Origin of the sequence: Ancylobacter sp. G4_0304 (assembly GCF_047501495.1) — a bacterium.
Taxonomy (GTDB): domain Bacteria; phylum Pseudomonadota; class Alphaproteobacteria; order Rhizobiales; family Xanthobacteraceae; genus Ancylobacter.
In genome coordinates, this window is the sequence record NZ_JAZDRM010000012.1 from 1 (window position 1) to 56063 (window position 56063).

The window sequence follows — 56063 nt, forward strand, 5'->3', positions numbered from 1 at the left end:
GCTTCTTCAACAGGATCAAGCAGATGCGCGGCCTCGCCAGCCGCTACGACCGGCGCCCAGACAACTTCCTCGCAGCCCTCAAGCTCGCTGCCGTCCGCATCTGGATCAATGCGTTATGAGTCCGCTGCCTAGACGGGTGCCATCCGGCGCAGCTCGATATGGGCGACCGCTTCACCTATGCCTGCGCGCGGGCAAGGGGCGCGCCGCTACTGTACAAGGGCGAGATTTCGCCCGCACCGATATCGCCACCATAGCGTGATTTGACGTTGCGGCGGCGGCCCTTTAGCTGTGCGCGCATAATTGGGAATCCGACATGTCCGTGATCGACTCCATCCGCAGCGGCCTCGTGCCGATCCATCGCGAAGGTTATCCGTTCGTGCTGATCGGTGCGGCGGCCTCGGCCGTGCTGCTCTGGCTCGTGCCGCCGCTCGGCTGGATCTGCGTGCTGATCACGCTGTGGATCTGCTATTTCTTCCGCGACCCCGAGCGGGTGACCCCGATCCGTGAGGGGCTGGTGGTGTCGCCGGCCGACGGGCGTGTGTGCCTGATCGGCCCCGCCGTGCCGCCGCCGGAGCTCGGTCTCGGCGACCTGCCGGTGCCACGCATCTGCATCTTCATGAACGTGTTCGACGTGCATGTGAACCGTTCGCCGATCGCCGGTCGGGTGGCGCGCATCGCCTACAAGCCGGGCAAGTTCCTCTCGGCCGACCTCGACAAGGCCAGTGAGGACAATGAGCGCTCCGGCATGGTGCTCGACACCGCGCTCGGCCTGGTGGGCGTGGTGCAGATCGCCGGTCTCGTGGCACGGCGCATTGTCGGCTTCGTGCGCGAGGGCGACATGCTGGCGCCGGGCCAGCGCTTCGGCCTCATCCGCTTCGGCTCGCGCGTCGACGTCTATCTGCCGGAAGGCGTGCAGCCGCTGGTGGCGGAAGGTCAGCGCGCCATTGCCGGCGAGACCGTGCTTGCGGATTTCGCCAGCCTGGAGCGTCCGCTCAGTTTCCGGCTCGACTGACCTGTCGTCGGCTCCGGCGCTGACGGTCGCCGGGGTGCCCGTGTCGTGACATGATCGAACGCAAGTCCGGCGGCGAGTCGGGCGTGCGTTCCAGACCCAAGGCGGCCCGCGATGTCCGATCTCTTTCCCCCCTTCGATCCCCGGTCGCCGGAGCCCGAGCCGCGCCGCCGCCGCTTCCAGGCGGTGCCGGTGCGTGTGCTCATCCCCAATGTGGTGACGCTGCTTGCGCTGTGCGCTGGACTGACCGGCATCCGCATGGCGATCGAGGGTCGGATGGAAGTGGCGCTCGCCGCCATCATTGTCGCGGCGGTGCTCGATGGCATGGACGGCCGGCTGGCGCGCATGCTCCAGGGCACCTCGCGCTTTGGCGCGGAGCTGGACAGCCTGTCGGACTTCGTCTGCTTCGGCGTGGCGCCGGGGCTCGTGCTGTATATGTGGGGGCTGGAGACGCTGGGCTCGATCGGCTGGATCGCCGCGCTCGCCTTCGCCATCTGCGCGGCGCTGCGCCTCGCGCGTTTCAACGTGATGCTGGAAGACCCCAACAAGCCGGCCTTCGCGGCGGATTTCTTCACCGGCGTTCCGGCCCCCGCCGGCGCGATCTGCGTGCTGCTGCCGGTCTATCTCGAAATGATTGGCCTGCCTCGTCTTGTGGCCTCGCCGGCGGTGGCGGCGTTCTACTGCCTCGCCATCGCACTGCTCATGGTCTCGAAGCTCCCGGCTTACTCGGGCAAGAAGCTCGGCGCCCGCATTCCGCGCGACGCGGTGCTGCCGCTGTTCGTCTGCGTGGTGCTGCTGGTGGCGGTTGTGGTGACCTGGCCGTGGGCGATGCTGTCGATCTTCAGCATCGCATATCTCGCAGCGCTGCCGTTCTCCGTCGCCCGTTATGCGCGGCTGTCACGCGAGCACGAAGCACGGCGGACCGCTGCGGGCGGCGCGGCCGAACCGCTGTCGCCCTATGGCGACGATCATGATGAAGAACATCCGGGCCGTCCGCTCAACTAAGCGGACGAGCCGTCCTGCGGCGGGTAAAAATCGTCGTGAAAAGGCGTGCGCTGAACAGCCCCGTCCCGTGTGACAGCGTTTCCGCTCGGCTGCTTAGCGCGCGCGTTCCGCCATTGCGGTGACCCGTGCCGCCAGCGAGGCGGACGGGAATGCCTGACGCAGCAGGCGCAGCGCTTCTGCGTCAGTGCGCGGAGCGGCGAGGTCGAGATGCTGGCGCATGAGCTGGGCGACGGACTGGGCATCGCCGCGGCGGATATTCACCGCGCTGTCGGCCGATCGCACCGCCATGGAGTCCATCACACCGGACGAAGCCGGCGTCACGAGCACGCGCGCACCTTGCAGCATCACAACCGCCTCTGATCGAAACGACGAATCAATCGACTTTCCTCATGCCAAGCATGCGGCAATCCGTTCGCCAACGCACGGGTTTTCTGAAAGTTCCGCGCTTTGTGAAGCAAGACCCCAAGTGATCATGCCTCAACGCTGCTTGTGCGCCATGCGTATTTCACCGCAATGACGCTGTATTTCCAAAGTTGCTTCAAGTTTCGAAATAGAACGGTGGTGGGACAACGGCCATCCCGCCTGACGCACGCACATCCCCGCCACTGGCTGTCCGGGACGGCGATAAAGTCGTCGATTACAGGCGGGTGAGCGTCACCTTGGCGCCGTCGCCGGTCAGGGTGCCGTCATAGGTGCCGTTGCCCGCCGGCTTCAGCCGTGCGGTGACCTTGCCGAGATGGTTCTGCAACACCACTTCGCTGCCCCATACATCCCAACCCTTGGTCATGAAGATGTCGTTGGGGCAGGAAACGTCGGCATCGGCCGCGAAGCCGGACATGCCGCGGCGGGTGGAGAGATTTACCTTGCAGGTCTTCTGGCCGTCGTCCCAGGCGAAATTCCAGGTGCCGGCGAGCTGGGTGCGCGCCGCGCCCGGCTCGGCATAGGCGACACCGCCCGGCGCGGTCGCGGCCGGCGGGGCGAGCGCCACCGAGGCGTCGGTCGGGCGGGGCGTCACGGCCTCGCTGGCGGTGGCCGCGCCGGCGCCATAGGACGGGGCAGCGGGCGCAGGAACTGCGGAACTCTCAATGGCGCCGGTCGGCGCCGGGGTGATCTGGCTGGTCTCGACCGTTGCGGCGGAAGGCTGGCCGAATCCGTCGAGCACCGTGCTGCATCCTCCCAGAGCGAGGGCGGTGGCGGCGGTGACGGAAATGGCTGTGATACGCATGGTCCGAACGCTCCTCAACGCGGAATATCCCCCTTCCGCGCCTGCCCCTGGCCATCGCTGCGTTGCGGTGCGGCGATGCACCCTGCCTGTTTCGCCAAGGATCGTGGCGTGAGCGTGGCCCGGAAGCCGCATTGCCCGCACCTGTGACGAGTTTGCGCAGCCTCGTGCGGATATGGTCAACGTCCGGTTAATGCGGTTCACCTGCGCGCAAGGATTTCATCCTGACCGAAAAGGTTCTATGTGCGACGCAGCAATAGGAGCTCGCTCATGTATCAGATGCTGGATCCCGCCACCCTCACCGTGCTCGTTACCGGCGCCACCTCCGGCATCGGCGCGGCGACCGCCCGGCGCTTCGCCCTCGCCGGCGCCCGCGTCGTCGCCACCGGTAGGCGCGCCGACCGGCTGATCGCGCTGCGCGACGAGCTCGGGCCGCGCCTGCACCCGCTGGAAGTGGATGTGCGGGACAACGAGGCGCTGACCGCCGCGCTCACGGCGCTGCCGCCTGAGTTTGCCGGCATCAACGTGGTGTTCGCCAATGCCGGCCTCGCCCTCGGTCTGGAGCCCGCCCACAAGGCGGCGCTCTCGGACTGGGACGACATGGTCGACACCAATATCAAGGGCCTGCTCTACACGGTGCGCGCCACGCTTCCCGGCATGGTGGAGCGCGGCGAGGGGCATGTGGTGTTCACCGGCTCCATCGCCGGCGACTATGCCTATCCCGGCGGCAATGCCTATGGCGCCACCAAGGCTTTCGTGAAGCAGTTCTCGCTGAACCTGATCGCCGATCTCGCCGGCACGCAGGTGCGCGTCACCAATATCGAGCCGGGCATGGTGGAGACCGAGTTCTCGCTGGTGCGCTTCCATGGCGATGCCTCGAAGTCCGAGAGCGTGTATGCCGGCACTCAGTCGCTGACCAGCGAGGACATCGCTGAGCAGATCTTCTTCTGCTGCACCACGCCGCGCCATGTGAACATCAACCGGGTCCAGGTATTCCCCACCTGCCAGACCTTCGGGGGCTTCAAGATCACGCGCGATTGAGCGCGCGTGATGTTTTGAGCGCGGCGTCCGCGAGCGCCAAGGACGAGCTAGAGCAGCGCGGCGCCCGCGAGCGCCGCGCCCGCCACCACCGCCCAGGGCGGTGCTCGCCACAGCGCGAGCGCCAGATAGGCCATGAGCGCCAGCGCGAAGGCCCGGGGCGAGCCGATGGACGACGTCACCACGGGGTTCCAGAACGCGGCGCCGAGCAGCCCAACCACGGCCGCATTGATGCCAGCCAGCGCGTTGCGCACGTCCGTCCGCGCAGCGATCCGGCTCCAGTAGCGCAGCGCGCCAAGCACCAGCAGCATTGAGGGCAGGAACATCGCGACCAGCGCAATCGCCGCCCCCGCGAGCCCGTTCGGCGCCGTGGGCATCGCTGCGCCGACATAGGCGGCGAAGCTGAACAGCGGGCCGGGCACCGCCTGCACCGCACCATAGCCGGCGAGGAACGCTTCGCGCGTCAGCCCGCCGGGATGCACCATCTCCGCTTCGATCAGCGGCAGCACGACATGGCCACCGCCGAACACCAGCGAGCCGGCACGGTAGAACGTATCGAACAGCGCGATGCCCGCATTCCAGCCCGCCGCCAGCGGCAGCGCCACCAGCAGCGCGGCGAACAATGCGAAGGCAGCGAGCGCCGTCCCACGCCCCGGACGATACCCCGCCTGCATCTCCACGGGAGCGGCCGTGACCGGCACTTGCAGCAGCAGATAGCCGATCATGCCGCCGCCCGCGATCACTGCGATTTGCCCGAGCGCGCCGGGGAAGCTCGCGGCCACCGCGGCGGCGACCAGCGCCAGACTACGCCGCGCGCGATCCGGCGCGAGGCTGCGCGCCATGGTGAGTACGGCGTCGGCGACGATGGCGGCGGCGGCGATCTTCAGCCCGGCGAGCCAGCCCCCGGCCAGCCCCGCCTCATGCGCGCCACTCACGCTATAGGCGAAGATCACCATCGCAATGGCGGAAGGCAGGGTGAATCCGAGCCACGCCGCCAGCATGCCGGCCGGACCGGCGCGCATCAGGCCGATCGCCATGCCGACCTGGCTGGAACTCGGACCAGGCAGGAACTGGCACAGTGCCACCAGCCCGGCATAGGCATCCTCGGTCAGCCAGCGGCGGCGCTCGACGATCTCGGCGTGGAAATACCCCAGATGGGCCACCGGCCCACCGAAGGAGGTGAGCCCGAGCCGAAGGAATACCTGCAACACTTCGAGCGCGCCGGAGGCCGGCGCGGCGGATGCGGTGGCAGAATCGTGAGGATCGGGCGACATGGCGCAGCATTAGCGCGCGATGCGGCGAGCGGCATGTGAATTTTTGACGACGCCCTCAGGCCGCCTCGACCGCCGCCGGCATGGACAGCGCGCTGCGGAGCGTGTCGGCGAGGCGCCGGGCGGCGGCGGAGGCGTTGGGCGCGACCAGAAGGCCGATTTCCAGTTCGGGCAGCGGGGGCAGACCTTCGGCCGCGCCAAGGCGTCGCCATTCCGGCGGCGCGGCGCATTCCGCCATTGCGGTGATGCACAGGCCGGTCTCGACCGCCGAATGAATGCCGCCCTGCGAGGAGGAGGTGCAGGCCACCCGCCAGTTGCGACCCGACGCATCCAGCGCGGCGGCGATGTGCGGGCGGGCGCGGCAGCCAGTAGGGAACAAGGCAAGCGGAAGCGGATCGTTGCGCTCCGGCCGGTGGCCGCGCGCCGCGAGCCAGAGCAGTTTCTCGCGCTTGAGCAATTCCCCGGTCGGGCGCGACAGGTCGCGGGTGAACAGCGCGACGTCGATCTGGCCGCGCTCGACTTCCGGCTCCAGCGCCTTGGACAGATCGCAGCGGATGGAAATCTCCACGCGGGGATGGGCGGCGGCGAAGCGGGCGATGGCCGGCGTGAAATAGGCGTCGACATAATCGTCCGGCATGCCGAGCCGCACGCTGCCTTCCGGCGTGCCGCCCTTGAGGTCGGCCAGCGCCTCGCTCTCGAAGGCGAGCAGTCGCCGGGCATGGGCCACCAGCCGCTCGCCGGATTCGGTGAGCGAGATGCCGCGCCGTGAGCGCTCCAGCAGCCGCACGCCGAGGCTTTCCTCAAGCTGCGCGATGCGGGCGGAGACGGCGGACTGGGTGCGGCCCACCCGCTCGGCGGCGGCGGTGAAGCCCCCGCTGTCGACGATGGCGATCAGCATGCCAAGGGATTCGGTGTCGAGGTGGCGCATCGAGGCCCTCAAGCTGCGTTCGTCACGATCGGCTTTCTCATATCATTTTTGCGAATGAAACGACAAAATAAATTCGCTTTGCCGATCCAATCAAGCGGGTGTACAGCAATTTATCGCGTTCATGCCACGCTTCGCATCGATGCCCGCCGGGACCGGCGCGGCGGCGCCACGGCGGGAGGTTCGCGGCTTCTTCATCGCTCCCCGTCCGCACTACTTCGTTCCGTCGAGACCGGCAATGGCCCCGCCGCCCCCTTCTTCCGCTACGTTATCATCGATGGGCGGCGACGTCGCCGGGGCGCTGTCCGCGCTGGGCGCGGCGGCCGAGCAGGCGCGGCTGCGCCGTCAGGCCTTCTTCGCGGTGATGCTGGCGGCGTGTTTCATCGGCTTCTCGCCGATCTTCGTGCGGCTCGCCGATGCCGGCCCGGCGGCCATCGGCTTCTGGCGGCTGTTCTTCGCGCTCGGCCCCACCGCGCTCTGGGCCTATGCCGAGCACCGCGCAGCGCTCCAGAGAGCGCGGGTGGCGGCACTGGCGGCGGTCGAGACCGGCCGACCCGCCATGCCCTATCGCCTCGCCACGCGGCGCCAGTTCCTGCTGTCGGCCTTCGCGGGCGTGCTGTTTGCGGGCGACGTCATTGCCTGGCATGCCGGCCTCGCCCGGACGACCACCGCCAACGGCATTCTGCTCGGCAATCTCGGCGTGGTGTTCACGCTGCTGTTCGGCTGGCTGTGTCTCGGCGAGCGGCCGACGCGCGGGTTCTTCATCGCGGTTGGCCTCGCGCTGTCCGGCTCGCTGATCATCATCCTGCGCAGCACGGCGGCGGGCGAGGGCGGCAACCCGCTGGTGACCGGCAGCGCGCTGGGCGATCTGCTCTGCGTGATGGGCGCCGCGTTCTACGCCGCATTCATGCTGCTCGTGCGGTTTCTGCGGCGCGGCAGCGCAGACGCGCCCGCGGGTATGGGCGGCGGCATGGTCGCGCTACTGTCGAGCTTCACCGGCATGGTGATCTGCCTGGTCTGGGCGATCGCCACAGGCGAGACGCTGCTGCCGCAGAGCATGCAGGGTCTGCTCGCCGTGATCGGCCTCGGCCTCGTGGCCCATGCCGGCGGGCAGGGGCTGACCACCTTCGCGCTCGGCCGGCTGCCGGCCGCGCTGATCTCCATGGTGCAGCTGTTGCAGATCCTGTTCGGCGTGGCGCTTGCCGCGCTGCTGTTCGGCGAAATTCCCTCGCTGTCGATCGTCTTCGGCGGCGCGCTGCTCATCGCCGGCGTGCTCACGGCCCGTCCGCGCTCCTGAGCGGGCCTTGCTTGCGTAAGCCTGCCACTTGCGGACGCGCCGTCGCGGGTCTACCTCCAGACAACAGCGTTTTGAGGGGAAAAAGTCATGGCGCAGGAAGCCAATCCGTTCGGCGGCAGCATCGAACATCTGTCGGTCGAGGAGGTGAAGGCCGGGCTTGAGGCCGGCACCATTCTGCTGGTCGACGTGCGCGAGCCCAACGAGACCGATGCCGAGAGCATTCCCGGCGCGGTGGCATTCCCGCTCTCCACCTTCGACGCCGCCGCGCTGCCCGATCCCGGCGACAAGACGCTGGTGTTTTCCTGCCGCTCCGGCCAGCGCTCGCAAAAGGCCTCGGCCGCCGCGCAGGCCGCCGGGCTCGATCTGCACCGCCATATGGCTGGCGGCATTCTGGCCTGGAAGGCCGCCGGCTTCCCGACCGAAACGCCCTGAGCCGTTCTCAGTCCGCGAGCCGCGCCACGACCTCGGCCGTCGCGCCGATCAGCGTCTCGACCTGTTCGTCGCTGGTGGCGGGTGAAGCCAGCATCATGTCGTGGAACGGCGAGATGAGCACGCCGCGCACCAGAAGCGCGAGATGCACCACCGCTTCAAGCGCGGGGTGATGGGCCGCCTTGGCCGCCCGGCCGTCTCTGACCGGCTCGGGCGTGCGCACGACTTCCACCCGGGCGCCGCAGCGCGCGACATGCCAGGGCAGGCGCGCCTGCGCGATCACCTGCGCGAGCCCGGCTTCCAGCCGGTCGGCGAGGCGGTTCATGTGGGCATAGGCGTCATCGGTGGCGACATGCTCCAGCGTGGCGCGCAACGCGGCGAGTTGGAGCGGGCTGCCGGAGAGCGTTGTGCCCATGCCGGAATGGCCGTCCGGCTTGTCGGCCAGCACGCGCTGGAACCGCGCGGCGACCTCCTCGCTCATGCCCCAGACCGAGGCGGGTATGCCACCGGCGATTGCCTTGCCGACCACGAACAGGTCCGGTCGCAGGCCATGGAGCCGGGTATAGCCGCCGGGGCCGCTGGAGAGGGTGTGAGTCTCGTCGATCAGCAGCAGCGTGCCGTGGCGGCGGGTTATCTCGCGCAGGCCGGCATGGAAGCCGGGTGCGGGCAGCACCATGGCGCAGTTGGTCATCGCCGGCTCGGTGATGACGCAGGCCACCGTCTCGTCGGCCAGCGCCGCCTCCAGCGCGTCGAGGTCGTTGAAGGGAACGACACGGGTGAGCACGGATAGATCGCGCGGTTCGCCGATCAAGCCCGGCCGGTTGGCGACATGGCCATTGCCGGTGATCTCCACGAAGGTCTCGTCCACCGCGCCGTGATAGGCGCCGTCGAACACCAGAATGCGCGGGCGCCCGGTCACCGCGCGGGCGGCGCGCAGGGCGAAGCGGTTGGCGTCGGTCGCAGTAGTTGCCACCTGCCAGCGGGCGAGGCCGAAGCGCTGGGCCAGGAGGTCGCCGACCACCCCGGCATCCGGGCTCGGCAACATGGTGGCGAGGCCCTGACTCGCCTGCCGCATCAGCGCCTGCGCCACCGGCGCCGGGCCGTGTCCGAACAGCGAGGCGGTGTCGCCAAGGCAGAAATCATCATAGCCGTGGCCGTCAATGTCGGTGAGCCGGGCACCGGTCGCCTGCGCCACCACCAGCGGCACCGGGGTCGACCAGTCGACCATCCAGTGCATCGGCACGCCCTCGAACAGATGCGCCGCCGCACCGGCCGCGGCGCGGGTGCGCGGGCGCATGCCGAGATAGAGCGCCTCGGTCTCTGTGCGCAGGGCCGCGATGCGGGAATGCGAGACGCCGGCGGCGCTGTCGTTCATTTTGATGTTCATCAGCGGCGGGCCCCTGCCGTGGCTCATTGGGCGGCGCGTAATCCTAGCGCGATAAGCGGTGCCGGAGAAACGGGTGCACCGATTCAGGGCCGGTAATTGTCCGGCCGCAGGATTTCCATGAAGCGCCAGGGATTGCCGATCTCCTCGAAGCCGAACTGCCGGTAGAGCCCGTGAGCATCCGAGGTCAGCAGCAGCAACCGGCGCAGGCCCTGCAGGTCCTCATGGTCGATCACGCGCTGCATCAGCGCCTTGGAGAGGCCCTTGCCGCGATGCTCCTTGAGCACGAAGACATCGGCGAGCAGGGCGAAGGACGCGGTGTCGGTCACCACCCGCGCCAGCCCGACCTGACCCTCGCCGTGATAGAGGCCGAAGCACAGCGAATGTGCGAGCGCCCGCGCGACCACCGTGCGCGGAATACCGGGCGACCAGTAGGATTCCGACAGGAAGCCATGGATCACGTCGAGATCCAGCCGCGCCTTGTCGGTCGATATTTCATAGCCGTCCGGCAGGGCGTGCTTGTGACCGGCCGCCTCCGCGCTCGCGGCGACGCTCAACGGACCCATCCCCAGCGCTTCAGCTCGGCATAGGTCTCGTCCAGCGTCTTGCGGGCGCGGGCGATCAGTTCGTCCATCTCGCCATGCGAGATGACCAGCGGCGGGGCGATGATCAGCCGGTCGCGCACCGCGCGCATGACCAGGCCGTTGCGGAACGAGTAATCGCGCGCGAGCGTGCCGACCTTGCCGACATCGGGGAATTTGGTGCGACCGAGCTTGTCGGGCGTCAGCTCCAGCGCGCCGACGAGGCCGACCATCGGCGCCTCGCCGACGAGGGGATGCTCGGCCAGCGCCCGCCAGCGCGCGGCCAGATACGGCCCGGCATCATTGGCGACGCGCTCGACGAGCTGCTCGCGCACCATGATGTCGAGATTGGCCAGCGCGGCGGCGCAGGCGGCCGGGTGGCCGGAATAGGTGTAGCCATGGTTGAAGTCGCCGCCTTCCAGCAGAACCTCCACCACGCGGTCCGCCACCATCACCCCGCCGAGCGGCATGTAGCCGGAGGTGATGCCCTTGGCCATGACCAGCATGTCCGGCTGGGTGCCGAAGGTCTGGCAGCCGAACCACTGGCCGGTACGCCCGAACCCGCAGATCACCTCGTCGGAGATGAACAGAATGTCGCGCTCGCGGCAAATGCGGGCGATCTCCGGCCAATAGGTGGCCGGCGGCACGATCACGCCGCCCGCGCCCTGCACCGGCTCGGCGATGAAGGCGGCGATACGGTCCTCGCCGAGCGCGTCGATGGTCGCTTCCAGCGCGCGGGCGGTGCGCAGGCCGAATTCCTCGGGCGTCTCGCCCTGCCGCGCTTCGCCCCACCAATAGGGCTGGGCGATGTGCACCACATCGGGGATCGGCGCGCTCTGCTCATGCATCGGCGCCATGCCGCCAAGGCTGCCAGCGGCGACCGTCGAGCCGTGATAGGCGTTGCGACGCGAGATGATGATGCGCTTCTCCGGCTTCTCCTTGATCTGGAAATAGCGCCGGACCAGCTTGATCACGGTGTCGTTGGATTCCGACCCCGAGCCGGTGAAGAACACGCGGCTGAACTGCGGCGGCGTCAGCTCGGCGAGCTTGGCGGCGAGGTCGATGGCCGGCTGGTGGGTGGTCTTGAAGAAGGTGTTGTAATAGGGTAGCTCGCGCATCTGTGCGGCCACCGCGTCGACGATTTCATCGCGCCCATAGCCGACATTCACGCACCACAGGCCGGACATGCCGTCGAGGATGCGGTTGCCCTCGGAATCGGTCAGCCACACGCCTTCCGCCTTCACGATGACGCGCGTGCCCTCGGCACCCAGCGCCCTGTTGTCGCTGAACGGGTGGAGGTGGTGGGCGGCGTCGAGCGCCCGCAATTCGGCGGTGGAACGGGGAAGCGTCATGGCGGACCTATGAGGATGTCTCGATTGCGTGGCCAGACAATGTGATCACATTTTGCGTGCGTCAAGCGGTCCGGCATGGCACAAGAGCTGGATGCATGCCCCGCGTGGCTTGACCAAGGCCGGGTAGGCATGTCCAAAATCGTGCCGATACCTCTTTCCAGGTGGATCATGCCATTGCCCGATGCCGCGAACAGGTCCGCGGCCGCTGCCAGCGAGACTGCCCCCGCCGACGAGTTCGGCTCCTATGTCGCCGCGCATGGCGCGCCCGAGATCGTCGAGGTGCTGCTGCCCGACACCCATGGCGTGCTGCGCGGCAAATGGATTCCCGGCACGGCGGGCGGCAAGATCTGGGGCGATGGCGTCGCGATTCCGCTGTCCATCTTCGGGCTCGACATCTGGGGCCGCGAGGTCGAGGAGACCGGCATCCACATCGAGACCGGCGATCGTGACGGCATCTGCCGTCCGGTGCCCGGCACGCTGACGCCGGTGCCGTGGTCGCCGCGCCCGGCCGCGCAGGTCATGCTGTCCATGTACGAGCCGGATGCGCGCGGCGGCGAGACGCCGTGGGAGCTCGACCCGCGGCACAAGCTCGCCCATCAGGTGGCGCGCCTCGCCGCGCTCGGCCTTCACCCCTGCGTCGCGTTCGAGCTGGAATTCTATCTGCTGAAGCCGGCGGCCGGGCCTGACGGCGTGCCGCAGCCGGTCTTCGCCGCCTCGTCCACCGGGCCGGCGCGGCAGAACATGTATTCCATGTCCGATCTCGACGCCTATGCGCCGCTGCTGCACGACATTCGCGAGGCCGCGCGCATCCAGGGCCTGCCGGCGGATACGGTAATTTCCGAGGCGGCTCCCGGCCAGTACGAGGTCAATCTCTACCACCGTCGCGACGCCATGGCGGCGGCGGACGACGCGATCCTGCTGCGCCGGCTGATCGATGGCGTGGCCCGCAAGCACGGGCTGCGCGCCAGCTTCATGGCCAAGCCGTTCCTCGAATTCGCCGGCTCGGGCATGCATGTCCATGTCAGCCTGACCGACGAGGAAGGCGGAAACGCTTTCGGCTCGGGTGAGGCGGGCGACACGCTGCTCAAGAACTGCGCCGCCGGGCTGCTGGACACCATGGCGGACACCGCCGTGCTTTATGTGCCAAGCTATAACGGCTTCCGCCGGCTGGTGCCGGGCAGCTATGCCCCAACCGGCATTTCCTGGGGCTATGACAATCGCTCGGTGGCGGTGCGCGTACCCAATGGCCCGCCCAAGGCGCGCCGGCTGGAGCACCGCATCGCCGGCGCCGACGCGCATCCCCATCTCGTGCTGGCGGCGATTCTCGCTGGCATGCTGGAGGGCATCGAGAAGCAGCTGGCGCCGCCCGCGCCGCTGGTCGGCAACGCCTATGAGGCGTCCTCGCCGCTGCTGACCTACGATATGGGGGAGGCGATCCGCCGCTTCGCCGCGTCCGATTTCGTCGCCCGCGCCTTCGGGCCGGAGTACCGGCGGGTGTTCGCCATCATGAAGGAGGCGGAACTCGCGGCCTTCGAACGGCGCATCAACCCACTCGAATACGAGACGTATTTGTGAGCGTGCATAAGGCTTGAGCAGCAAGCGGCAAGCCCCTAGTCTGCAACCACCTCGGGTCTCGGCTCCATGACGCAAATGGAAGCTTCCTTCAAGGAGAAAAGGATGTCACGCCTCCTCTCGACAATCGCGGCAGGTTTCCTGGCGGCGCTGGCGGTAACGCCGGCTTCGGCTCAGGATAAGGTCGTGAACGTCTACAACTGGTCCGACTATATCGACGAGTCGGTGCTGGAGGAATTCACCAAGGAAACCGGTATCAAGGTTCGTTACGACGTTTTCGACAGTAACGAAGTGCTGGAGACCAAGCTGCTTGGCGGCAAGACCGGCTATGATGTCGTGGTGCCGACCGGCTCGTTCCTGCAGCGGCAGATTCAGGCGGGCGTGTTCGCCAAGCTCGACAAGGCCAAGCTGCCGAACCTCGAATACCAGTGGCCGCTGATCTCCGAGCGCCTCGCGGTCTACGATCCCGGCAATGACTACGCCGTGAACTACATGTGGGGCACCACCGGCATCGGCATCAATGTCGACAAGGTGAAGGAGCGCCTCGGCGACATCCCGCTCAACAGCTGGGACATCGTGTTCAAGCCGGAGATCCTCGGCAAGCTGAAGGATTGCGGCGTCTATATGCTGGACGGCCCGGAGGAGATCATCCCGACCGCGCTGCGCTATCTCGGTCTCGATCCGAATTCCAAGGATCCCAAGGACATCGAGGCCGCCGGCAAGCTGCTGATGCCGATCCGCAAATACATCAAGAAGTTCGACTCCTCTGGCTACATCAACGCGCTGGCGGGTGGCGACATCTGCCTCGCGACCGGCTGGTCGGGCGACGTGCTGCAGGCCAAGACCCGCGCCGAAGAGGCGGCCGAGAAGACCGGCAAGCCGCCGGTGAACATCGAATACATCATCCCCAAGGAAGGCGCGCTGATGTGGTTCGACAATTTCGCGATCCCGAAGGATGCCCCGCATCCGGAAGAAGCGCTGGCCTTCATCAATTACATGATGAAGCCCGAAGTGGCGGCGAAGAACTCCAACTACATCGCCTACGCCAGCGGCAGCCTCGGCGCGCAGAAGTTCATCGACAAGGAAGTGCTGGAGAATCCCTCGATCTACCCGGACAAGGAGACGCAGGAGAAGCTCTTCACCGTCACCACCTATCCGCAGAAGGTGCAGCGCGTCGTCACCCGCACCTGGGGCGACTTCAAGCGCGGCAAGTAATTCCGCGACGCATGGCGTGCACCGTCCCCGAGGGACGTGACAGGATGAGGGCGCCCCACCGGGCGCCCTTTTTCGTGAGAGAGGCTATCGGAGAGAGGCGCGATGTTTTCTCATATCCATGTCGGCGTCGGCGATTTCCCGCGGGCCATGGCGTTCTATGAGCCGCTGATGACCGCGCTCGGGCTGGAGCTGAAATTCGTCGAGCCGGAGCATCCCTGGGCGGGATGGAAGGCGCCGGGCAGCGATCGCCCGCTTTTCATCGTCGGCGTGCCCCATGACGGGGAGCCGCACGATCCCGGCAATGGCCAGATGACGGCGTTCCAGGTGGCTCGCCGGGCCGATGTCGACCGGTTGCATGCTCTGGCGCTGGAACTCGGCGGCATGGACGAGGGTGGGCCGGGGCCGCGGCCGCATTACCACGCCGATTATTACGGCGCCTATTTCCGAGACACGGAGGGCAACAAGCTCTGCGTGTGCTGCCACGCGCCGGAGCCGGCGCTCTAGTTCCGCCAACGGCGATAGAACCAGGTCCACTGCTCGGGATGCTCGCGCACCCAACCTTCGACCACCGAGGTGATGGCCTGCATCGAGGCATCGACGTCGATCTTGCCGTCCTTGTCGCGCGGCAGGTTGATCGGCGGCGTGCAGGTGATGCGGAAGCGCCCGCCGGGCAGGCGGATCACCCGCACCCCGTGTACCGGGCATTCATAGAGCCGGGCGAGGCGGGCGATCGTCGGGTTGGATGAGCACGGGTGGCCGAAGAAGTTCACCGTCGGCCCGCCGCGCCGGCTCTGGTCGACCAGGATGCCCAGATGCTTGCCCTGATCGAGCACCGCGGCCAGTTCGAACACCGCGACATGAGAGGCGGCGACCAGATTGCCCATCACGCTGGCGCGGGCGTTGAACAGCAGGTCGGCGAAGAACTGGTTGTCGGGCGCGCGGAACAGCACCGCGCTGTCCAGCCCCTGCGCGGCGGCGGCAATCGCCGGCAGCTCCCAGTTCGCCAGATGCGCGGTGAAGACGAGGGCCGGCTTGCCGTCGGTGCGCATGGCGACGAAGTTGGAGACGCCGGTGGTCTCGATCCGGCTCTTCGACGGCTCCCACATATTGTATTGCCAGATGCGGTCGAGATGGACGAATTCGCCGGCCATGCGGCCGAGATTGTCCCACATGCCGACCGCGATGGCGCGCCGCTCGGCTTCGGTCTTCTCGGGATAGGCGAGGGCGAGATTCTCCAGTGCCGTGCGGTTGATCGAGGTGAGCGGCCCGATCCTGCGCGCCCAGAACCCGCCGACCCAGGAGGCGAACTGCGGCGGCTGCAGGCGCATGACGCGGATCAGGGTCCACACGGCCGCTGATAGCGCCTTGTCGCGCAGCCGCTTGTGCCAGGGCAGGGCCGTGGTCAATGCGCGAGTTCTCCGGGCGTCAGAAGGTGATGACGACCTTGCCGAACACGCGGCGGGTCTCCAGGCGCTCCAGCCCCTTCTCGAACTCTTCGAGCGGGAACTGGCTGTCGATCACCGGCTTCACCCCGCGCGCCATCCGCACCAGCCCATCCGAAATGGCGCGGATCGGCGCGCCGAACGAACCGATGATGCGGTACTGGCGCTGGAACAGCTGCATCAGGTTCATGTTCACCGAGACGCCCGAGGTCGAGCCGCAGGTGACGAGGCGGGCGCCCGGCCGCATGGAGAGCAGCGAGCCATTCCAGGTCTCGGCGCCGACATGCTCGAACACGACGTCGACACCCTTCTTCTTGGTGATCTTGCGGACCTCGTGCTCGAAGCGCTCGGTCTTGTAGTTGATGACGTGATCGGCGCCGAGCGCCAGCGCCTTGGCGCATTTCTCGTCGTCGCCGGCGGTGGTGATCACCGTGCAGCCGATCTCCTTGGCCATGCGGATCGCCACGGTGCCGATGCCCGAGCCGGCGGCATGGACCAGAATGGTCTCGCCCGGCTCCAGCTTGGCGTTGTCGAACAGCATGTGCTCGACGGTGGAGAAGGTGACGGGCGCGGTCGCCGCATCCACCCAGTCAATGCCGTCGGGAATCGGCACGCAGAGCCGGTCCTTGATGTTGAGCTGGTCGCGGGCGAAGCCGTCGACATGGAAGCCCATCACGCCGGCGACTTCTTCACAGAGGTTGTCGCGGCCGGACTTGCACATGCGGCACTGGCCGCAGGTGAGCGCGCCATACATGGCGACGCGCGAGCCGGGCTTGAAGCGGGTCACGCCCTCGCCGACCGCCGTCACCTCGCCAACCGCCTCGGCGCCGACCACGAGCGGCATCTTGCGCTTGGCGAAGGCCATGCCGCGCCAGCCCCAGACGTCGATATGGTTGAGCGCGAGCGCCTTGATGGCGACCTGCACCTCGCCGGGCGCAGGGGCCTCGGGGGCGGGCAGGTCGACCAGGGAGAGCTGGCGGTCGGAGACGAGTTGAAGCGCGCGCATGGCGTGGCTCACTCCTGAAACAGAGGACGAGAAAAAATCAGCGCTGGATGGCTAGTGCAGCGGTGAGCCCGCCGTCAACCGGAAGAGTCGCTCCGGTCACATAAGCCGCGCCCGGCGAGAGCAGAAAATCCACCACGCCGGCCACATCCGCCGGCCGCGCGAAGCGCCCGGCAGGTATCTGCTTCTCGACATTGGCGCGACAGGCGGCGTAGGGCTCCAGCATTGCGGTGTCGACGAAGCCGGGCGCGACCACGTTGACGGTCACGCCGCGCCGCGCGCTCTCGATGGCGAGGGTGCGGCAATAGCCGGCCAGCGCGGCTTTGGAGCCGGCATAGACGGCGTTTCCGGCATTGGCGACATCTGCCGCGATCGAACCGATGGCGACGATACGGCCGGCGCGAGCGCGAGTCATCGGCCGCAGCAGAGCGCCGGCAAGGCGCACGAAGGACCAGTAGTTCACCTGCATAAGCTCCTCCGCCCGCGTCTGATCGACCAGGGCGGCGAGCGTGTCGTAGCTCATGCCGGCATTGTGGACGAAGCCGAAATAGGCGGGGCCGTCCGCGACCTCCGCCGCGAAGCCGTCCACCGCCGCCTTGTCGGCAAGGTCGAGGCTGCGCGGGGTGAGCGCGGCATCGGGCTTCTCAGCCTTGATTTCCGCGATCAGGGCCTGCGCCTCCGCGGTCGCGGTGCGCACGGTGAACGTCACCTCGAAGCCGGAGAGCGCCAGCGCCCGCACGATCGCGGCGCCGACGCCGCGACCGCCGCCGGTAACCAGAACTCGCGGTGAGGTCACGCCGGCTCGCCCGTCATGATCAGGCAGACGTTCTGGCCGCCGAAGCCGAAGGAGTTCGACATCACCCGCTTCACCTGCGCGTCGCGGGCGACGTTCGGCACCACGTCGAGCGGGATCGCTGGGTCCGGCAGCTCGTAATTGATGGTCGGCGGGATGCGGCCATTGAGGATGGTCAGCAGCGAGGCCACGGCCTCGATGGCGCCGGCCGCGGTCAGCGTGTGGCCGATCATCGACTTATTGGATGACAGCGGGATCGAGCCGATCCGCTCGCCGAACACCGCCGACATGCCGGTGAACTCCATGCGGTCGTTCTCGGGCGTCGAGGTGCCGTGGGCGTTGATGTAGTCGATCTCCTCGGGGGCGACGCCGGCATCGGCCAGCGCGGCACGCATGCAGCCGATGACCGGCTTGGCATCCGGGGAGGAGCGGGTGCGGTGGAAGCTGTCGGCCATCTCGCCCACGCCTTCCAGCACGCCGAGGATCTTGGCCCCGCGCGCCACGGCATGCTCCAGGCTCTCCAGCACCAGCGCGCCGGCACCTTCGGCGATGATGAAGCCATCGCGGTTCTTGGCGAAGGGACGCGAGGCGGCTTCCGGCACCTCGTTATTGGTCGACAGCGCCGAGAGCAGCGAGAAGCGGATCAGCGCCTCAGCCGTCACCGAGCCGTCGGTGGCGATGGAAAGTGCCGCGTCGCAATCGCCGCGCCGGATCGCCTCGACCGCAAGCTGGATCGAGGTGTTGCCGGAGGCGCAGGCGGTGGACAGCGAGATCGGCTGGCCGCGCGTGCCGAAGCGGTCGGCGAGGTGGTCGGCGATCGAGCCGTAGAGGAAGCGCTCATGCCAGGCATCGTGCCCGCCGGTCTCGGCGGCGCGCAGCAGGTCGTCATAGGAGATCGGGCCGTTGGCCGCCGATTCCTGCGCGAGAATGCGGCGCTGCGGCCATTCCAGCTCGATCGGCGGCACGGCGCAGAACAGCGGACCGGGGAAGTTGCCCTTGGAGCCGATGCCGGATTCGGCGATCGCTTCCTCCGCCGCGAGCTGGGCCAGTTCCTCGGAGAGGTCCGGCGCGGTGCGCCCGCTCTCGGGCAGGAAATCGACCGTGCCGGCGATGGTGGTCTTCATCGTCTCGATGGGGAAGCGGGTGATGCGGTGAATGCCGGACTTGCCGGCGGTCAGCTTCGCCCAATTGTCCTGCTTGCCCTGGCCGAGCGAGGTCACCATGCCCATGCCGGTCACGACGACGATCGGCCGGCCGGCCTTGTCGGTATAGGACGCCATCATTTGATCCTCGGGAGCCGAAGGGCTCCCTCATATAAGCGGTTAGTCGACGCTTTCCACCAGCGCGACGCCTTCACCGCGCCAATGCCCCACTCCGGTGACGATGGCACGCTTCAGCGTTCCATCGAAAGGCTTTTCCAGCGGCTCGCCCTCCAGCGGGGGGAACAGGCTGCCCTTGGAGACCGCGAGCGCGGCGATGGCGAGCGCCACCGGCATCTGCGCTTCCAGCCCATGGCCCACGCGGTCGGTGACCGAGCGAACCGGCAGGCCGGAGCGCTCCAGCACCGCGGTTTCCGCAAGGGTCGGCTCCGGGGCGCCGCAGGCGGCGGAAAGAACGGCGGTGGCCGCGTCATTGCCGCCGCGGGCGACGCTGACGAGTTCCTCGATCTTGGCTTCCACCGCGCCGGGCTCGCTGCGCTGCGCACGCTCCGACCAGACGCCGGACAGCTTGGCGATGGGGGTCGCTCCGCGCGCGGTGGCGTGCTCAGGCGATTCCAGTACCAGAAAGGCGCCGGCCGAGCCGGTGGGAATGCCCTTGGCGGCGGCCAGAACCGGCGACCACGGTGCCATCATGGCGAGGCGCTTCAGCGCGAACAGCAGCAGCATGTCGCGCCGCTCGGCATTGTAGGCGCCGCCGACCAGGGCGATCTCGCTGGTGCCGGCCGCGATGCGCGACCAGCCGATGCGCACCGCATCGGTGCCCGAGCTTTCCTCGCCCATGAAGGTGCGCGAGGAGCCGGTGACGCCGTGCACGATCGAGATGTTGCCCGCCAGCAGGTTGGAAAGCTGGGCGAGGAACAGGGTCGGGCGCAGGTTCGACTGGAGCTGCTCGTTCAGGAAGATGTCGGGCTTGGCCTGCTTCTCGATCTCGGTGAGGATGGCGCCGTCGACCGACTGGTCGCGCTCGCCGCCGCCCGCCGCGACCACCATGTCGGTGCGGCCGAGAATGTCCTTGTCGCCCTTGATGCCGGCGGAATCGAGCGCGAGGCCGGCGGCATAGGTGCCGATCCGCTGCCACGGCTCCATCTGACGCTGGTCGCCCTTCTTGGGGATCTGCTTGTCGAATTCGACCTTGGCGAGCGGGTGCACCACGTAAGGAGCGAAGCCGGTCTCGTCGACCACCGGCCGCGTGCCGGCTTTGAGGGCATCCCAATGGGCTTCAAGTCCTTCACCGAGCGACGAGACGAGCCCGATGCCGGTGATCCAGACGTCGCGACGTTCAGACATGCGAGAGATTTCCTGCGCAGGAGTGCGCGTCGGGGGCCGGCGGCTCGCCCATCGGCATGCCGATGCGTTCGGCGGTCGAGAGCAGGTAGCCCCTGAGTTCCGGTGCCGGGAATGGCATCGTCTTGAGTGTGATGTCGGCGCTGCACACCGGCTTGCCGTCGACCAGGCCCTTGGCCTTGAGGCGCGCGAAGCCGGAGCCATCATGCTCCATGCTCGCATGAACCTCGATCACCTGGCCCGGCGTCACGAAGGTGCGCAGCTTGCCCTTGTCGACCGAGGCGAGGAACGCCATGCGGTCGTAATTATGCAGGCGCAGCAAGAGCATACCGCAGCTCTGCGCCATGATCTCGAACAGCAGGACACCCGGCAGCAGCGGATGGCCGGGGAAATGGCCCTCGAAGATCGGGCTCTGTTCCGGCACGATATTCGCCGTCTTCAAGGTTCGTGCTTCGAGATCGAGCTCGAGCACCTTGTCGACCATCTGGAAATATTCGAGCCGCATCGTCTGCCCTGCTGCCTTGATCCTCCGGCCAAAGGGCCGGCGGCGTCACGCCTGTCGCGTCACGCCCGAAGCCTCGAACCGAAGCCTCTGGCCGAAACGCTCACGCCGACTTGGCGGCGATGAGTTCGTCGATTCGCGCGCAGAGGTTCTTGAGCACGAAATACTGCTCGGTCGTCGCCTTGCCTTCGTTGACTTCCTGCGTCCACTGCTCCAGCGGCAGCTTGATGCCGAACGCCTTGTCGATGGCGAAAGCGATGTCGAGGAAGTCCAGGCTGTCGATGCCGAGATCGTCGATGGCGTGGCTTTCCGGCGTGATGTTCTCGCGCGGGATGTCGCACGTCTCGGCAATGATGTTGGCAACGGTCTCGAACGTGGACGACATGGAGTGCCTCTGGTCTTTGGGCCGCGTCCGGCCCGATTGCGAGTGGAGCGCCTTTATCCCCCGCTTGCGCGAAGGGCGGCCTCCTCATGGATGACGGCCCGTATACCTAAGCGTGAACGGCTATTCAATGGCACCCGTGTGCCAATCCTCGGCGGTGTGACATCTGCGCTTCGCCTGCGCTTCACGCAGGGTGATGGCCGTCGTCACGATTCCGGCCTATCGTCGGTGCCGACGCCCGGTGTGGCTCGTCGTCGGGGTTAAGTGTCGTCGGGGTTCAAGTATCATGGTCAGCGTTGCTTCGTCGCCCGCCGTGGCGCTTTTGCGTAATGGTCTTGCCGCACTTGCGATTCTGGCCCTGCCGGCCGCCGCGCTCGCGCAGGCGCCGCAGCCGCCGGCCAAGCCCGCACAGGCCCAGCAGGCGCCCGCCAAGCCGGCCCCCGCGAAGCCGGCGGTGCAGGCCAAGCCCGCCGTGCCGCCCGTTGCGGCCGAGCCGGCGCTGCCCAAGACCTTCGCCCGGCCTGAACTCGTCGAATCCGCGCGCCGGCTGCAGGCACTGCTGGACCGCGACCGCTCGCCGTTGGGTAAGCCGGCCGCGCAGCTCTCCCGCGACGCTGCCGCCGCGCTACAGGCAGGCGATGCGCGCACCGCGGCCGATATTTATGGCCGGCTTTCCCGTGCGGCTGGCCGCGAGGCGGCGGGCGGGGACACCGCGCTTTGGCTGCGGCTTTCCCGCGCGCTCGCCGCGATCAAGCCGAATGACGACGAATCCGGCGACACCTTCCTGGAGCGCGCCAGCGCCGCCGCCTTCCTCGCCTATCGCGCGGCGAAGACCAAGGTGCAGGAGGCCGACGCCCTCTTCTGGCTTGGCCACCTCTATGCCGAACGCCAGCTTTCCCGCGCGGCACTCGACACGATGAACCTCGCGCTCGGCTATCGCGACGTGCCCGAGCAGCGGGCCTTCTACAACAAGCTGCGCGAGGAGAAGGGCTTCCGGCTGCTGGATTACAGCGTCGATTCGGAGGCGGCTAATCCGCGGCTTTGCGTGCAGTTCTCGGAGAATCTGTCGACCGCGCCGGTGGATTTCGCCTCCTTCGTCACGCTTTCCGGCCCGCAGGGGCCGATCGACAAGCCGGCGGTAAGCGTGGAGAACAGCCAGCTCTGCGTCGAGGGGCTCCGCCATGGCGACAGCTACGACCTCACCATCCGGCAGGGCCTGCCCTCGGTGGTGGCGGCCGAGCCGCTGGCCTCGAACGCCGATCTCACGGTCTATGTGCGCGACCGCAAGCCGGGCGTGCGCTTCACCGGCCGCAACTACGTGCTGCCGCGCACCGGGCCGCGCAACATTCCAGTGGTGACAGTCAACACCAGCCTCGTCGGCCTCGAACTCTATCGCATCGGCGACCGCAGCCTGATCCCGACCGCGCTCGACGGCGATTTCCGTCGCGATCTCGGCGCGTTTGATCTGGAGCGGCTGAAGAACGGGCGGGCCGAACAGGTGTTTTACGGCACGCTGGAAACCGCCGCGCCGCTGAACGAGGATACCGTCACCGCCTTCCCGGTCGACGAGGCCGTCGGGGCGTTGGAGCCGGGCGTCTATGTGCTGGCCGCCCGCCCGGCCGGCGGGGCCGCCGATCCCAATGACGATTATTCCACCCGCTCCACCCAATGGTTCGTGGTCTCCGATCTCGGCCTCACCGCGCTCTCGGGTACGGACGGGCTAAGCGTGTTCGTGCGCGCGCTCGGCTCCGCCAAGCCGCTGGCCGGCGTCGAGTTGAGCCTTCTGGCGAAGTCCAACGAGGTGCTGGGCACCGCGACCACCGACGCGTCGGGCGCCGCCGCCTTCGAGGCCGGGCTTGTGCGCGGGCGCGAGGGATTCGCGCCGTCGGTGATCGTGGCGCGGTCGGGCGAGGGCGATTACGCCTTCCTGTCGCTCGACGATCAGGCGTTCGACCTCACCGATCGCGGCGTCGGCGGGCGGGCGGCGCCCGGGCGGATGGACGCCTTCGTGACCACGGAGCGCGGCGTCTACCGTTCCGGCGAGAGCGTGCACGTCACCGCGCTGCTGCGCGATCCGCAGGTGCGCGCTGTCGCCGGCGTGCCGCTGACGCTTATGCTCAAGCGGCCCGATGGCGTCGAGGAGGCGCGGGTGCTGGCGGCCGACGAGGGTGCGGGCGGCCGGGCGGTTGCCTTCCCGCTCAGCGGCGGGGCGATGACCGGGACCTGGCGGGTCGAGGCCTATGTCGACCCCCGCGGCGCCCCGGTCGGCTCCACGACCTTCCTCCTGGAAGACTATGTTCCCGAGCGGCTGGCGCTGGAACTGAGCACGAATGCCACCGTCATCGCGCCATCCATGACGGTCGATGTCGCCGCGCAGGGGCGCTGGCTGTTCGGCCCGCCCGCCCGCTCGCTCGATGTCGAGGGCGAAATCGAGGTGCGGGTCGCCAAGGAGCGCCCCGGTTTCCCCGGCTGGCGCTTCGGCCGGCCCGACGACGGCTTCACCCCGGTGCGCGAACCGCTCGCCGAGGCGCCGGTGACCAATGCCGAGGGCAAGGCCAATTTGAAGGTCGCGCTGCCGGTGTTCCCGGCGAGCGGGCGGCCGCTGGAAGCGGAGATCTTCGTCAGCCTGCAGGAAGGCGGCGGGCGGGCGGTGCGCCGCTCGCTGGTGCTGCCGGTGCGTCCGGCCGGGCCGGCCTTCGGCGTCAAACCGCTGTTCGGCGGCGACGGGCCGGGCGAGAACGCGACGGCCGGCTTCGAGGTGCAGATGATCGGCGCAAACGGCGCGCCGATGGCCAAAACCGGCGTCGGCTGGGCGCTCTATCGCGTCGAGACCCGCTATCAATGGTACCGCGTCGGCTCCAGCTGGGATTTCGAGCCGGTGCAGTCGACCTCCAAGGTCGCGGACGGCACGCTCGACCTCTCCGAGCAGGCGCCCGCGCGGGTCGAGGTGCCGGTGCAATGGGGCAATTACCGCTTCGAGGTCACCGATGCCGGCGTCTCGACGGCGGTCCCGTTCCAGGCCGGCTGGGGCGGCGGCGCCACGGCGGACGCGCCCGACCGGCTCGATGTCGCGCTGGACAAGGCGCAATACGCGGCCGGCGATACGCTGCGGGTCAACCTTGCGAGCCGCAGCGCCGGCTCCGCCACGGTGATGATCGTCGGCGACGGCGTGCTGGCCTCGCAGACGCAGGAAGTGGCGGCCGGCGCCTCGTCCTTCGAATTCAAGGTCGATGCCGGCTGGGGGCCGGGCGCCTATGCGCTCGCCTTCCTGCACCGGCCGATGGAGGTGTCGGCGGGGCGCAATCCCGGCCGCGCCATCGGGCTCGCCTGGTTCGGCGTCGACCGCGCCGCGCGCGAGCTGAAGGTGACGCTGGAGCCGCCGGCGCTGGTGCGCCCGGATACCACGCTGTCGGTGCCGGTCAGCGTCGCCGGGGCCGGGGCGGGCGAGGCCTATGTCACGCTGGCGCTGGTCGATGTCGGCATTCTTAACCTCACCGGCTTCAAGACGCCGGACCCGGAAGGCTTCTATCTCGGCCAGCGGGCGCTGGGCAGCGAGGTGCGCGATTTCTACGGCCAGCTCATCGACGGCATGTCGGGTGCGCGCGGAAGGCTGCGCGCGGGCGGCGACGCCATGGATGCCGGCCTGCAGGCCGAGCCGCCGACGCAGCCGCCGCTCGCCCTGTTCTCGGGCCCGGTAAGGCTCGACGCCGACGGCAAGGGCACGATCGACTTCGCCATACCGCCCTTCGACGGCACCGGCCGGCTGATGGCGGTGGCGTGGTCGGCAGCGGGCGTCGGCCATGCGCAGGCCGATGTCACCATTCGCGATCCGGTGGTGATCACCGCGACCCTGCCGCGCTTCCTCGCGCAGGGCGACCGCTCGACGCTCAATCTCGACATCGCCAATGTCGACGGCAAGCCGGGCGACTACGCGCTCGATCTCGTCGCCGACGGCCCGCTCGGCCTCGGTGCCGCGCCGCAAAGCCTCGCGCTTAGCGAAGGCGGACGGCAGGTGTTCACCGTTCCGGTCGAGGGCACGGGGCTGGGCGAGGCCAAGCTCTCGGTGCGGCTGTCGGGGCCGGAGGGGCTGAGCGTCGTGCGCGACTACCGCCTCAATGTCCGCCCGGCCTATCCCTCGATCTCCCGGCGCAGCGTGCAGGCACTGGCCCCCGGCAAGAGCCTTACGCTGAGTGCCGATCTCGTGGCCGATCTGGTGCCGGGGCGCGGCGATGTCGCGGTCAGCGCCGGCGGCGACCCGGTGCTCGACGTGCCGGCGCTGCTGATGGCGCTGGACCGCTATCCCTATGCCTGCTCCGAACAGCTCACCAGCCGCGCCTTGCCGATGCTCTATCTGAGCGAGCTGGCCGGCGCCTCAAAGCTGCGGCTCGGCACCGATCCGCAGGAGTTGGTGAACCAGGCGATCGCCCGGCTGATCGCGCGGCAGGGGGCGGACGGCTCCTTCGGGCTGTGGGAGGCGGGGGGCAATGATCTGTGGCTCGATTCCTACGTCATGGATTTCCTGACCCGTGCCCGCGAGCGCGGCTTCGAGGTGCCGCAGCAGCCCTTCACCATGGCGCTGGACCAGCTGCGCAACACGGTGGCCTATGCCGGCGAAGACCCGGGCAATAGCGGCCTCGCCTATGCCGCCTATGTGCTGGCGCGCAACGGAAGGGCGCCGCTGGGCGACCTGCGCTATGTCGCCGATGCCCGGCTCAACGATGTCACCTCGCCCTTGGCGCGCGGCCAGATCGCTGCCGCGCTCGGCATGCTGGGCGACAAGGGGCGCGCAGAACGGGTGTTCGCCAGCGCGCTGGAGCTGATCCCCGAGGCGCCGGAAAGCGAACTGGTGGGGCGCGCGGATTTCGGCTCCATGCTGCGCGACGCGGCGGCGGTGGCGACGCTTGCCGCCGAGGCGGGATTCCCCGGCACCGCGCGCGAGGCCCGCGGCCGGCTGAACGCCGCCGCTGCCGATCTCGGCCCGACCTCGACGCAGGAAGATGCCTGGTTGCTGCTCGCCGCCCGCGCGGCGCGCGAGGGGCAGGGCGTGCGGCTCGATGTCGACGGCACGGCGCAGGACGGGCTCTATGAGCGGGTGCTCTCGCCCGAGGAACTGAAGGCGGCGCCGGTGGTGCTGACCAATCGCGGCACCGCGCCGGTCGATGTCGTCGTCTCCATCGACGGCCCGCCGGCGCAGCCCGAGCCGGCGGCGGCCAACGGCTTCGCGCTGACCCGCAGCTATTTCGACCTTTCCGGCACTCCGGTCGATCCGTCCAAGGTGGCTCAGAACCAGCGTCTGGTGGTGGTGCTGGAAGCGGCGGAGGACCAGCCGGCGCCGAGCCGGGTGCTGATGGTCGACCATCTGCCGGCCGGCTTCGAGATCGACAACCCGAACCTCGCAGTTGGCTCGGATGCCGGCGTGCTGTCCTGGCTCGGCGAGACCACCGATGTCGCCCACGCCGAATTCCGCGATGCCTATTTCCTCGCGGCCTTCGACCTGACGCAGGATGCCGAGGAGGCCGGCGTGCTGCGCGTCGCCTATGTGGTGCGCGCGGTCTCGCCCGGCCTCTACGCCCATCCGCCGGCGACGGTGGAAGACATGTACCGCCCCGGCCGCTTCGCCCGGACGGCGGCGGGCCGGGTCGAGGTGACAGGGGCTGGCAAATGACGATGGGGGCAAGGACGAGGGTTCACGGGTGAGGCGCCCGCTCTGGCAGCGGCTTCTGGCATCCGGCGCGCTGGCGGGGATCCTGCTGGCCGGCGGCGCCTCTGCCTGGCTCGCCGGGGTTCGGGCCGGCGCGCCGCCCGCGCCGGTGATCGCGCTCTCGCCCGAGGTGCTGGACCGCGACGGCCGGCTGCTGCGCGCCTTCGCGCTTACCGATGGCCGCTGGCGGCTTGATCCCGGCCGGGTGGAGGTCGACCGGCGCTATGTCGAGATGCTGGTCGCCTATGAGGACCGGCGCTTCTACCAGCATGGCGGTGTCGATCCGCTGGCGGTGCTGCGCGCGGGCTGGCAGATGCTCAGCCATGGCCGCATCGTCTCCGGCGGCTCCACCCTGACCATGCAGGTGGCGCGGCTGCTGGCGCCGCGCGAGGGGCGCAGCTTCGCCGCCAAATTCGCCGAGATGCGCCGGGCGATCGAGCTGGAGGCGCGGCTTTCCAAGGTGGAAATCCTCAACCTCTATCTCGCGCTCGCGCCGTTCGGCGGCAATCTCGAAGGGGTGCGCGCGGCGAGCCTCGCCTGGTTCGGCAAGGAGCCGCGCCGCCTGAGCCTCGCCGAGGCCGCGCTGCTGGTCGCGCTGCCGCAATCGCCGGAGGCCCGCCGGCCGGACCGGCACCCGCAGGCCGCGGCCAAGGCGCGCGACAAGGTGCTCGCCCGCGTGGGGAGCGCGGGCCTTTTCGGCGCCGCGGAGGAGCAATTCGCCCGGCGCGCGGCCATTCCCGAGCGGCGGGCCGACATGCCGATGCTGGCGGCCCACGCCACGCAGAGCGCGCATCGCGAGCGCCCCGGTGCGCCGAGCCAGAAGCTCGCCATCGATCTTGCCATGCAGGCGCCCTTGGAAGCGCTGGCGCGCGAGCGGGTCCGCGACCTCGGCAAGGGCGTCTCGCTCGGCTTCGTGATGGTGGACAATGCCAGCGGGCAGGTGCTGGCCCGCGTGAGCGGCGCCGATCCGCTCGATGCCACGCGCGCCGGCGCGGTCGACCTGACGCGGGCACTGCGCTCGCCGGGCTCGACGCTGAAGCCCTTCATTTACGGCATGGCATTCGAGGACGGGATCGCCCACCCGGAAACGCTGATCGAGGACCGGCCGGTGCGCTTCGGCGCCTATCGCCCGCGCAATTTCGACCGCGAGTACCAGGGTACGGTCTCGGTCCGTCAGGCGCTGCAATTGTCGCTGAACGTGCCGGCGGTGGTGCTGTTGCAGGCGGTGGGTCCGCAGCGGCTGGCAAGCCGGCTGGAGGGCGGAGGCTTTTCGCTGCGCCTGCCACCGGGCGAGGTGCCGGGGTTGGCGGTGGGGCTCGGCGGGGTGGGCGTGACGCTGGAAGGGCTGGCTGGGCTCTATGCCGGCATCGCCAATGGCGGCCTCGCGCATCGTCTGGAAGCGCGTGCCGATGGCGCAAGCACCTCCGACGAGGGGCGCCGGCTGCTGAGCCCTGTGGCGTCGTGGTATCTCGCGCAGGCGCTGGCGGGCACGCCGCCGCCGCACAATGCGCGTGGAGGGCGGATCGCCTTCAAGACCGGCACGTCCTACGGCTATCGCGATGCCTGGGCGGTCGGGTTCGACGGCAAGCGCACGCTGGCGGTGTGGGTCGGGCGGCCGGACGGGCAGCCGGTTCCGGGCATGATCGGCCGGGAAGCCGCCGCGCCGCTGCTGTTCGAGGCGTTCGAGCGGCTGGGCTTGCGCCCGGCGCCGCTCGGTCCCGCGCCGCGCGGGGCGATCGCCGGACGGCAGAACGACCTGCCGCCGCCGCTGCGCCGTTTCGGCGCGGGCGTGGGGCAGGGAATCGGACAGGCGGGGCTGAGAATCGTGTTTCCGCCCGATGGAGCGGATCTTGAGCGCATGGCGGACGAGCCGCTGGCGCTGAAGGTCGATGGCGGGGTCGGCCCCTTCACCGTGCTGGTGGACGGTTTGCCGTCCAGCACCGGTTTCGGGGGCACCCAGCTATCCTGGCAACCGAGGGGCGCGGGATTTACGCGCCTGACGGTCATGGACGCTGCCGGCTACAGCGACAGCGTCAGCCTGCGTATTCGCTGAGGCGTGCTCTCATAAAGAGAGCAACGCGCCATAGCTCAACGGCCGTTGACGGCGACGCTGGCGATGTCCTGACGGGTGAGGCCACGGCGGGCCAGAGCGGCGTCGGACAGGCGGGACAGGGCTTCATAGCGCACCGCGATGCGACGGCCTTCGCCGAGAGCGTCGAAGAACGCGACAACGGCTTCAACAGCACGCGAGGTGAAGTCCGGGGACGAACGGTGGGACAGGGAAATGGTGCTCATCGGAGCCTCCTTGCATTCAGTATGCCAGCAATATAGCGACCTTGATGCGCTGCAAAAGATGGAATGCTGCATGGCAGCAATGAATCTGACGCATGGTGATGTCGGCAGAAGAGTTAAGGTATAAGGTGTTTAAATACCTCTATTGCTGCTATGTGGGCGATGTAGGTTAATTAATACCGTCAAAATCACCTTGAGTTGCAAATTTGAGGGGAGGGGGTGCGGTTTAGTCATGCCTCCAGCGCGTGCGCGTTTCAGCGCCATGCGCGGCAGGAGGGCAGTGTGCTCGCGTAAGGGAGGGAGGCGGTCCGGTCGCCGGCGCGCGGGTTTCCCACAGGCGGACGCGCGATCGGCGGGGCCATGAACGGAAGGGGCTTGATCTCCCGGCCGTAGATCGCTAGAGGAACGCCCCACAAACACCTTTTGGTGTCGCGCCGGCCCACGAAGCATTTCGTCTCCCGCCGCGCCGACCCGATTGGGGGATAGTTTAACGGTAGAACTGCGGACTCTGACTCCGTTAGTCCTGGTTCGAATCCAGGTCCCCCAGCCAAAATTACCGAAATTTATCATCGCATTATCTGGGTGCCCGCTTGAAGGACACCCCAGACCGCCGAGCATGAACCCGCATTGTACCCAGCGCCCTGCGGATCGCCGATCACTTGCCCTGTACCGTTCGGCGCAGAAGTGCGAGCAACATTTTCCAAGGCGCCCGGAGCTTTCGCCGCCACAGCTCAATCAAATTGATCGACATGCCCCCCATGCCGGGCTTCGCACTGAAGATTGGGTCGCCGGACTTCGCGACGTTTCTGCCGGCATCGAATCCTATTGGGACATCGGCAAGCATCAGGTCGAGACGCTGCTGGAAGACCAAAGCATATCGGCTTTGGACACACCGGTGTTCGTTAGGAAAGCCGGCCATGGGCAACTCGCCGAGAAGCGAGACGCCCATATTCTCCAAAAGCGGGCGGGACCAAGCCGCAACTTCGGCGGCGTTAGTATCCATTCGCTCAATAAAGTCATGGATCGTGTTAGCTACCCGTTCCAAGGTATTCTTGTGGATCGCGTCAAGCCTATCCATTGCCGACGATATGTGGACGGAGCTCTGTAACATTCCGCTTCGTGCAAGATCGAAAGTGATTTGCTTTAGAGCTGACTTCGCCTTGTGCCGAGATCTGTGTGTAATCGCAGATAGTGCGCGATCTAGATCGGCCTTGTTGGGCTGTCGGTAGGACATGGCTTTTCTCCGGTTGTCGAGGGTGCGCTTGGGCTACCTGCCAGACCGGGAAGATCGAAAAGACGTTTAAGAGCGCATCGTTATCCTGCTTGTGCTCGCCGCGCCTGTCAAATGGCTGCCCTTGGCCGAGGGTATCGGCCGGGGGCAGCAGTAGTCGACATGAGCAGGGCGGAGACCCTGCGGCGGCGTCGATCGCGAGTACAGCCCTGTGTCTCGCGTGTCGCGACTTATGCCGGCGGGCGCATGCGGCCTTCGCGATAGGCGGGGAGAACGCGCAGGGCGAATTCCACCAGACGGTCCTCGTCGCGCTCGCCCAGGCGGATCGCCTCGATCAGGGCCGAAGCCAGACGGGTGCGCGTGTCCTGGGCGTTGCTGCCGGAAGTCAGAGGCGCTGCGACCTTCTCGGTTCGGGTCATGCAGGCATCGAGCAGACGCACGGTCTCAGGATCAAGGCGGACGAAAGGCGACGGCATGAATCACTTCCCTGCGGCCATTCGCGGCCGGCGACGACCATGTAGGGGCGGCACGCGCCACGGCAAGGGTCCTTCCGTCGAACAAGACGCACGTTCGCGTGGGGGAGCGAGAGATGGCCGAGACGGTGCAACGATGACGGCGAGATGATGAGGCTCTTTGCCGGGCGGCTGGCCCGCTCCCGGTTTCCTCGCTTCCGGTTCGCGCCTCCCCATGGCCAACCCCCACCCCCTGCGTTATCTCTGGCGCGTGTCGAGTAACGCCCTGCCGGGCCTTTGCCGGAGATGCCGCGCCATGCGCACCGTCCTTCTCGTTCTCCCGCTCGCCCTGATGGCGGCGCCCGCGCTGGCCCAGACCATGCCAAACTCGCTCAACATGAGCTGCGCCAGCGCGCGCGAATTGGTGCGGCGGGAAGGCGCGGTGGTGATCGGCACCGGGCCGGTGATCTATGAGCGCTACGTGGCGAACCGGGGCTATTGCACGGTGGGCCAGCAGACCGAGCCGGCGTGGGTGCAGACCGCCGACCAGGCCGAATGCTATATCGGCAGCCGCTGCCGCGAGCACACCATCAAGAAGAAGCGCTGAGGCCTGCGCGGTTCAGAACAGGCGCTGTGCCATCAACAGCAGCTGCTGGGCCTGTTGTGTGGCGCCCGGCAGAGCGGCGCCGCGGTTCATGCGGCCCTGCGCCTCGGTGACGTTGTAATCATATTGCAGGATCAGCGAGAACGCGGGCAGTGGCGACCATACGATGTTGCCGCCGACATTGTAGTTGATGCCCGACGCCGCGCCGTAGCCCAGCGCCGCCGTCGCGTCATTCATGTCGACCCGGGCATAGCCGCCGAACAGGGTGCCTTGCCATTCGTCGTTCCAGTTGTGCAGCAACTGGGCGGTGAGGTTCCAGCCGGTCACGCGCGACAGCGAGCCGTCAGCGCCGAGATAGGCGTCCGGCGGGGCGAAGCTGCCGCTGGGGTCGATCAGGCCGAGATAGGACGTGGCACCGTCGCTATAGGCGGTCTGGAGATACAGCGTGTCGCCCGAGCCCAGTGCGGGCAGGTTGAACATGATGCCGGCCTGAACCGCGTAGCCCCACTCGTCCGACACCCCGCCCGCGACCGGCGTGCCGTCGACCGCGGTCGCGCCCACGCGGATCTGATGCAGCGCGCCGGAAAGCTGAAACTGCCCCCAGTCGCCGGTTGGGCCGATGGCCGCCACCAGATCGGGCACGTCGCTCTGCTGGACCAGGCTCGTGCCGCTGTGCGGATAGGCCATGCCCACGCCGGCGGCGCGCTGCGACGAATCCTCCAGCGAGACAGTGGCCGTCCAGCCATGGGAGAGGTCCCAGCGATAGGCGCCAAGCATGATCTGCTGCTGGTCGCCGATGGTCGCGGGGTCGGTGCCCAGCACGTTCTGGTTGGCGTAGAAGTCGAACATCGACTGGGTCTTGCCGACGGTGAAGCCGGCGAATTCGACATGGGCGTCCCAGATGTCGACGGCGGTGGCTGGCGGGCCGCTGCCCCATTCGGCCGCCCCGCGATATTGCAGGCGCAGTTCGGTATAGGAGCGGAGCGTGCCGTATTCCGTGGTGTCCCGTGCGTCCATCACCAGCCCGTAGGTGGCGATCGAATAGGTTTCGTCATCGGCCGGCGGATAGTCGGTGTAGCTGTTGTAATAGCCTTCCGCCCAGACATAGCCGCCGAGCCGCAGGCAGGTGTCGGTGCCGGGCACGAGATAGAAGCCGGCGCCCGTGCTGGTGCATTGCCGGACCTTGCCGGCCGTCCGGTCCTGTCCGGGCAGGTCGCCGGCGAAGGCCGCGCCGGGAAGGGCGGCCATGGCGGCGGCCAGCAGGGGGCCGCGAAGCGGAATCACCGATACCATCAAACCCTTATTACCCGTAAGCCGATCGCGTGTCAGTCTCGCCGTCCCTTCGATCGAGCGGGCCTGACGCCAAGGCCCATGCGCACCGCTCTTGTGCTTTAATGGATAAAACGTTCTCCGTGGTGGCCTTTCCGACAATGCACTATTCCGCCTATCTGCCCTGGGTGCTGGCGATCGGCCAGTTCGCGCTGCAGGCGATCTACGTCATGCGCGCGCTGCTGCGGCCGCATCGCGAACCGGCGTCGCGGCTGGCCTGGGTGGTGGTCATCCTGGTGGCGCCGGTGATCGGCGTGGTGGCCTATGTGCTGTTCGGCGACACCAATGTCGGGCGGCGGCGAATTGCCCGGCTGCGCGCGGCGCTGAAGCGCCTGCCCCCGCTCGGCAGTCTCGACGACAGCATCGCCGAGGCCGAGGTGCCCGAGCATTACACCGGGGTGTTCCGGGTGGGGCATTCGATCAGCGGCCACCCGCCGGTCGCGGGCAACACGGCGTCGCTGATGGCGGATTCGGCGGCGGGCATCGAGGCGATCGTCGCCGATATCGACGGCGCGCGGGAAAGCGTGCACCTGCTGTTCTACATCTGGCTGGCCGATGGCAGCGGGATCAAGGTCGCCGACGCGGTCAAGCGCGCCGCCGCGCGCGGCGTCGCCTGCCGGATCATGGCGGATGATCTCGGTTCGCGCGCCTTCATCAATTCGGTGCACTGGAAGGAAATGGAGCTGGCCGGCGCGAAGCTCGCCCGCGCGCTGCCGATCGGCTTTCCGCTGTCGCGCCCGTTCAAGGGCCGCATCGACATGCGCAACCACCGCAAGATCGTGGTGATCGACAACGCCGTCACCTATTGCGGCAGCCAGAACTGCGCGGATGCCGCCTTCGCCATCAAGGCGAAATTCGCCCCCTGGGTCGACATTCTGGTGCGGCTGGAAGGCCCGGTGGTGCGGCAGAACCAGCATCTCTTCGCCAGCGACTGGATGGCCCATGTCAACGAGGATTTGAGCGGGCTGCTGCGCCGCCCGATGGCGACCCCGAGTGGCGGCTTTCCCGCGCAGGTGATCGGCACGGGGGCGGCGGTACGCTATTCCGCCATGCCGGAAATCTTCGTCTCGCTGATGAACGCGGCGCGGCGCGAACTGGTGATCACCACGCCCTATTACGTGCCGGACGAACCGATCCAGGCCGCGCTGTGCTCGGCTGCCCGGCGCGGTGTGGCGACCACCATCATCTTTCCCCAGCGCAATGATTCGTGGATCGTGGCGGCGGCGAGCCATTCCTACTACCGGGAACTGCTCGATGCCGGCGTGCGCATCCACGAATATGTCGGCGGGCTGCTGCACACCAAGTCGGTGACGGTGGATGGCGAGACCGCGCTGTTCGGCTCGGCGAACATGGACCGGCGCTCCTTCGAGCTGAACTCGGAGAACAACATCCTGTGCTACGACGAGGCGTTCACCGGCGTGCTGCGCGAGCGCCAGCAACACTATCTCGACCGTTCCGAGGAAGTGCTGGCCGAGCATGTCGACGGCTGGAGCCGCCGGCGCAGGCTGTGGAACAACACCATCGCAATGCTCGGCCCGGTGCTCTGAGACGCCGGTCCGCTCCTGCCGCCGGGCGGAACTGCGCCAAAGCGCATTGCGCCGACGCTCGCGAATGCTACATTTCACATCGAGTGTTGAATAATACGAGCCCGGAATCGCCCTGTGCGGGCCGGGTGGACGGCTTCGGCCGGGGATTTCAGAAATGGTCGACGAGGCCGATACGCCGTCGGGAAGTCCGGCGGCCGGGGAGCGGGTGGCTTCATTGCCGCCTCGCGACGAGCGCGCGCATGCGCAGGGGCAGCCGAGCCATGCCCGCGGCCGCCCGTGGCGCGGGCGGCGGAGCTATCCGCCTGCCGCCGGCGGACGTCCCTATGCCGAGGAGGGCTGCTATGCCGCCCTTGATCTCGGCACCAATAATTGCCGCCTGCTGATCGCCCGCCCCACCGCCACCGGCTTTCGCGTGGTGGACGCGTTTTCGCGGATCGTGCGGCTCGGTGAGGGGCTGATCGGCTCGGGCCGGCTGGGCGATGCGGCGATGGCACGGGCGATCGACGCGCTGAGCGTGTGCTCCGCCAAGATCGGGGCGCGGCGCATCGCCGATGGCCGGCTGATCGCGACCGAGGCGTGCCGCTCTGCCGCCAATGGCGACGAGTTCATCGCCCGCGTCGAGCGCGAGACCGGGCTGAAGCTGGAAATCGTGGACCGCGAGACCGAGGCGCGGCTGGCGGCGGCCGGCTGCACGCCGCTGGTGGACCCGACCTCGGACGGCGCCGTGCTGTTCGATATCGGCGGCGGCTCCACCGAGGTGGTGTGGCTCGACCGTGTGGAGACCTGCGACGTCGGCCCGCCCGCCGCGGTGATCCGCGCCTGGGTCTCGGTGCCGCTGGGCGTGGTCACGGTGGCCGAGCGCCATGGCGGCGTGCAGGTGACGCGCGACGATTTCGAGGCGATGGTCAACGAGTTCCGCCCCCATCTCGACGGCTTCGTCGCGGCGGTGGGGCCGCATAATTGCGGGCGGCTGCATCTGCTCGGCACCTCCGGCACGGTGACGACCATTGCCGGCGTGCATCTCGACCTCCCGCGCTACGACCGCTCGCAGGTCGACGGCACCTGGCTCGACGCCGAGCAGGTGCGCGTGGTGGTCGACCGGCTGTTGGCCATGCCGTTTTCCGAGCGCGCGGCCAATCCCTGCATCGGCGCCGAGCGTGCCGATCTGGTGCTGGCCGGCTGCGCGATACTCGAAGCCGTGCGCCGCGCCTTTCCTTGCGACCGGCTGCGCGTGGCCGACCGGGGCCTGCGCGAGGGCATATTGGTGGAACTGATGCGCGCCGACCGTGTGTGGCGCGAGACGGCCGAGGCATAGGCGTGAGCGAGAAGAAGACACCCGGCAAGCAGCAGGGCGCCGCCGCCACCACGGAGGCGCGCCCGCTAAAGGTGCGGCTCAGGAAGGCGCGCTCGCTGTCCAATTCCTCGCAGAAATGGCTGCAACGCCAGCTCAACGACCCTTATGTCGCTCGTGCGAAGCGTGAAGGCTGGCGCTCGCGCGCGGCCTTCAAGCTGATCGAGATCGACGACAAGGTGAAGATCCTCAAGCCCGGGCTTCGGGTGGTGGATCTGGGTGCGGCGCCGGGCGGCTGGAGCCAGGTCGCGGCGCAGCGCGTGAAGTCCGAGGACGGTCCCGGCAAGGTGGTCGCCATCGATCTTCTTGAGGTCGAGCCGATTTCCGGCGTGCAGTTCGAGCAGCTCGACTTCCTCAAGGACGACGCGCCGGCGCGGCTGATGGAGATGCTCGGCGGGCCGGCCGACGTGGTGATGAGCGACATGGCGGCGAACACCACCGGCCACAAGGCGACCGACCATCTGCGCATTGTCGGGCTGGTGGAACTCGCCATCGATTTCGCCCGGCAGGTGCTGGCGCCGGGCGGCGCCTTCGTTGCCAAGGTGTTCCAGGGCGGCACCGAGGGCGCGCTGCTGGCGGACATGAAGCGCGATTTCACCACGGTGAAACATGTGAAGCCGCAGGCCAGCCGTCAGGATTCCGCCGAGCTTTATGTAGTGGCGACTGGGTTTCGCGGGCGGGCCGAGTAGGACGCCCCCTTAGGCCGCCGAACCCATCTCGCCCGGCGGCTCGGCCGGGGCGGCAGGCTTCTCGCGGCGGCGGGCCAGCGCCGCGCCGGCATCTTCCGGCAGGCGCAGGAAGAAGAACACCGAGCACACCGCGATCAGCGCCACCACGGTGAAGGCGACGTTGAAATCGGACAGATGGATGGTGCCGTCGCCGCGCCAGCGGCGCGTGCCGTCGAGCACCAGCGCGGCCACCGCCACCCCGGTCGAAATCGAAACCTGCTGCGCCACGCTGGCAAAGCTGGTGGCCCGGCTCATCGCCTCGTTGGAAATGTCCGCATAGGACAGCGCATTGGTGGAGGTGAACTGCAGCGAGCGGAAGAAGCCGCCGAGCAGCAGGATCGCGACCATCGCCAGATAGGGCATGCCGGGCCGGAAGAGGGCGCCCGCAGCGATGAAGGCGCTGGCGATGACGCAGTTCACCACCAGCACGCGCCGGAAACCGAAGGTGCGGATGATCGGCGCGGCGGTGAACTTCATGGTCATCGCGCCGGCGGCGGCTGCGAAGGTGATCATGCCCGAGGCAAACGGCGAGAGCCCGAAGCCGAGCTGGAGCATCAGCGGCAGCAGGAACGGCAGCGCGCCGATGCCGATGCGGAACAGCGAGGCGCCGACCACACCCGCGAAGAAGGTCGGTATCTTCAACAGCGCGAGGTCGAGAATCGGCCGGTCGGTGACGCGGGCATGGCCGATATAGAAATACATCGCCACCGCGCCCACCGCGATCACGGCGAAGGCGATCCAACTCGCCACGGCGTGCTGGCCCAGCAGCGCGAAGCCGAAGACGAGGCCGGCGAGGCCAACGCCGGACAGTGCCATTCCCTTGAAATCGAAAGGCGGGAGGTTCTCCTCCCGTATGTCCGGAATGAAGCGGGTGGCGAGCAGCACGCCGATCAGCCCGATCGGTATGTTGAGGAAGAAAATGTAGCGCCAGTCGAAATAGGTGGTGATGAAGCCGCCGAGCGGCGGGCCGATCACCGGGCCCATCAGCGCGGGAATGGTGAGCCAGGCCAGCGCCGAGACGATGTCCTCCTTGGGGACGGTGCGCAGGATGACGAGGCGCCCGACCGGCACCATCATCGCCCCGCCCATGCCCTGAAGGATCCGGTAGAGCACAAAGTCCGGCAGGGAATGGGCGAGGCCGCACAGCAATGAGCCGGTGGTGAAGATGACGATGGCGGCGCGGAACACGGTGCGCGAGCCGAAGCGGTCGGCGAACCAGCCGCTGGCCGGAATGAACACCGCGAGGCTCAGCAGATAGGACGTCAGGGCCAGCTTGAGCGAGATCGGATCTTCGTGAAGATCGGCGGCGATCGCCGGTAACGAGGTGGCGATTACGGTTGAATCGAGCTGTTCCATGAACAGCGCGCAGGCGACGATGAGGGGGACAAGACGTTCTGTGCGCACGGCGTCATCCGTTCCGGCCGAATCCTTGGCGGCATACTGCCGGCGAGGTCGCGACGTCTATAACCTGTTCGGCGGGAAACCGGCGAGAGGGCAGAATCACAAGATTTCGTAATCGCCGCCTGCTCTCCCGGCGTCATTTGCAAGCCGCGCGCGACGCACAGCGGCATTGCGCGCGGCACAGCACGAGAAGCCTAGGAAAGCGCGTGGGGCCATGGTATGAGCCCTCGCCAACTCGAAGAGAGCGGGCGACATCTTGCGTCCCCTTCGCTTCGTCCATCCATCCATTGGGCTTCAGCGGGGCGTGTCGCTCCGCCGCCCTCAAATCGGGAGTTGGCGATGCCGGTGCTCGACGGCCTCGCGCGGGAAGCGCTCACCTTCGACGACGTTCTCCTCAAGCCGGGCCTTTCCGACACGATGCCGGGGCAGGCGGATATCCGCTCGCGCGTCACGCGCTCGATCCTGCTCAATCTGCCGATCCTGTCCTCGGCGATGGACACCGTGACCGAGGCGCCGATGGCGATCGCACTGGCGCAGGCCGGCGGGCTCGGCGTCATTCACCGCAACCTCGATCCCGAGGTGCAGGCCGAGCATGTGCGGCAGGTGAAGAAGTTCGAGAGCGGCATGGTGGTGAACCCCGTCACCATCCATCCCGACCAGACGCTGGCCGACGCGCTGGCGCTGATGAAGCTGCATTCCATCTCCGGCATTCCGGTGGTCGAGCGCGGTCCGAACGGCCGTGGCGGCAAGCTGGTGGGCATCCTCACCAACCGCGACGTGCGCTTCGCCAACAATCCCGGCCAACCCGTCTCCGAGCTGATGACCAAGGATCGCCTGGTCACCGTGCAGGACGGCGTCGCGCAGGCCGAGGCTAAGCGGCTGCTGCATCAATACCGCATCGAGAAGCTGCTGGTGGTGGATGAGGATTACCGCTGCGTCGGCCTGATCACCGTCAAGGACATGGAAAAGGCGGTCACCCATCCGAACGCCACCAAGGACGAGCAGGGGCGCCTGCGCGTCGCCGCCGCCACCACGGTCGGCGATGACGGCTTCCGCCGCGCCGAGCTGCTGGTTGATGCCGGCGTCGACCTCGTGGTGGTCGATACCGCCCACGGCCATTCGCGCAAGGTTCTCGATCAGGTGAGCCGCATCAAGCAGCTCTCCAACAAGGTGCAGATTCTCGCCGGCAACGTCGCGACCGGCGAGGGCGCCCGCGCGCTGATCGATTCCGGCGCCGACGCGGTGAAGGTCGGCATCGGGCCGGGCTCGATCTGCACCACCCGCATCGTGGCCGGCGTCGGCGTGCCCCAGCTCACCGCGATCCTCGACGCGGTGGAGGAGGCGCGCAAGAGCGACACGCCGGTGATCGCCGACGGCGGCATCAAGTTCTCCGGCGACCTCGCCAAGGCGCTGGCGGCGGGCGCGGAATGCGCCATGATCGGCTCGCTGCTGGCCGGCACCGACGAAAGCCCCGGCGAGGTCTACCTGTATCAGGGCCGCTCCTATAAGTCGTATCGCGGCATGGGCTCGGTGGGCGCCATGGCGCGCGGCTCGGCCGACCGCTATTTCCAGGCCGAGGTGAAGGACACGCTGAAGCTGGTGCCGGAAGGCATCGAGGGCCAGGTTCCCTATAAGGGCCCGGCTTCGGGGGTGCTGCACCAGCTCGCCGGCGGCCTGCGCGCCGCGATGGGCTATGTCGGCGGCGCCACGCTGGAGGAGTTCCGCGACAAGGCGCAGTTCGTGCGCATTTCCGGCGCCGGCCTGCGCGAGAGCCATGTCCATGACGTGATCATCACCCGCGAGAGCCCGAACTATCCCTCGCGGACCTGAGCCGTTTCATCGTCCCGCCGGCGCCGGGTTTGCCCCGTGCCGGCGGGTTTCGCGTTCCGGGTTGATCGGGGAGACCGTGCCGTGAGCGTCGCCGCCATCCTGCTGCCGGTATTCGTGCTGGTGTTTCTGGCCTTTGCGCTGCTCCTCCTGCTCGGCGGGCGGCGCAAGGCCGCGCTCGCCGCTGGCGAGGTCGACCGCGAGCTCGCCCCGCTCGACGACCGGGCATGGCCCGCTAATGTGCGGCAGGCCAGCAACGCCTTCCGCAACCAGTTCGAGCTGCCGGTGCTGTTCTACCTGGTGGTGACGCTCGCATTGGTGACCCGCAAGGCCGATATCGGCTTTGTGGTGCTGTCCTGGATTTTCGTCCTGTCTCGGTTCTGCCAGGCCTTTGTGCACGTCACCTCGAACGAGGTGCGCTGGCGGTTCCTGTCTTATGCCATCGGTTTCGGCGCGCTTGTGCTGATGTGGGTGCTGTTCGCGCTCTCCATCCTGCTCGCGCCCGTGATCCCGTGACTTTCGCGGCCCGTCCTGGGGCCGCCCCTGAAGGTGCTTGAATGACCCCCGCCGCCCGGCTTTCCGCCGCCATCGATGTGATCGCCACCCTGCTCGCCGAGCGCCGCCCGGCCGCGGACGTGCTGAAAGACTGGGGCCGCAGCCACCGTTTCGCGGGCTCCGGGGACCGGGCCGCCATCTCCTCGCTGGTCTATGACGTGCTGCGCCGCCGCGCCTCCGCCGGCTGGCTGATGGGTGCCGACGAGGCGCGCGCGCTGGTGCTGGGCACGCTCAAGCTCGCGCGGGGCATGGAGGCCGACGCGATCGCGAACCTGTGCGACGGCTCGCGTTTCGCCCCGGCGCCCTTGAGCGAGCGCGAGGCCGAGCGCCTCGCCGCCGGTTCGCTGGAAGGCGCGCCCGCTCATGTCGAGGGCGATTACCCCGAATGGCTCGACGCCTCGCTGGCGGCGGTGTTCGGCGAGGAGCGTGCGCTGGAAGGCGTGGCGCTGGCTGAGCGCGCGCCGCTCGACCTGCGCGTCAACACGCTCAAGGCCGACCGGGACAAGGCCTTGCAGGCGCTGGCCCATCTCGGCGCGACGCCGGGTGCGTGGTCGCCGCTCGCCCTGCGCATCGCGCTGGAGGCCGACGGCAAGGCGCCCGCGCTGACCGCCGAGCCGGCTTATGTGAAGGGGCAGGTGGAAATCCAGGACGAGGGCTCGCAGATCGCCGCCATCCTCGCCGCGCCGCCCCGCGGCGGGCAGGTGCTGGACCTGTGCGCCGGCGGTGGCGGCAAGACGCTGGAATTCGCCAGCCTGATGGACAATGCCGGCCAGCTCTACGCCTTTGACGACGACATACGCCGCCTCGCCCCGATCCATGAGCGGCTCCAGCGCGCCGGCGCCCGCAATGTGCAGGTGCGCTCGCCCAGGGGCCCGGCCGATGTGCTGAGCGACCTTGAGGGACGCATGGACCTCGTGCTGGTCGACGCGCCCTGCACCGGCACCGGCACCTGGCGCCGCAACCCGGACGCCAAATGGCGGATGCGCCCCGGCGCGCTTGTCGAGCGCATCAAGGACCAGACTGAGATCCTCGACACCGCCGCCCGCTATGTGAAGCCGGGCGGCCGGCTCGCCTATGTCACCTGCTCGCTGCTCGACGAGGAGAATGGCGCGCAGATACGCGGCTTTTTCGGCCGGCAGCCGGATTTCCGCATCATTCCGCCCGCGGAGACGGTGCTGGCGCTCGGCGAGCGCGGCATCCTGCTGCGGCAGGCGGCGCTGGCGCGCGAGGAGGGGCTGCTGCTCACCCCGCGCCGCACCGGAACCGACGGCTTCTTCATCGCCGTGATGGCACGTTCATGAGCGGGCGGGCGGCGATACCCGGCGCGACACCGGCCTCAGGGCCGCTTGACGCAGCTGCGCTTGCGCGGGACATCGCTACCATTGCCGCCGACCAGCTTCTTGATCTGGCCGGCCGGACAGCTGCCGTCGTCGACATAGACCACCTTGAGATAGGGCAGCTTGCCGGCGGGCGGTTCGGCTTTGAGAATATCGGTTGCGCCGGCCGTCGCGACCGTCGCGACGAGCAGGCCGAAGGCGACAGGAACGGGCTTCATCGCACACTCCGAAGGCAGCAACGACAAGGCTTCTGGGGTCTAAGGGGAGGGCCTCGGGCCGACTTTAGTCGCCGGTATTATTATGCGTCAAGCGCCGTTCGCACCTGCCGAACCGGCTGCGCCGCTTTACCCCATCGCCGTCTCTCACTAAAAGATTTGCGCCATGACACACGCCGCCATCACTGACACCGCCGAGGCCGTCGAAGCTGCCGAGCACGACACCATCCTCATCATCGACTTCGGCAGCCAGGTGACGCAGCTCATCGCGCGCCGGGTGCGCGAGGAGGGGGTGTATTCGGAGATCGTGCCGTTCCAGAGCGCGGCGGAGGCGGTGCGGCGGCTCAAGCCGGTCGGCATCATCTTCTCCGGCGGTCCGGCCTCGGTGCTCGACGCTGGGAGCCCGCGCGCGCCGCAGGAAGCCTTCGATGCCGGCGTGCCGATCCTTGCCATCTGCTACGGCCAGCAGACCTGCGCGCTGCAGCTCGGCGGCGAGGTCGAGGGCGGCCATGCCGCAGAATTCGGCCGTGCCGAGGTGACGATCCACAAGGCGAGCGCGCTGTATGACGGGGTGTGGGACGTCGGCGGCCACTATCCGGTGTGGATGAGCCATGGCGACCGCGTGACCCGCCTGCCGGAAGGCTTCGAAGTCGTGGCGACATCCGAGAACGCGCCCTTCGCCATTGCGGTGAATGAGGGCCGGCGCATCTACACCACCATGTTCCACCCGGAAGTGGTGCACACCCCGCATGGCGCGGCGCTGCTGCGCAACTTCGTGCGCAGAATTTCAGGTGCCAGCGGCGATTGGGGCATGAAGGCCTATCGCGACGAATCGATCCGCCGCATTCGCGAGCAGGTCGGCTCGGAGAAGGTAATCTGCGGGCTGTCCGGCGGCGTGGATTCATCCGTCGCGGCGGTGCTGATCCATGAGGCGATCGGCGACCAGCTCACCTGCGTGTTCGTGGACCATGGCCTGCTGCGCCTCGGCGAGGCCGAGCGCGTTGTGACGCTGTTCCGCGACGCCTACAACATTCCGCTGGTCCATGTGGATGCCTCCGAGATGTTCCTCGGCGCGCTGGAAGGCGTGACCGACCCGGAGGTGAAGCGCAAGACCATCGGCAAGCTGTTCATCGACGTGTTCGAGGACGAGGCGAAGAAGATCGGCGGCGCGGCCTTCCTGGCGCAGGGCACGCTCTATCCCGACGTGATCGAGAGCGTGAGCTTCACCGGCGGGCCGTCGGTGACCATCAAGAGCCACCACAATGTCGGCGGCCTGCCCGAGCGCATGAACATGAAGCTCGTCGAGCCGCTGCGCGAATTGTTCAAGGACGAAGTGCGCGCGCTCGGCCGCGAGCTCGGCCTGCCGGAAGTGTTCGTCGGCCGCCACCCGTTCCCCGGGCCGGGCCTCGCCATACGCTGCCCCGGCGAGATCACCCGCGAGAAGCTGGATATCCTGCGCCTCGCCGACGAGATTTACCTGGAGGAAATCCGCCGCGGCGGGCTTTATGATGAGATCTGGCAGGCTTTCGCGGTCATCCTTCCGGTGAAGACCGTGGGCGTGATGGGCGACTTCCGCACCTACGACTATGTGGTGGGCCTGCGCGCGGTGACCTCGGTCGACGGCATGACGGCGGATTTTTACCCGTTCGACATGTCCTTCCTCGGCCGCGTGGCGACGCGGATCGTCAACGAGGTGAAGGGGGTGAACCGCGTGGTCTACGACGTGACCAGCAAGCCGCCGGGGACGATCGAGTGGGAGTGAACTAGGGTGGTTTCAGACCATCCCGTGCCGTCCCAGAAATCGCACGAACACTCTGACTGATAACGATTATTTTTCCCACCCCGTATGGCTGCATGTCACCCCAGCCTGGCCACTTTGTTGGTAGCGATGTTGGTATGGCGCAGGATGGTCGAGAAACGGGCTTTCGCTACCAACAGACCCTTTGTTGGTATCCGTTCGCCCCCCGACCGGATGCAGATTTATGGGCGATCTCACTGATAAAGAACTGAAAAATCTCAAGCCGAGGGCCAAACTCTACAAGGTGACGGACCGCGACGGGATGCACGCCGCTGTCACGCCGACCGGAGTCATTTCGTTTCGGTATCAGTATCGGGTGAACGGGCGGCAGGAGATCTTGACCATCGGCCGTTATAGCGCCGAGGCGGCGCGGACGCTGACGCGAGCGCCCGACGTGTTGGAATACGGAATGGATGTGTCGCTTGCTGAGGCGAGGATGCTGCTGGCGCGCGCCAGGCGTCAGGTCGAGCGGGGGGAGTCGCCGTCGAAGGCCAAGGTGGAGAAGCGCACCGCGTTAGCCGAAGCATACACCTTCGGCGGTTGGGCGGAAGCATATTTCAAGCACAAGGCCGATCCCAAGTCGGGCGCCGAAAGACTCGCCGACAGCACGCTAGCGATGCGCCGCTCCGTCTATGATCGCGCCATCGCGGGAAGCTTGTTGAAGCTAAAGTTGGAAGAGGTGACGCCGCATCGTCTCAAGCACCTGTGCGACGAGGTCAAAGAGAAACGAGGGCCGGCCGTCGCCGTGCATGTCCGCGAGGTCGTGTTGCTGGTGTTCCGCCACGCCCAGGCATGTGGGTTGGATGTGAGCAATCCAGCCGAGTCGATACGCACCAGCGCCATCGCCACGTTTGAGCCGCGCGAGCGCGCCCTATCGCCGTCCGAAGTTCGCGCATTCCTGACGGCGTTGGATCACGTGGCAGCGGCGCCAACGCTGCGCTCAGCGGTGAAGTTTGTTCTGCTAACGGGAGTCCGCAAGTCGGAGTTCATTGACGCCACATGGAAGGAAATCGACTTTGCCGCCGCGCGCTGGACGATCCCGGCCGAGCGTATGAAGGCTGGCAAGACGCATGTTGTCCCGCTGAGCGATCAGGCGCTCGACATTCTGACGGCCTTCCGCACCATGTTCGGCGTCAGCCGATACCTGCATCCTGGCCGGTACGACGGCGATATGCCCATAAGCAACGCCACGCTCAATCGCGTGATCGATGCGGCTGTGGAGCGTATCCGCAAGGATGACCCGGACTTTGAAAGCCTTGGCGTTCACGACCTGCGCCGCACCTTTTCGACAGGCCTCAACCGAGCCAAGTTCGACGATCGCTGGATCGAGATGAGCATGGCTCACGCGCCTCGGAACCGGATCGCGGCTGTCTACAACGTCAACCGTTACTTGGCCGAGCGGAAGATCATGCTTCAGTGCTGGGCCGACATGCTCGATGCCTGGGTGAAGGGCGAGTCTGCCAGAGAGTTGATCGCCGACGCGAAGCAGCGCGCCGCGGAGATTCACGACGACGAGCTGGACGACGATCTCTGAACTAGACGTGGCTGGCGCGCCTTCTCTCCGTCGACACCGCTGGTGGCCGCCAGCCGGCAGGGTTGGCGATCCAACAATCGATATCGGATTCGTGCCAACCCGAGCCGTTCATGCTGATTTTAAGCTGGGGTGGGAACGTGCCCTCGGCAATCTTGCGGTAGATGGTAGAGCGGCTGAGTCCGGTGCGGGCGAGAACGGTTCTCAGACGGACGATACGGTCTGGTACGAGCATGGTTGCGCTGCCTCCTGCTGGATGCCTTTGACATTGCAGAGACAAGACAGAGCGAGGATTTGTCGTTGTGCAATAGATAATTAGCGATCGTAGTAGACTGGCGTAGTGGAGGATAAAAATAAGTAGTTCTGCAGGTCGAAAACCCTTCATCTGCTGAAGGCGATGGGTGGTTGAACGTTATTCCTAGAAATAGACTGTGACTCATCTCATCGCGCATCGCCGACCGCGCGGACCTGTAGCTGGACACGTGGCTCGCCCAACGCTGGCGTTGGCTGGCTTGGCCGAGTTCCCGCAGAACTCCACGAAGTTGTCGGCACGGGGGCCGGACGAGGTGATGCCTCCGTAGCTCAGCTCGATAGAGCGTTGCCCTCCGAAGGCGGTAGTCAAGTCCAGCGAAGGCTGAAGGTGTTGGTAAAAGGTATTGATTTAACAATGGCTTGAGCGAATATCGGGTTTGCTCTTCAAGAAGCCAAAAAACTCGCGTAAGCATGACGTAAGCACCTCGCGAACGGTATGCACCCGTAGCTCAGCTGGATAGAGCGCCGCCCTCCGAAGGCGGAGGCCAGAGGTTCGAATCCTCTCGGGTGCGCCATTTTCTCTATAAAAATCAAAGCATTACCAGATCTCTCTTTTTGGGAGATGCTGCTTACGCGGCGAATCCACGTAAGCAGGGACGCTCATTTATCTTTCTATAACAATATCTTGTGCCTGATTCTGCTCTGCCTTCATCTCAGGCGAGCACCTCGGCGCCACTGTGTTCGCGATTACGGCTGCACGCCTTTGTAAGCCAGACCAGTAGCCACCAGTGGGTCTTGTGAGGCTCCGCGCTTGGACAGAGGCCAGATATGGGGAAAGCTTTCCACCTGGTCGGCACTGGCGTTGCCAACGCACCCGCTTCAGCGGGGAGACCCCCAGGCTGTGCAGAAACTCAGCGAGGACGCAATGCGGCGGCGATGACGAGAACCGAATAGAGCGGGGTTCTCAGCCCCGCGACATCAGCGCTCCGGCCCCGAAGGCGTTCGAAGCGCGGATAATGTTGAATGCCAGGATCGAGAGGGCAGCTTCGGCTTTCACCCGCCGCAAGCCGCGGGTCAGGAAGCGGCCTCCGCCAGACATTCGCTTGATGGTGCCGAAGGGATGCTCCACCGTGCAGCGCCGGATCGTCATGAGATCAGGGTTCTCGTGAACCCGACGTTCCATCCGATCAAGCGCGCCCTGCTTGGCCTGCTGCCGGTTTCGTGGACACCGAGATAAGGTGTTCAACGGGACTGGAGAGCGGGAATGCAACGACGGAGGTTCAGCCGCGAGTTCAAGCTTGAGGCTGTGAGGTTGGTGAAGGATCGGGGCGTTGCCGTTGCGCAGGCTGCCCGCGACCTGGATGTCCACGAGAACGTGCTGCGTAAATGGATCCGCGAGGCGAAGACGGATCCTCAGCATGCCTTTCCCGGCCATGGTCAGATGAAGCCCGAGCAACTCGAGATTGACCGGCTGCGCAGGGAAGTGGCCAAGCTGAGGGCGGAGCGCGACATCCTAAAAAAGGCCGCAGCCTTCTTCGCGAGGGAAGCGATATGAAGTTCGCCTTCATCGCGAAGCACCGGAATATCTGGCCGGTGGCATGGCTATGCGACGCTCTGGACGTCTCACGGTCGGGCTTTCATGCCTGGCTCAATCGCAGCCCCAGTGCGCATGCCCGGCATGATGACGTGCTCGCGACGGCGGTCGACCGGAGCTTCAAGAGCAGCGATCGGACCTATGGTGCACGACGGGTCTGGCACGATGTGCTGGCGGAAGGGCTCTCCTGCGGGCTGCATCGGGTTGAACGGATCATGCGGGAGCGTGGGTTGCGAGCCCGGCCGCGCCGTCGTGGGTTGCCGAAGGATGTCGGCGTGCGGGCAGCCGCGTCTGACAATCTGCTCGACCGCGCCTTCGAGGCCTCGGCCCCGAACCAGAAATGGGTGGCGGACTTCACCTATATCTGGACCGCGGAGGGCTGGCTCTACGTTGCCGCCGTCGTCGACCTGTTCTCACGACGTGTCGTCGGCTGGGCGATGAAGGCAGAGATGACGGCGCAGCTCGTCACCGATGCCCTCATTATGGCGATCTGGCGCCGCGGCAAGCCGGACAGCCTGCTGCATCACTCCGACCAGGGCAGCCAATATACGAGCGAGCAGTTCCAGCGACTGATGGCTGACCACGGCATCACCTGCTCGATGAGCCGATCGGGCAACGTCTGGGACAATGCTGCGATGGAGAGCTTCTTCTCGTCGCTGAAAACCGAGCGGACAGCCCGCAAGGTCTACAGGACGAGGGATGATGCCAGGGCCGACGTGTTCGACTACATCGAGCGCTTCTACAATCGCCGGCGCAGGCACTCGACATTGGGCTATCTCAGCCCCGTCGAGTTCGAGGAGCGAGCTAAATTAGCTTAACCTCGTGTCCACAGAACCGGCAGCAGGCCAAAGCACTGGCGCGACGTGCCCGAGCGCTCATGGCGCTGGAAGAATTTCTCCCCCGCCGAGATCGCCTGCCGAGGTACCGGCAAGCTGCTCGTCAACGAACCGGCACTCGACAAGCTGCAGGCGCTGCGCCACCGGCTCGGCAAGCCGCTGATCGTGCGCTCAGCCTATCGCAGCCCCGGGCACAATCGCGCCGTCGGCGGCGCGACCCGCTCGAAACACATGGAGGGCGCCGCCTTCGACATCGCCATGGCGAACCACGACCCGGTGGCCTTCGAGGCCGCGGCGCGCGAGGTCGGGTTCCTCGGCTTCGGCTTCTATCCCCGCTCGGGCTTCATGCACATCGATCTCGGTCCCGCTCGGCAATGGGGCGAGCGTTTCCCGGTGCGGGCGGTGCCCTTCGCTGCCGAAACCCCGCCTGCGCGCGAGGTCCTGGCCGACAGCCGCACGATGAAGGGGGCGGCGCAGCTGGCGTGGCCACGCTGGGTGTCGCGGGTGTCGAGGTGGCGCAGAGCGTCCTCGCCGAGACCCAGACCGCCATCCTGCCGCTTGTGCCTTATCTCGATACCCTGCGCTGGGTGTTCATCGCCGTCGCGCTCGGTGGCATCGCGGTCACCATCTATGCCCGCCTCGACGACTGGCGCCGGGGGCGGCGGTGATCGCCGCCCTTCTGACCGGGTGGGCCGCCAGCCCGTGGACGCGGGCGGCGCTGCGCTACGGCGCCATCGTCCTCGCCGTGCTCCTGTTCCTGCTGTCGCTTCGGCGGTCCGGCGAGCGAGCGGGACGCCTCGCCGAACGCCGTGATACAACGGAGAAGGCCAATGACGTCCAACGCCAGATGCTGGAAGCGGCGGCTCGCCGTCCTCGCGACCACCGCGAGCTTGCTGAACGGCTGCGGGACGGTTCGTTCTGAGCATGGCAGGCTCGCGACTTGCCCGCCCGTGGTCGAGTATGGCCGGGAGTTCCAGGCGCGGGCAGCCGAGGAACTGGCCCGGCTACCGGAGGGGTCGGCTATCGCGGAGATGCTGGCGGACTATTCCGTGATACGGGAGCAGATACGGGCGTGCACTTGGTAAACCGAGAAATATAGTTATCTTGATGTTGACCCTACTGAACCTTTAGCCCTGCCCATCTGACCATGACACTCCCGGCCAGCATGCTCGCTCCAATCGCAAGAAGGAGGGGGCCGGCGAACTCGTTGGCGACAATGCCCGATGCCGAAGAAACCGACAGCAGCATCAGGCTGAATTCTCCTCCGTGGGCCAGGATGATCCCAGTGCGCAATGAGGTCTGAAGCGACTCGCCGAATAGTCGGGCGACGACCAGAACAATCAGCGTCTTGCCCACGAGAAGAACGACAAGCCAGATCAGCACGACAGGCCATGCAGAAGGAATGATCCAAAGTGGCAATTGCGTTCCGATGCCGATAAAGAAAATCCCGACAAACAAATCGCGGAAGGGCCTAATCTCGTTCTCGACAGCATGGCGCGCGTCGCCTTCGCCGATGATCATGCCAGCCGCGAATGCGGCGAGTGCCGGAGAAAGGCCGGCGGTGGCCGCGACAATCGCAGACCCGAGCGCAATGGTGAGCGCGAGGAGTTGGGCAAGTTCCGGATCGCCACGCGACGCTACCCAACGGGCAAGCAACTGCAACGGGAAACGGGCAATGAACAGAGCTGCAACCAATGCCGTAGCACCGGCGACGACCGTTATCACGCCATACCCTTCTGCGGCTCCACTCATCGCATCATGCAGAAGCAGAAACGCGACAGCTGCCAGGTCCTGAAACAGAAGCACTGCAATGGCGAGGCGCCCTTGGGCCGATCCTAGAGCGTTCACGCTTGCGAGCACCTTGAGGCACATGGCCGTGGACGACATGGCAACGGCCCCGCCGATGAGGATTGCGGGGAGGGGCGCGAGATCGAAGATCAGGCTCGCTACCAACGACACCGTTATCGTCGTGACTGCAACCTGCACGGTTCCAAGACCGAAGACATGCTTCCTGAGCGTTACGAGCTTCTCGAACGAGAATTCCAGGCCAAGCGCGAACAGCAGGAGTATCACGCCAATCTCGCCAACGCTGCTCAGGGCAGCGCTTTCGGCAATCAGGCCGAGGCCGGCGGGTCCGATGACTATACCGGCAAGAATGTAACCGACGATGCCGGGCACGCCGATCCGTGAACATATTGTCACGAACACGAACGCGGCACCGACCAACAAGGCCGCACTTTCGACAAATCCGGTCACGCCGTGCATGTTCTTCTCCTGATGGCATGGCGCAGGAAAGGCCATTACCCGCAATTTCTAGACGTGAGAGCGCGCCCATTGCGCCATCTGGGCGGCAGACATCGCGCCGCTCTGGCGCGCGATCTCCTTGCCGCCTTTGAACAGGATCATGGTGGGAATGCCGCGTATCCCGTAACGGCCGGCGATCTGCTGTTCGGCTTCCGTATCGAGCTTACCAAGGCGGAAATTTGGTTCGAGCGACTGCGCCGCCGCCTCGAACTGGGGCGCCATCATCTTGCATGGCCCGCACCACTCGGCCCAGAAATCGACCAGCAAGGGCAGTTCGGCATTCGCATGACGGTCAAAATTAGCCGCTGTAAGCGTGACGGGCCTGCCTTGAAAGAGAGGCGCGCCGCAGCGTCCGCAATTGGGATTGTCGGTCAGGCGCTCTTGCGGCACTCTGTTGGTGGAATTGCACTGCGGGCAAGCGACCGTGGGCATCCTGTATCCTCTCGTTGACGAGCCGGTCTTGGCGGCCGGCTGATGCAAGCATTCAGCGCGTGGACATGGCGCGGCGCGCCTCTCGCTGCCGCGGCTCGGGCAGGTATTCCACGCCGCCGCCCTGGCGACGAACCGGCTGCGGATAGAGCGTCATCAGCTCCAGTATTTCCTTGGGCATGTCCGTTCCAACGGGCAGGCCCATGTCGCGGGCCTCATCGGCAGAAATGGGATAGTCGTGGGTCCAGGTGCCCGTCGCCAGCTTCGCCGCCACGGACGCCGCGCGGTTCTCGTCCATCTTGTCCGACAGCAGACGCTTCGCGAATGCCTCGATCTGCGCAATGGCCTTGCGACCGACATCGGCCATGATCAGGGTCTGGTCGTCGATCTCGGCGATGGGTTTCTCCTCGACGACCTTGATGAGCGAGGCAGCAGGCAACTGGCCAAGTTGCGGATCTACGGGTCCCAGCACGGAATGTTCACACATCACGATCTCGTCGGCAGCGAGTGCGATCAGCGTGCCACCGGACATCGCGTAATGTGGCACGAACACTGTGACCTTGCCCTTGTGTCCCTGAATGGCGCGGGCGATCTGTGTTGCCGCCAGCACAAGGCCACCCGGTGTGTGCAGCACGATGTCGAGCGGCACTTCGTCGACGGTCATCTGGATCGCGCGCAGCACTTCCTCCGAGTCGTTGACGTCGATGTAACGCATCAGGGGGAAACCCAGCAGGTTCATGGTCTCCTGCCGATGAATCAGCAGAATGACGCGACTGGCGCGTTTCTTCTCGATCTGGCCGATCTTGCGTGTGCGCATCGCCTCAAGATAGCGGCGCTGGAGAACCGGCTGCAGCGCCGAAATGATGAAGAACAGCCAGAAAAGCTGCATTATGTCCATGGACCTTGTCCCCCTTCCCGTCGGCCATCCGGCAGAAAGCCATAGATGCCCTCGTCGCGATAATAATGGCGATAGGTGGCTGCCCGCCTTCGCAGGAGTGGCGTGACAATCCAACCGGCGAGAAACCCGCCGATATGCGCCCACCAGGCGATCCCGCCCGTGGCCTGATCGCCGCCGAGCGACAGAAAGCCGGGAATGACCTGCATGAAGAACCAGATCATTGCGAAAATGAACGCGCGCACTTCGAAGAACAGCGGAATGAACAGAATCGGCACGATCACCACCAGCCGAGCCGCCGGAAACATGCGTGCGTAGCAACCGATCACGCCCGCGATCGCCCCCGATGCGCCAAGCGCGGGAACGACCGAGTCGGGGTTCGCCAGGGCATGAGCCAGTCCGGCCGCCACACCACAGAACAGATAGAACAGCGTGAATCGACCCGGTCCGAGCCGATCTTCGACGGCGGGGCCGAAGATCCAGAGCGTCCACATGTTCAGGATGAGGTGCAGCCAGCCCCCGTGCAGGAAGATATTGGTCAGGAATGGGGTCCAGTCGGACGGGGCGACGAGGCTTAGCTGTCCGAAGAAGCGCGAGGGCACCAGCGCGAACTCGAACAGGAACCGATCCAGCACGCGCGGAGGCAGGCTGGTCTGATAGAGGAACGCGAGGACGCTCATGCCGATGACCGCCCATACGATGACGGGCGGGTAGCGGCGCGCGACGCTGTCAAGATAGGGAAACAAGCGGCAAATCCTCGCTCGCGCTAGACATTCCGTTCATTGTTCTTTCCCGGCTATCGTCACGCCCGTCCAGGCCGGGGGATCGGAGGCCGGGAAGGATTCGAGCGAGGCTTCGAGCACCGGATCGAATTCGGCCTGTTCTTGCGACGACAGGTCCACCGTGCCTTTCTCCTCGACCGCGCGCCGGACGCGGTGATCCGTGCGACCGTGATCCACGCTGGACGGTATACGATAGGCTTCCGGCGCATCGGCTCCCTTGTAGAGGCGATGCCGCTCCTCTCCCCGCCAGCAGTCAGGCGCGTGCCGGTGAGCCTTGTCATCACGCACGATGTAGCGCCAGTCCTGCCGCTCCGCGAATTCCACGGCGCTTTCGCGGTCGGGGAATTTCAGCCGGATCGGACGATAGGGATCGTCGCTGGAAGTATATCCCATCAGCGGCTCGATTTGGGGCGGACGTGACGGCTCGAATTCCAGTATCCAGTAGTCGGGTCGCGGCGCCGACGTCATCGCGGAACGGGCCGGACGGTAGATGATCGCGGTCGGCACCTCCGGCGACCGCATGTCGGTCCCGGGAATCTTCGGCGGAAAGGGTGGGCGGTTATGGCCGCGCATCATGATCTTCCTCCTTCTTAATCGTAGCGACCTCCGCTTCAAAATTGAGATCGTCAAGTCGCTCCATTCGTCTAGAATTGCGACGAATTGTTTCCGCCGTGTTTTTAGAAGTCGGCGCCGTGCTCTGGACGACATCAGATCGCATTGCCGAGGTCAGATCGGCGACGGACTGCATCACCTTCTCGCCGTCAGCTTCGACAAGCGCGCCATCCGTGAGGCCGGCCAACAAGGTGTCGAGAACGGCCTCGAAGCAGGTCAGAACTTCTTCGCTGGCAACCACTGCAAGCTTGTGGTTCAGAACCCTCAAATCGTCGATCAGTCTCTCATCATGTTCTGATTTCTCGACAATTTCCGCCACCTTTTCTATGCACGACATGTAAATGTCGCATTGTTGCTGAAGGACGATCACTCTTCCTTCTTTTCGAAGTTCGAGTTCTGTCTGACGGTTGAGGAGAGCCGCGGTCAGCGCGATCGTGACGACGGCGCCCAGAAAGACCAGTGTCATCTCTTGGGCGAACGGCAGAGGCTCTTCCACCAAATACATGGCGCGGAACATGAAATAGACGCCGATCCCCAACGAGGCGGCGACAACCATATAGGCAAGGTCGCGCAGTCCGAAATTCATTGGCGATCGTCCTCTTCGCAATCTGACTCCAGCCAAGCATCAGGCTTCTCGCAGCTTTGTTTTTGGTCTGCCTGTCGAAGAAAGACCGGTGTCGGTCCGCTGCCGAAGGGATTGAAGCCGGCCCTCAGGCAGCGCTCGAAGATCGTCTCGTCCCAATGGGTGAGATCGTCGTCATCGCCGACGGGCCGCCCGGCTTTCCCCAAGCGCGTCATTTGCCAGCGGACAGGTTGACGCCGGGAGTTTTGTCGTGCCCTGCCTGATTCGCGCGCCGCAGCCGCAGGCCCAGCAGGATCATCATTGCTCCGAAAAGGGCGGCGTAGAAGCCGAGCAGCCAGCCGAGGGCCAGGAAGCTTTCGAGCGGACGCGTCAGCAGCATCCAGGTCACGATTACACCCAGCGCGACCGAGATGAGGCCGCTGAGGATGAGCCAGACCTCTCCCTTGATTTCCTTGCGCAGGCGGATCGCCGCCGCGATTTCTAGGACGCCGGAAAACACCGACCAGAACGCGATGCTGGCCCAGAGGAATGTCGCGAGGACCAGCGTTGCGACGAAGGGCGAGACGACCACGACCACGCCCGTGGCGATCCCCAGGAGACCGCTGAACATCAGCCAGCCCCAGCGTTCGCCCTTGCGAATGTTGCGTATCGCGGCGACCAGACCGAACAATCCGTCGGCGAAAGAGAAGGCGCCGAACACCAGCGTCAGGGCCAGAAGCGACTCGGCCGGCATGATGAAGGCGAGCACTGCGATAACCAGCGAGAGCACACCGCGCAGCACGAAGGCCCACCAGTTCCGGGACAGGGTGCACAGCACGGTCTGCATCGTGCTCGAAGATGTTTCAGAGGTTGTCGTCATCGGTCTATCTCCTTGTCAGGTATCGAGTCAGGTGCGGGAGCCGGCCCCTTCACCGGCCAGCGCGGCGGCCAGGCGGCGGCGGTCGTCGATCGGCTGGGGCAGGCGCGTTGCGTGGGCGATTTCCCGTTCGACACGCGCGACCTCCGTCGCCTCGGAGATCAGCCCGGTTTCGACAAGCTTCGCGCGCAGTGTCTCGCCCGCCTTCTCTGCGATTTCTTTGACCTCTGCCTCGGAAAGGCCCAGGAGGTCCGCCGTCTCCGCAACCGTGGCGTCGTCTAGGTGGAGCCGATAGAGAACGCGGCGTTCGACCGGCGGAAGATCGGCGATTGCCCGGTGCAGCGCCATGGCAATCTCATGCCGATTCGCTTCGGTCTTAGGATCCGTGCCGCCGTCGTCGGCGATAAGCTCCTCGAGCAGCAGCACGTCGTCGGGCTGGTAGAACTCAAACATCTCCTCGTCCGACTCGGTGGGATGCTCGGCCGGAGTCTCGGGTTTCGCGTTGATCGAGGCGGCATCCTCCGGCACCGCGCGGCGCGCGGCATGCGCCTCGGCCTCGATGGTCTCGAAAGCCAGTTTCAGCAGCCAGTCGCCTATGGAAAACTCGGTGGGCCGCTGCTCGAACCTTTCCAGTCCCTTGAGGATCGTTGCATCGACAAGATCGCGAACGCTGAGGTAACCCTCCGGCACAGATCCGCTGCATTCGAGATAGGTCAACTCGCGCCTGACGGTGTCGTAGACCGTATCGAGATGATCCTCGATCAGGCCGAAGAAAAGCTGGCGCCGCTCCGCCTCCGCCGCATTCCGCGCGGGCGGGAGTGGGGCGCCAATCCGGCGCCGGCGGGCGGGACGCTTGAACTCCGGCTCGTGCTTGAGGCGCGCCACATGCCGATCGACCCGGTGGCGCAGGTCGGCAAAGGCCTTGCGCAGGACAGGCTCGGTCTCGAACCCCTCTTCCTGCGCCGCGGTCACGCCCGAGGGCAGTTGCAGGCGCAGGCTGACCTGGATGCGCGTCTTGCCCCTCGTCTGCGAGACGACGACCTCGAGCCGGACGAGATCCTCGCGAAAGCGCGCGAGATGCGGCTCAAGTTGCCGCACCTCCTCCGCGATGACCTCCGGCGCGCGCTGCTGCCCGTGTCGGTCGAGATTGCGAAACGCTCTTATGACTTTCATGCCGTGAAACCTTCTTGTCGCTTTTCGACGAGATGAGCCGGCGCGACCCTCATCGCGCCGGGCCAGTCCCTCGCAAAGTCACCCGGCGGATTTGTCCTCCTTGGACTGCACCTCTTCCTTGGCCTCGGCCGGGACGTCGGGCGTCGGATCGTCCGCCTTGTCTCCGGCAAACTTGCCGGACTCGTCGATCCCGGCCTTGGCCTGACCGTCCGGGCTGACGTCACCGGTGTCCTTTGCGATCTTTTCGAACACGACCTTCTGCTCGTCCGCCGACCAGGCGACGCGGACCTTGTCACCATCCTCGATCCGCCCGGAGAGCATTTCGCGGGCCAACTCGGTCTCCAGTTCGGACCGGATCAGTCGTCGCAGTTCGCGGGCGCCGAATTCTGGACGGAAGCCGACCGCGCCGAAGTGATCCACGACGCTCACGTCGAATTCGAGTTCGACGCCCTGGGTAAGGGCGGTCCGCTTCACCCGGTTGAGCTGCAACTCGACGATCTGGCGGATCTCCGACTGATTCAGCGAATGAAAGACGATGATCTCGTCGATCCGGTTGATGAACTCTGGCCGGAAATGACCGCGCAACACCTCCATCAGTTCGGATTTCTGCTTGGCCTCGTCGAACTCACTGCTGCCGCGTTTCGTGAGGTTGCGCTGGATGATGTCCGAACCGAGGTTCGAGGTGGCGATGATGATGGTGTTAGTGAAGTCCACCACGCGGCCCTTGCCATCTGTCAGGCGGCCATCGTCGAACACCTGAAGCAGGATGTTGTAGACATCGGGATGCGCCTTTTCGATCTCGTCGAGGAGCACGACCGAGTAGGGCCGACGGCGCACCTTCTCCGTCAGCTGCCCGCCTTCGTCGTATCCGACGTAGCCCGGAGGTGCGCCAACCAACCGGGCAACCGAGTGGCGCTCGCCA

The 56063-nt window shown here is 66.8% G+C and carries 53 protein-coding genes, 2 tRNA genes and 2 pseudogenes (1 of these 57 running past the window's edge); 26 read left to right on the forward strand and 31 right to left on the reverse strand.

Going from position 1 to position 56063, the window contains the following annotated elements; translation table 11 throughout:
- The 3 genes and pseudogenes from VRZ77_RS08680 to pssA form a co-directional block, all read left to right on the forward strand.
- Positions 1–119: pseudogene (locus tag VRZ77_RS08680) on the forward strand (IS5/IS1182 family transposase); the annotation flags it as partial.
- Between the two features lie 194 nt (positions 120–313).
- A complete protein-coding gene (locus VRZ77_RS08685) occupies positions 314–1012 on the forward strand; it encodes a phosphatidylserine decarboxylase (RefSeq protein WP_414592275.1) in 699 nt (232 codons plus the stop codon).
- A 111-nt stretch (positions 1013–1123) separates the two neighbouring features.
- A complete protein-coding gene (pssA, locus tag VRZ77_RS08690) occupies positions 1124–2014 on the forward strand; it encodes a CDP-diacylglycerol--serine O-phosphatidyltransferase (protein WP_414592276.1) in 891 nt (296 codons plus the stop codon).
- 93 nt (positions 2015–2107) lie between these two features.
- On the opposite strand, the gene VRZ77_RS08695 is transcribed toward pssA, so the two are convergent.
- Both VRZ77_RS08695 and VRZ77_RS08700 read right to left on the reverse strand, forming a co-directional pair.
- Entirely contained in the window at positions 2108–2359 is a 252-nt protein-coding gene (locus VRZ77_RS08695; protein WP_414592277.1) for a transferase, read from the reverse strand.
- A gap of 292 nt (positions 2360–2651) precedes the next feature.
- Positions 2652–3239, reverse strand: a complete 588-nt coding sequence (locus tag VRZ77_RS08700) for a protease inhibitor Inh/omp19 family protein (RefSeq protein ID WP_414592278.1) — start codon at positions 3237–3239, stop codon at positions 2652–2654.
- 267 nt (positions 3240–3506) lie between these two features.
- Here VRZ77_RS08700 and VRZ77_RS08705 point away from each other — a divergent pair, with 267 nt between their 5' ends.
- The gene (locus VRZ77_RS08705) at positions 3507–4277 is read left to right on the forward strand and encodes an SDR family NAD(P)-dependent oxidoreductase (protein WP_414592279.1); all 771 of its coding nucleotides are present in this window, start codon (positions 3507–3509) and stop codon (positions 4275–4277) included.
- 47 nt (positions 4278–4324) lie between these two features.
- Here VRZ77_RS08705 and chrA read toward each other — a convergent pair whose 3' ends face one another.
- Together chrA and VRZ77_RS08715 are read right to left on the reverse strand one after the other, a co-directional pair.
- Positions 4325–5548, reverse strand: coding sequence for a chromate efflux transporter (gene chrA, locus VRZ77_RS08710; RefSeq protein ID WP_414592280.1), 1224 nt, complete (start codon positions 5546–5548; stop codon positions 4325–4327).
- 55 nt (positions 5549–5603) lie between these two features.
- Complete coding sequence (locus tag VRZ77_RS08715) at positions 5604–6473, reverse strand: LysR family transcriptional regulator (RefSeq protein WP_414592281.1); 870 nt, start codon at positions 6471–6473, stop codon at positions 5604–5606.
- Positions 6474–6747: 274 nt separating this feature from the next.
- Between VRZ77_RS08715 and VRZ77_RS08720 the strand changes: the two genes are divergently transcribed.
- The gene (locus VRZ77_RS08720) at positions 6748–7767 is read left to right on the forward strand and encodes a DMT family transporter (RefSeq protein ID WP_414592282.1); all 1020 of its coding nucleotides are present in this window, start codon (positions 6748–6750) and stop codon (positions 7765–7767) included.
- Positions 7768–7854: 87 nt separating this feature from the next.
- Positions 7855–8199, forward strand: coding sequence for a rhodanese-like domain-containing protein (locus VRZ77_RS08725; RefSeq protein ID WP_414592283.1), 345 nt, complete (start codon positions 7855–7857; stop codon positions 8197–8199).
- A gap of 7 nt (positions 8200–8206) precedes the next feature.
- On the opposite strand, the gene VRZ77_RS08730 is transcribed toward VRZ77_RS08725, so the two are convergent.
- The 3 genes from VRZ77_RS08730 to VRZ77_RS08740 all read right to left on the reverse strand — a co-directional run bounded on the left by VRZ77_RS08730 (position 8207) and on the right by VRZ77_RS08740 (position 11513).
- A complete protein-coding gene (locus tag VRZ77_RS08730; RefSeq protein WP_414592284.1) occupies positions 8207–9571 on the reverse strand; it encodes an aspartate aminotransferase family protein in 1365 nt (454 codons plus the stop codon).
- Positions 9572–9666: 95 nt separating this feature from the next.
- The gene (locus VRZ77_RS08735) at positions 9667–10137 is read right to left on the reverse strand and encodes a GNAT family N-acetyltransferase (RefSeq protein ID WP_414592285.1); all 471 of its coding nucleotides are present in this window, start codon (positions 10135–10137) and stop codon (positions 9667–9669) included.
- Positions 10134–11513, reverse strand: a complete 1380-nt coding sequence (locus VRZ77_RS08740) for an aspartate aminotransferase family protein (protein WP_414592286.1) — start codon at positions 11511–11513, stop codon at positions 10134–10136. The genes VRZ77_RS08735 and VRZ77_RS08740 overlap by 4 nt, the downstream gene beginning before the upstream one ends.
- 168 nt (positions 11514–11681) lie before the next feature.
- On the opposite strand from VRZ77_RS08740, the gene VRZ77_RS08745 reads away from it, so the two are divergent.
- The 3 genes from VRZ77_RS08745 (at position 11682) to VRZ77_RS08755 (ending at position 14804) form a co-directional block, all read left to right on the forward strand.
- Positions 11682–13088 (forward strand): glutamine synthetase family protein, encoded by a 1407-nt coding sequence (locus VRZ77_RS08745; protein WP_414592287.1) that lies wholly within the window; start codon positions 11682–11684, stop codon positions 13086–13088.
- 102 nt (positions 13089–13190) lie between these two features.
- Positions 13191–14300 (forward strand): polyamine ABC transporter substrate-binding protein, encoded by a 1110-nt coding sequence (locus VRZ77_RS08750; protein ID WP_414592288.1) that lies wholly within the window; start codon positions 13191–13193, stop codon positions 14298–14300.
- 102 nt (positions 14301–14402) lie between these two features.
- Positions 14403–14804, forward strand: coding sequence for a VOC family protein (locus VRZ77_RS08755; protein ID WP_414592289.1), 402 nt, complete (start codon positions 14403–14405; stop codon positions 14802–14804).
- Here the strand turns inward: VRZ77_RS08755 and VRZ77_RS08760 are convergent.
- From VRZ77_RS08760 to VRZ77_RS08790, 7 genes are all read right to left on the reverse strand, one after another.
- Positions 14801–15706 carry a lipid A biosynthesis lauroyl acyltransferase gene (locus VRZ77_RS08760; RefSeq protein WP_414592290.1) on the reverse strand — a complete coding sequence of 302 codons (906 nt, stop codon included), beginning with the start codon at positions 15704–15706 and terminating at the stop codon, positions 14801–14803. The two genes, VRZ77_RS08755 and VRZ77_RS08760, sit on opposite strands and share 4 nt — an antisense overlap.
- A 19-nt stretch (positions 15707–15725) precedes the next feature.
- The gene (locus VRZ77_RS08765) at positions 15726–16748 is read right to left on the reverse strand and encodes a zinc-binding dehydrogenase (RefSeq protein ID WP_414592291.1); all 1023 of its coding nucleotides are present in this window, start codon (positions 16746–16748) and stop codon (positions 15726–15728) included.
- Between the two features lie 37 nt (positions 16749–16785).
- The gene (locus VRZ77_RS08770) at positions 16786–17568 is read right to left on the reverse strand and encodes an SDR family NAD(P)-dependent oxidoreductase (protein ID WP_414592372.1); all 783 of its coding nucleotides are present in this window, start codon (positions 17566–17568) and stop codon (positions 16786–16788) included.
- On the reverse strand, positions 17538–18818 hold the full coding sequence (locus tag VRZ77_RS08775) for a beta-ketoacyl-ACP synthase (RefSeq protein WP_414592292.1): 1281 nt from the start codon (positions 18816–18818) through the stop codon (positions 17538–17540). The genes VRZ77_RS08770 and VRZ77_RS08775 overlap by 31 nt, the downstream gene beginning before the upstream one ends.
- Positions 18819–18860: 42 nt before the next feature.
- Complete coding sequence (locus VRZ77_RS08780; protein ID WP_414592293.1) at positions 18861–20045, reverse strand: beta-ketoacyl-ACP synthase; 1185 nt, start codon at positions 20043–20045, stop codon at positions 18861–18863.
- Entirely contained in the window at positions 20038–20547 is a 510-nt protein-coding gene (locus VRZ77_RS08785) for a 3-hydroxyacyl-ACP dehydratase FabZ family protein (RefSeq protein ID WP_414592294.1), read from the reverse strand. Before VRZ77_RS08785 ends, VRZ77_RS08780 begins: the two co-directional genes overlap by 8 nt.
- A gap of 100 nt (positions 20548–20647) precedes the next feature.
- Positions 20648–20929: an acyl carrier protein gene (locus VRZ77_RS08790; RefSeq protein ID WP_241616807.1), complete on the reverse strand. Its 282-nt coding sequence runs from the start codon at positions 20927–20929 to the stop codon at positions 20648–20650.
- A 283-nt stretch (positions 20930–21212) separates the two neighbouring features.
- Between VRZ77_RS08790 and VRZ77_RS08795 the strand changes: the two genes are divergently transcribed.
- Positions 21213–26591, forward strand: a complete 5379-nt coding sequence (locus tag VRZ77_RS08795; RefSeq protein ID WP_414592295.1) for an alpha-2-macroglobulin family protein — start codon at positions 21213–21215, stop codon at positions 26589–26591.
- 28 nt (positions 26592–26619) lie between these two features.
- Complete coding sequence (gene pbpC, locus VRZ77_RS08800) at positions 26620–28680, forward strand: penicillin-binding protein 1C (protein WP_414592296.1); 2061 nt, start codon at positions 26620–26622, stop codon at positions 28678–28680.
- A 35-nt stretch (positions 28681–28715) separates the two neighbouring features.
- Here the strand turns inward: pbpC and VRZ77_RS08805 are convergent, their stop codons facing one another.
- On the reverse strand, positions 28716–28922 hold the full coding sequence (locus VRZ77_RS08805) for a DUF1127 domain-containing protein (protein WP_414592297.1): 207 nt from the start codon (positions 28920–28922) through the stop codon (positions 28716–28718).
- 473 nt (positions 28923–29395) lie between these two features.
- Here VRZ77_RS08805 and VRZ77_RS08810 point away from each other — a divergent pair.
- Positions 29396–29469 (forward strand) — tRNA-Gln (locus tag VRZ77_RS08810).
- Between the two features lie 105 nt (positions 29470–29574).
- On the opposite strand, the gene VRZ77_RS08815 is transcribed toward VRZ77_RS08810, so the two are convergent.
- Together VRZ77_RS08815 and VRZ77_RS08820 are read right to left on the reverse strand one after the other, a co-directional pair.
- Entirely contained in the window at positions 29575–30153 is a 579-nt protein-coding gene (locus VRZ77_RS08815) for a hypothetical protein (protein ID WP_414592298.1), read from the reverse strand.
- A 227-nt stretch (positions 30154–30380) separates the two neighbouring features.
- Positions 30381–30626 carry a hypothetical protein gene (locus tag VRZ77_RS08820; RefSeq protein WP_414592299.1) on the reverse strand — a complete coding sequence of 82 codons (246 nt, stop codon included), beginning with the start codon at positions 30624–30626 and terminating at the stop codon, positions 30381–30383.
- Between the two features lie 292 nt (positions 30627–30918).
- Between VRZ77_RS08820 and VRZ77_RS08825 the strand changes: the two genes are divergently transcribed.
- A complete protein-coding gene (locus VRZ77_RS08825; protein ID WP_414592300.1) occupies positions 30919–31209 on the forward strand; it encodes a hypothetical protein in 291 nt (96 codons plus the stop codon).
- 12 nt (positions 31210–31221) lie between these two features.
- Here VRZ77_RS08825 and VRZ77_RS08830 read toward each other — a convergent pair whose 3' ends face one another.
- Positions 31222–32499 (reverse strand): porin, encoded by a 1278-nt coding sequence (locus VRZ77_RS08830; RefSeq protein ID WP_414592301.1) that lies wholly within the window; start codon positions 32497–32499, stop codon positions 31222–31224.
- 101 nt (positions 32500–32600) lie between these two features.
- Between VRZ77_RS08830 and cls the strand changes: the two genes are divergently transcribed.
- The 3 genes from cls to VRZ77_RS08845 all read left to right on the forward strand — a co-directional run bounded on the left by cls (position 32601) and on the right by VRZ77_RS08845 (position 36122).
- Positions 32601–34082 (forward strand): cardiolipin synthase, encoded by a 1482-nt coding sequence (cls, locus tag VRZ77_RS08835; RefSeq protein ID WP_414592302.1) that lies wholly within the window; start codon positions 32601–32603, stop codon positions 34080–34082.
- A gap of 154 nt (positions 34083–34236) precedes the next feature.
- Positions 34237–35397 carry a Ppx/GppA phosphatase family protein gene (locus tag VRZ77_RS08840; RefSeq protein ID WP_414592303.1) on the forward strand — a complete coding sequence of 387 codons (1161 nt, stop codon included), beginning with the start codon at positions 34237–34239 and terminating at the stop codon, positions 35395–35397.
- Positions 35398–35399: 2 nt separating this feature from the next.
- The gene (locus tag VRZ77_RS08845; RefSeq protein WP_414592304.1) at positions 35400–36122 is read left to right on the forward strand and encodes an RlmE family RNA methyltransferase; all 723 of its coding nucleotides are present in this window, start codon (positions 35400–35402) and stop codon (positions 36120–36122) included.
- Between the two features lie 9 nt (positions 36123–36131).
- Here VRZ77_RS08845 and VRZ77_RS08850 read toward each other — a convergent pair whose 3' ends face one another.
- Positions 36132–37565 (reverse strand): DHA2 family efflux MFS transporter permease subunit, encoded by a 1434-nt coding sequence (locus VRZ77_RS08850; RefSeq protein ID WP_414592305.1) that lies wholly within the window; start codon positions 37563–37565, stop codon positions 36132–36134.
- 336 nt (positions 37566–37901) lie between these two features.
- Between VRZ77_RS08850 and guaB the strand changes: the two genes are divergently transcribed.
- From guaB to VRZ77_RS08865, 3 genes are all read left to right on the forward strand, one after another.
- Positions 37902–39392, forward strand: coding sequence for an IMP dehydrogenase (gene guaB, locus VRZ77_RS08855; RefSeq protein ID WP_414592306.1), 1491 nt, complete (start codon positions 37902–37904; stop codon positions 39390–39392).
- Between the two features lie 81 nt (positions 39393–39473).
- Positions 39474–39905 (forward strand): MAPEG family protein, encoded by a 432-nt coding sequence (locus VRZ77_RS08860; RefSeq protein WP_414592307.1) that lies wholly within the window; start codon positions 39474–39476, stop codon positions 39903–39905.
- A 41-nt stretch (positions 39906–39946) separates the two neighbouring features.
- Entirely contained in the window at positions 39947–41245 is a 1299-nt protein-coding gene (locus VRZ77_RS08865) for an RsmB/NOP family class I SAM-dependent RNA methyltransferase (protein WP_414592308.1), read from the forward strand.
- Between the two features lie 35 nt (positions 41246–41280).
- Here the strand turns inward: VRZ77_RS08865 and VRZ77_RS08870 are convergent, their stop codons facing one another.
- Positions 41281–41499, reverse strand: coding sequence for a DUF6719 family protein (locus VRZ77_RS08870; protein ID WP_414592309.1), 219 nt, complete (start codon positions 41497–41499; stop codon positions 41281–41283).
- A gap of 163 nt (positions 41500–41662) precedes the next feature.
- Between VRZ77_RS08870 and guaA the strand changes: the two genes are divergently transcribed.
- Positions 41663–43258 (forward strand): glutamine-hydrolyzing GMP synthase, encoded by a 1596-nt coding sequence (gene guaA / locus VRZ77_RS08875; protein ID WP_414592310.1) that lies wholly within the window; start codon positions 41663–41665, stop codon positions 43256–43258.
- 220 nt (positions 43259–43478) lie between these two features.
- Positions 43479–44828, forward strand: coding sequence for a tyrosine-type recombinase/integrase (locus VRZ77_RS08880; RefSeq protein WP_414592311.1), 1350 nt, complete (start codon positions 43479–43481; stop codon positions 44826–44828).
- A gap of 1 nt (position 44829) precedes the next feature.
- Here VRZ77_RS08880 and VRZ77_RS08885 read toward each other — a convergent pair whose 3' ends face one another.
- Positions 44830–45060 carry a helix-turn-helix transcriptional regulator gene (locus VRZ77_RS08885; RefSeq protein ID WP_414592312.1) on the reverse strand — a complete coding sequence of 77 codons (231 nt, stop codon included), beginning with the start codon at positions 45058–45060 and terminating at the stop codon, positions 44830–44832.
- Positions 45061–45575: 515 nt separating this feature from the next.
- On the opposite strand from VRZ77_RS08885, the gene VRZ77_RS08890 reads away from it, so the two are divergent.
- Positions 45576–45652, forward strand: a tRNA-Arg gene (locus tag VRZ77_RS08890).
- Between the two features lie 389 nt (positions 45653–46041).
- On the opposite strand, the gene VRZ77_RS08895 is transcribed toward VRZ77_RS08890, so the two are convergent.
- Positions 46042–46446, reverse strand: a complete 405-nt coding sequence (locus tag VRZ77_RS08895; protein ID WP_414592313.1) for a transposase — start codon at positions 46444–46446, stop codon at positions 46042–46044.
- On the opposite strand from VRZ77_RS08895, the gene VRZ77_RS08900 reads away from it, so the two are divergent.
- The 4 genes and pseudogenes from VRZ77_RS08900 to VRZ77_RS08915 all read left to right on the forward strand — a co-directional run bounded on the left by VRZ77_RS08900 (position 46342) and on the right by VRZ77_RS08915 (position 48429).
- Positions 46342–47489 (forward strand): IS3 family transposase gene (locus tag VRZ77_RS08900; RefSeq protein WP_332119739.1). Its coding sequence is split into 2 segments (ribosomal slippage): positions 46342–46591 and positions 46591–47489, totalling 1149 coding nucleotides; the frame shifts between segments, so codons are not numbered across the junction. The genes VRZ77_RS08895 and VRZ77_RS08900 overlap by 105 nt on opposite strands.
- 45 nt (positions 47490–47534) lie before the next feature.
- A pseudogene (locus VRZ77_RS08905) lies at positions 47535–47873 on the forward strand (D-Ala-D-Ala carboxypeptidase family metallohydrolase); the annotation flags it as partial.
- Positions 47874–47989: 116 nt separating this feature from the next.
- Positions 47990–48175 (forward strand): hypothetical protein, encoded by a 186-nt coding sequence (locus tag VRZ77_RS08910; protein ID WP_332119738.1) that lies wholly within the window; start codon positions 47990–47992, stop codon positions 48173–48175.
- On the forward strand, positions 48172–48429 hold the full coding sequence (locus tag VRZ77_RS08915) for a hypothetical protein (RefSeq protein ID WP_332119737.1): 258 nt from the start codon (positions 48172–48174) through the stop codon (positions 48427–48429). Before VRZ77_RS08910 ends, VRZ77_RS08915 begins: the two co-directional genes overlap by 4 nt.
- Before the next feature lie 194 nt (positions 48430–48623).
- Here the strand turns inward: VRZ77_RS08915 and VRZ77_RS08920 are convergent, their stop codons facing one another.
- From VRZ77_RS08920 to VRZ77_RS08960, 9 genes are all read right to left on the reverse strand, one after another.
- Complete coding sequence (locus tag VRZ77_RS08920) at positions 48624–49772, reverse strand: cation:proton antiporter (protein ID WP_414592314.1); 1149 nt, start codon at positions 49770–49772, stop codon at positions 48624–48626.
- A 48-nt stretch (positions 49773–49820) separates the two neighbouring features.
- Positions 49821–50243 carry a thioredoxin TrxC gene (trxC, locus tag VRZ77_RS08925; protein WP_314231217.1) on the reverse strand — a complete coding sequence of 141 codons (423 nt, stop codon included), beginning with the start codon at positions 50241–50243 and terminating at the stop codon, positions 49821–49823.
- A gap of 52 nt (positions 50244–50295) precedes the next feature.
- Positions 50296–51138: an SDH family Clp fold serine proteinase gene (locus VRZ77_RS08930; RefSeq protein ID WP_332119735.1), complete on the reverse strand. Its 843-nt coding sequence runs from the start codon at positions 51136–51138 to the stop codon at positions 50296–50298.
- The gene (locus tag VRZ77_RS08935) at positions 51129–51881 is read right to left on the reverse strand and encodes a rhomboid family intramembrane serine protease (protein WP_332119734.1); all 753 of its coding nucleotides are present in this window, start codon (positions 51879–51881) and stop codon (positions 51129–51131) included. The genes VRZ77_RS08930 and VRZ77_RS08935 overlap by 10 nt, the downstream gene beginning before the upstream one ends.
- A gap of 33 nt (positions 51882–51914) precedes the next feature.
- Positions 51915–52493, reverse strand: a complete 579-nt coding sequence (locus tag VRZ77_RS08940) for an NADH dehydrogenase ubiquinone Fe-S protein 4 (protein WP_354079773.1) — start codon at positions 52491–52493, stop codon at positions 51915–51917.
- A complete protein-coding gene (locus VRZ77_RS08945; RefSeq protein ID WP_354079775.1) occupies positions 52477–53115 on the reverse strand; it encodes a hypothetical protein in 639 nt (212 codons plus the stop codon). Before VRZ77_RS08945 ends, VRZ77_RS08940 begins: the two co-directional genes overlap by 17 nt.
- Positions 53116–53323: 208 nt before the next feature.
- Positions 53324–53971: an HdeD family acid-resistance protein gene (locus tag VRZ77_RS08950; protein WP_276200010.1), complete on the reverse strand. Its 648-nt coding sequence runs from the start codon at positions 53969–53971 to the stop codon at positions 53324–53326.
- 27 nt (positions 53972–53998) lie between these two features.
- The gene (locus VRZ77_RS08955; protein ID WP_414592315.1) at positions 53999–55141 is read right to left on the reverse strand and encodes an RNA polymerase sigma factor; all 1143 of its coding nucleotides are present in this window, start codon (positions 55139–55141) and stop codon (positions 53999–54001) included.
- A 78-nt stretch (positions 55142–55219) separates the two neighbouring features.
- On the reverse strand, positions 55220–56063 hold the end of the coding sequence (locus VRZ77_RS08960; RefSeq protein ID WP_414592316.1) for an ATP-dependent Clp protease ATP-binding subunit. It continues 2063 nt past the right edge of the window; only the last 844 of its 2907 coding nucleotides appear in the window; the start codon falls outside the window, past its right edge — the gene reads right to left on this strand; it ends in the stop codon at positions 55220–55222.

Excerpts from the sequence above, each read along its gene's own strand:
- VRZ77_RS08685 (WP_414592275.1), top strand. The coding sequence starts at position 314 with ATGTCCGTGATCGACTCCATCCGCAGCGGCCTCGTGCCGATCCATCGC.
- pssA (WP_414592276.1), top strand. The coding sequence starts at position 1,124 with ATGTCCGATCTCTTTCCCCCCTTCGATCCCCGGTCGCCGGAGCCCGAG.
- VRZ77_RS08695 (WP_414592277.1), bottom strand. The coding sequence starts at position 2,359 with ATGCTGCAAGGTGCGCGCGTGCTCGTGACGCCGGCTTCGTCCGGTGTG.
- VRZ77_RS08700 (WP_414592278.1), bottom strand. The coding sequence starts at position 3,239 with ATGCGTATCACAGCCATTTCCGTCACCGCCGCCACCGCCCTCGCTCTG.
- VRZ77_RS08705 (WP_414592279.1), top strand. The coding sequence starts at position 3,507 with ATGTATCAGATGCTGGATCCCGCCACCCTCACCGTGCTCGTTACCGGC.
- chrA (WP_414592280.1), bottom strand. The coding sequence starts at position 5,548 with ATGTCGCCCGATCCTCACGATTCTGCCACCGCATCCGCCGCGCCGGCC.
- VRZ77_RS08715 (WP_414592281.1), bottom strand. The coding sequence starts at position 6,473 with ATGCGCCACCTCGACACCGAATCCCTTGGCATGCTGATCGCCATCGTC.
- VRZ77_RS08720 (WP_414592282.1), top strand. The coding sequence starts at position 6,748 with ATGGGCGGCGACGTCGCCGGGGCGCTGTCCGCGCTGGGCGCGGCGGCC.
- VRZ77_RS08725 (WP_414592283.1), top strand. The coding sequence starts at position 7,855 with ATGGCGCAGGAAGCCAATCCGTTCGGCGGCAGCATCGAACATCTGTCG.
- VRZ77_RS08730 (WP_414592284.1), bottom strand. The coding sequence starts at position 9,571 with ATGAACGACAGCGCCGCCGGCGTCTCGCATTCCCGCATCGCGGCCCTG.
- VRZ77_RS08740 (WP_414592286.1), bottom strand. The coding sequence starts at position 11,513 with ATGACGCTTCCCCGTTCCACCGCCGAATTGCGGGCGCTCGACGCCGCC.
- VRZ77_RS08745 (WP_414592287.1), top strand. The coding sequence starts at position 11,682 with ATGCCATTGCCCGATGCCGCGAACAGGTCCGCGGCCGCTGCCAGCGAG.
- VRZ77_RS08750 (WP_414592288.1), top strand. The coding sequence starts at position 13,191 with ATGTCACGCCTCCTCTCGACAATCGCGGCAGGTTTCCTGGCGGCGCTG.
- VRZ77_RS08755 (WP_414592289.1), top strand. The coding sequence starts at position 14,403 with ATGTTTTCTCATATCCATGTCGGCGTCGGCGATTTCCCGCGGGCCATG.
- VRZ77_RS08765 (WP_414592291.1), bottom strand. The coding sequence starts at position 16,748 with ATGCGCGCGCTTCAACTCGTCTCCGACCGCCAGCTCTCCCTGGTCGAC.
- VRZ77_RS08775 (WP_414592292.1), bottom strand. The coding sequence starts at position 18,818 with ATGGCGTCCTATACCGACAAGGCCGGCCGGCCGATCGTCGTCGTGACC.
- VRZ77_RS08780 (WP_414592293.1), bottom strand. The coding sequence starts at position 20,045 with ATGTCTGAACGTCGCGACGTCTGGATCACCGGCATCGGGCTCGTCTCG.
- VRZ77_RS08785 (WP_414592294.1), bottom strand. The coding sequence starts at position 20,547 with ATGCGGCTCGAATATTTCCAGATGGTCGACAAGGTGCTCGAGCTCGAT.
- VRZ77_RS08790 (WP_241616807.1), bottom strand. The coding sequence starts at position 20,929 with ATGTCGTCCACGTTCGAGACCGTTGCCAACATCATTGCCGAGACGTGC.
- VRZ77_RS08795 (WP_414592295.1), top strand. The coding sequence starts at position 21,213 with ATGGTCAGCGTTGCTTCGTCGCCCGCCGTGGCGCTTTTGCGTAATGGT.
- VRZ77_RS08805 (WP_414592297.1), bottom strand. The coding sequence starts at position 28,922 with ATGAGCACCATTTCCCTGTCCCACCGTTCGTCCCCGGACTTCACCTCG.
- VRZ77_RS08815 (WP_414592298.1), bottom strand. The coding sequence starts at position 30,153 with ATGTCCTACCGACAGCCCAACAAGGCCGATCTAGATCGCGCACTATCT.
- VRZ77_RS08820 (WP_414592299.1), bottom strand. The coding sequence starts at position 30,626 with ATGCCGTCGCCTTTCGTCCGCCTTGATCCTGAGACCGTGCGTCTGCTC.
- VRZ77_RS08825 (WP_414592300.1), top strand. The coding sequence starts at position 30,919 with ATGCGCACCGTCCTTCTCGTTCTCCCGCTCGCCCTGATGGCGGCGCCC.
- VRZ77_RS08830 (WP_414592301.1), bottom strand. The coding sequence starts at position 32,499 with ATGGTATCGGTGATTCCGCTTCGCGGCCCCCTGCTGGCCGCCGCCATG.
- cls (WP_414592302.1), top strand. The coding sequence starts at position 32,601 with ATGGATAAAACGTTCTCCGTGGTGGCCTTTCCGACAATGCACTATTCC.
- VRZ77_RS08840 (WP_414592303.1), top strand. The coding sequence starts at position 34,237 with ATGGTCGACGAGGCCGATACGCCGTCGGGAAGTCCGGCGGCCGGGGAG.
- guaB (WP_414592306.1), top strand. The coding sequence starts at position 37,902 with ATGCCGGTGCTCGACGGCCTCGCGCGGGAAGCGCTCACCTTCGACGAC.
- VRZ77_RS08865 (WP_414592308.1), top strand. The coding sequence starts at position 39,947 with ATGACCCCCGCCGCCCGGCTTTCCGCCGCCATCGATGTGATCGCCACC.
- VRZ77_RS08870 (WP_414592309.1), bottom strand. The coding sequence starts at position 41,499 with ATGAAGCCCGTTCCTGTCGCCTTCGGCCTGCTCGTCGCGACGGTCGCG.
- guaA (WP_414592310.1), top strand. The coding sequence starts at position 41,663 with ATGACACACGCCGCCATCACTGACACCGCCGAGGCCGTCGAAGCTGCC.
- VRZ77_RS08880 (WP_414592311.1), top strand. The coding sequence starts at position 43,479 with ATGGGCGATCTCACTGATAAAGAACTGAAAAATCTCAAGCCGAGGGCC.
- VRZ77_RS08885 (WP_414592312.1), bottom strand. The coding sequence starts at position 45,060 with ATGCTCGTACCAGACCGTATCGTCCGTCTGAGAACCGTTCTCGCCCGC.
- VRZ77_RS08920 (WP_414592314.1), bottom strand. The coding sequence starts at position 49,772 with ATGCACGGCGTGACCGGATTTGTCGAAAGTGCGGCCTTGTTGGTCGGT.
- trxC (WP_314231217.1), bottom strand. The coding sequence starts at position 50,243 with ATGCCCACGGTCGCTTGCCCGCAGTGCAATTCCACCAACAGAGTGCCG.
- VRZ77_RS08930 (WP_332119735.1), bottom strand. The coding sequence starts at position 51,138 with ATGGACATAATGCAGCTTTTCTGGCTGTTCTTCATCATTTCGGCGCTG.
- VRZ77_RS08940 (WP_354079773.1), bottom strand. The coding sequence starts at position 52,493 with ATGATGCGCGGCCATAACCGCCCACCCTTTCCGCCGAAGATTCCCGGG.
- VRZ77_RS08945 (WP_354079775.1), bottom strand. The coding sequence starts at position 53,115 with ATGAATTTCGGACTGCGCGACCTTGCCTATATGGTTGTCGCCGCCTCG.
- VRZ77_RS08950 (WP_276200010.1), bottom strand. The coding sequence starts at position 53,971 with ATGACGACAACCTCTGAAACATCTTCGAGCACGATGCAGACCGTGCTG.
- VRZ77_RS08955 (WP_414592315.1), bottom strand. The coding sequence starts at position 55,141 with ATGAAAGTCATAAGAGCGTTTCGCAATCTCGACCGACACGGGCAGCAG.